General features: G+C 68.3%; 47 protein-coding genes and 1 tRNA gene (2 of these 48 running past the window's edge). 26 read left to right on the forward strand and 22 right to left on the reverse strand.

Annotation, left to right across the window (positions count from 1 at the left end):
- Nucleotides 1-1,824, reverse strand: partial view of a TonB-dependent receptor gene (locus AC58D2_RS07645; protein ID WP_497388920.1) — the 5' portion only. It extends 648 nt beyond the left edge of the window; only the first 1,824 of its 2,472 coding nucleotides appear in the window; the start codon lies at nt 1,822-1,824; its stop codon lies beyond the left edge, outside the window.
- A gap of 113 nt (nt 1,825-1,937) precedes the next feature.
- Here AC58D2_RS07645 and AC58D2_RS07650 point away from each other — a divergent pair, with 113 nt between their 5' ends.
- Nucleotides 1,938-2,585 (forward strand): TetR family transcriptional regulator, encoded by a 648-nt coding sequence (locus AC58D2_RS07650; protein ID WP_497388922.1) that lies wholly within the window; start codon nt 1,938-1,940, stop codon nt 2,583-2,585.
- 32 nt (nt 2,586-2,617) lie between these two features.
- Nucleotides 2,618-3,715, forward strand: coding sequence for an acyl-CoA dehydrogenase family protein (locus AC58D2_RS07655; protein ID WP_497388924.1), 1,098 nt, complete (start codon nt 2,618-2,620; stop codon nt 3,713-3,715).
- Between the two features lie 43 nt (nt 3,716-3,758).
- Here the strand turns inward: AC58D2_RS07655 and AC58D2_RS07660 are convergent, their stop codons facing one another.
- The gene (locus AC58D2_RS07660; protein ID WP_497388926.1) at nt 3,759-4,988 is read right to left on the reverse strand and encodes an acyl-CoA dehydrogenase family protein; all 1,230 of its coding nucleotides are present in this window, start codon (nt 4,986-4,988) and stop codon (nt 3,759-3,761) included.
- Nucleotides 4,989-5,065: 77 nt separating this feature from the next.
- On the opposite strand from AC58D2_RS07660, the gene AC58D2_RS07665 reads away from it, so the two are divergent.
- Genes AC58D2_RS07665 through AC58D2_RS07675 form a run of 3 tightly spaced genes read left to right on the forward strand, consistent with a single transcriptional unit; the run spans nt 5,066 to nt 7,346 of the window.
- Nucleotides 5,066-5,938, forward strand: a complete 873-nt coding sequence (locus AC58D2_RS07665) for an oxygenase MpaB family protein (RefSeq protein ID WP_497388928.1) — start codon at nt 5,066-5,068, stop codon at nt 5,936-5,938.
- Nucleotides 5,914-6,906: an alpha/beta fold hydrolase gene (locus AC58D2_RS07670; protein WP_497388930.1), complete on the forward strand. Its 993-nt coding sequence runs from the start codon at nt 5,914-5,916 to the stop codon at nt 6,904-6,906. The genes AC58D2_RS07665 and AC58D2_RS07670 overlap by 25 nt, the downstream gene beginning before the upstream one ends.
- 56 nt (nt 6,907-6,962) lie before the next feature.
- On the forward strand, nt 6,963-7,346 hold the full coding sequence (locus AC58D2_RS07675; RefSeq protein WP_497388932.1) for an OsmC family protein: 384 nt from the start codon (nt 6,963-6,965) through the stop codon (nt 7,344-7,346).
- 105 nt (nt 7,347-7,451) lie between these two features.
- Here AC58D2_RS07675 and AC58D2_RS07680 read toward each other — a convergent pair whose 3' ends face one another.
- A complete protein-coding gene (locus AC58D2_RS07680; protein ID WP_497388934.1) occupies nt 7,452-13,928 on the reverse strand; it encodes an autotransporter domain-containing protein in 6,477 nt (2,158 codons plus the stop codon).
- Nucleotides 13,929-14,357: 429 nt separating this feature from the next.
- On the opposite strand from AC58D2_RS07680, the gene AC58D2_RS07685 reads away from it, so the two are divergent.
- Nucleotides 14,358-16,613: a sensor histidine kinase gene (locus tag AC58D2_RS07685; protein ID WP_497388936.1), complete on the forward strand. Its 2,256-nt coding sequence runs from the start codon at nt 14,358-14,360 to the stop codon at nt 16,611-16,613.
- On the opposite strand, the gene AC58D2_RS07690 is transcribed toward AC58D2_RS07685, so the two are convergent.
- Nucleotides 16,599-17,210, reverse strand: coding sequence for a response regulator (locus tag AC58D2_RS07690; RefSeq protein WP_497388938.1), 612 nt, complete (start codon nt 17,208-17,210; stop codon nt 16,599-16,601). The genes AC58D2_RS07685 and AC58D2_RS07690 overlap by 15 nt on opposite strands.
- Before the next feature lie 233 nt (nt 17,211-17,443).
- On the opposite strand from AC58D2_RS07690, the gene AC58D2_RS07695 reads away from it, so the two are divergent.
- On the forward strand, nt 17,444-19,426 hold the full coding sequence (locus AC58D2_RS07695; protein WP_497388940.1) for a BCCT family transporter: 1,983 nt from the start codon (nt 17,444-17,446) through the stop codon (nt 19,424-19,426).
- Between the two features lie 277 nt (nt 19,427-19,703).
- Here AC58D2_RS07695 and AC58D2_RS07700 read toward each other — a convergent pair whose 3' ends face one another.
- Nucleotides 19,704-19,979: a hypothetical protein gene (locus tag AC58D2_RS07700; RefSeq protein ID WP_497388942.1), complete on the reverse strand. Its 276-nt coding sequence runs from the start codon at nt 19,977-19,979 to the stop codon at nt 19,704-19,706.
- A 106-nt stretch (nt 19,980-20,085) separates the two neighbouring features.
- A tRNA-Arg gene (locus tag AC58D2_RS07705) sits at nt 20,086-20,162 on the reverse strand.
- A gap of 100 nt (nt 20,163-20,262) precedes the next feature.
- On the opposite strand from AC58D2_RS07705, the gene AC58D2_RS07710 reads away from it, so the two are divergent.
- The gene (locus AC58D2_RS07710) at nt 20,263-21,324 is read left to right on the forward strand and encodes a YeiH family protein (protein ID WP_497388944.1); all 1,062 of its coding nucleotides are present in this window, start codon (nt 20,263-20,265) and stop codon (nt 21,322-21,324) included.
- 40 nt (nt 21,325-21,364) lie between these two features.
- Here the strand turns inward: AC58D2_RS07710 and AC58D2_RS07715 are convergent, their stop codons facing one another.
- Nucleotides 21,365-22,156 carry a zinc-ribbon domain-containing protein gene (locus AC58D2_RS07715; RefSeq protein ID WP_497388946.1) on the reverse strand — a complete coding sequence of 264 codons (792 nt, stop codon included), beginning with the start codon at nt 22,154-22,156 and terminating at the stop codon, nt 21,365-21,367.
- 158 nt (nt 22,157-22,314) lie between these two features.
- Here AC58D2_RS07715 and ftsE point away from each other — a divergent pair, with 158 nt between their 5' ends.
- The 4 genes from ftsE to AC58D2_RS07735 are packed head-to-tail and all read left to right on the forward strand — an operon-like array spanning nt 22,315 to nt 25,235.
- Nucleotides 22,315-23,043: a cell division ATP-binding protein FtsE gene (ftsE, locus tag AC58D2_RS07720; RefSeq protein ID WP_497388948.1), complete on the forward strand. Its 729-nt coding sequence runs from the start codon at nt 22,315-22,317 to the stop codon at nt 23,041-23,043.
- 10 nt (nt 23,044-23,053) lie between these two features.
- Nucleotides 23,054-23,968, forward strand: a complete 915-nt coding sequence (locus AC58D2_RS07725) for a cell division protein FtsX (RefSeq protein WP_497388950.1) — start codon at nt 23,054-23,056, stop codon at nt 23,966-23,968.
- Entirely contained in the window at nt 23,965-24,495 is a 531-nt protein-coding gene (locus AC58D2_RS07730) for a YdcF family protein (protein ID WP_497388952.1), read from the forward strand. The genes AC58D2_RS07725 and AC58D2_RS07730 overlap by 4 nt, the downstream gene beginning before the upstream one ends.
- Before the next feature lie 11 nt (nt 24,496-24,506).
- Nucleotides 24,507-25,235, forward strand: coding sequence for a lysophospholipid acyltransferase family protein (locus tag AC58D2_RS07735; protein WP_497388954.1), 729 nt, complete (start codon nt 24,507-24,509; stop codon nt 25,233-25,235).
- A gap of 86 nt (nt 25,236-25,321) precedes the next feature.
- Here the strand turns inward: AC58D2_RS07735 and AC58D2_RS07740 are convergent, their stop codons facing one another.
- Nucleotides 25,322-26,224 (reverse strand): prephenate/arogenate dehydrogenase family protein, encoded by a 903-nt coding sequence (locus AC58D2_RS07740; RefSeq protein ID WP_497388956.1) that lies wholly within the window; start codon nt 26,222-26,224, stop codon nt 25,322-25,324.
- A complete protein-coding gene (gene hisC / locus AC58D2_RS07745; protein ID WP_497388958.1) occupies nt 26,224-27,339 on the reverse strand; it encodes a histidinol-phosphate transaminase in 1,116 nt (371 codons plus the stop codon). Before hisC ends, AC58D2_RS07740 begins: the two co-directional genes overlap by 1 nt.
- 78 nt (nt 27,340-27,417) lie before the next feature.
- Between hisC and metX the strand changes: the two genes are divergently transcribed.
- Both metX and metW read left to right on the forward strand, forming a co-directional pair.
- Nucleotides 27,418-28,539 carry a homoserine O-acetyltransferase MetX gene (gene metX, locus AC58D2_RS07750; RefSeq protein WP_497388960.1) on the forward strand — a complete coding sequence of 374 codons (1,122 nt, stop codon included), beginning with the start codon at nt 27,418-27,420 and terminating at the stop codon, nt 28,537-28,539.
- A 2-nt stretch (nt 28,540-28,541) separates the two neighbouring features.
- Nucleotides 28,542-29,129, forward strand: coding sequence for a methionine biosynthesis protein MetW (metW, locus tag AC58D2_RS07755; protein WP_497388962.1), 588 nt, complete (start codon nt 28,542-28,544; stop codon nt 29,127-29,129).
- A gap of 463 nt (nt 29,130-29,592) precedes the next feature.
- On the opposite strand, the gene AC58D2_RS07760 is transcribed toward metW, so the two are convergent.
- Nucleotides 29,593-30,219, reverse strand: coding sequence for a TetR/AcrR family transcriptional regulator (locus tag AC58D2_RS07760; protein ID WP_497389315.1), 627 nt, complete (start codon nt 30,217-30,219; stop codon nt 29,593-29,595).
- A 223-nt stretch (nt 30,220-30,442) separates the two neighbouring features.
- On the opposite strand from AC58D2_RS07760, the gene AC58D2_RS07765 reads away from it, so the two are divergent.
- A complete protein-coding gene (locus AC58D2_RS07765) occupies nt 30,443-32,770 on the forward strand; it encodes a TonB-dependent receptor (protein WP_497388964.1) in 2,328 nt (775 codons plus the stop codon).
- A gap of 170 nt (nt 32,771-32,940) precedes the next feature.
- Here the strand turns inward: AC58D2_RS07765 and AC58D2_RS07770 are convergent, their stop codons facing one another.
- Together AC58D2_RS07770 and AC58D2_RS07775 are read right to left on the reverse strand one after the other, a co-directional pair.
- Complete coding sequence (locus AC58D2_RS07770) at nt 32,941-34,233, reverse strand: ABC transporter permease (RefSeq protein WP_497388966.1); 1,293 nt, start codon at nt 34,231-34,233, stop codon at nt 32,941-32,943.
- Nucleotides 34,230-35,180, reverse strand: coding sequence for an ABC transporter ATP-binding protein (locus AC58D2_RS07775; RefSeq protein WP_497388968.1), 951 nt, complete (start codon nt 35,178-35,180; stop codon nt 34,230-34,232). Before AC58D2_RS07775 ends, AC58D2_RS07770 begins: the two co-directional genes overlap by 4 nt.
- A gap of 79 nt (nt 35,181-35,259) precedes the next feature.
- Here AC58D2_RS07775 and queG point away from each other — a divergent pair, with 79 nt between their 5' ends.
- On the forward strand, nt 35,260-36,312 hold the full coding sequence (gene queG, locus AC58D2_RS07780) for a tRNA epoxyqueuosine(34) reductase QueG (protein ID WP_497388970.1): 1,053 nt from the start codon (nt 35,260-35,262) through the stop codon (nt 36,310-36,312).
- A gap of 22 nt (nt 36,313-36,334) precedes the next feature.
- Here queG and AC58D2_RS07785 read toward each other — a convergent pair whose 3' ends face one another.
- Together AC58D2_RS07785 and AC58D2_RS07790 are read right to left on the reverse strand one after the other, a co-directional pair.
- Nucleotides 36,335-36,739, reverse strand: coding sequence for a hypothetical protein (locus AC58D2_RS07785; protein WP_497388972.1), 405 nt, complete (start codon nt 36,737-36,739; stop codon nt 36,335-36,337).
- Entirely contained in the window at nt 36,736-37,413 is a 678-nt protein-coding gene (locus AC58D2_RS07790; protein WP_497388974.1) for an EI24 domain-containing protein, read from the reverse strand. Before AC58D2_RS07790 ends, AC58D2_RS07785 begins: the two co-directional genes overlap by 4 nt.
- 107 nt (nt 37,414-37,520) lie before the next feature.
- On the opposite strand from AC58D2_RS07790, the gene AC58D2_RS07795 reads away from it, so the two are divergent.
- Entirely contained in the window at nt 37,521-38,519 is a 999-nt protein-coding gene (locus AC58D2_RS07795) for an adenosine kinase (protein WP_497388976.1), read from the forward strand.
- 100 nt (nt 38,520-38,619) lie between these two features.
- Here AC58D2_RS07795 and AC58D2_RS07800 read toward each other — a convergent pair whose 3' ends face one another.
- The 3 genes from AC58D2_RS07800 to tsaD form a co-directional block, all read right to left on the reverse strand.
- Nucleotides 38,620-40,095: a lipopolysaccharide biosynthesis protein gene (locus AC58D2_RS07800; protein ID WP_497389317.1), complete on the reverse strand. Its 1,476-nt coding sequence runs from the start codon at nt 40,093-40,095 to the stop codon at nt 38,620-38,622.
- A 124-nt stretch (nt 40,096-40,219) separates the two neighbouring features.
- Nucleotides 40,220-41,212, reverse strand: coding sequence for an NAD(P)H-dependent glycerol-3-phosphate dehydrogenase (locus AC58D2_RS07805; RefSeq protein WP_497388978.1), 993 nt, complete (start codon nt 41,210-41,212; stop codon nt 40,220-40,222).
- Nucleotides 41,209-42,243: a tRNA (adenosine(37)-N6)-threonylcarbamoyltransferase complex transferase subunit TsaD gene (gene tsaD / locus AC58D2_RS07810; RefSeq protein ID WP_497388980.1), complete on the reverse strand. Its 1,035-nt coding sequence runs from the start codon at nt 42,241-42,243 to the stop codon at nt 41,209-41,211. The genes AC58D2_RS07805 and tsaD overlap by 4 nt, the downstream gene beginning before the upstream one ends.
- A 61-nt stretch (nt 42,244-42,304) precedes the next feature.
- Here tsaD and hemC point away from each other — a divergent pair, with 61 nt between their 5' ends.
- The 7 genes from hemC to msrB all read left to right on the forward strand — a co-directional run bounded on the left by hemC (nt 42,305) and on the right by msrB (nt 49,236).
- Nucleotides 42,305-43,258: a hydroxymethylbilane synthase gene (hemC, locus tag AC58D2_RS07815; RefSeq protein ID WP_497388982.1), complete on the forward strand. Its 954-nt coding sequence runs from the start codon at nt 42,305-42,307 to the stop codon at nt 43,256-43,258.
- Nucleotides 43,255-43,962: a uroporphyrinogen-III synthase gene (locus tag AC58D2_RS07820; RefSeq protein ID WP_497388984.1), complete on the forward strand. Its 708-nt coding sequence runs from the start codon at nt 43,255-43,257 to the stop codon at nt 43,960-43,962. Before hemC ends, AC58D2_RS07820 begins: the two co-directional genes overlap by 4 nt.
- Nucleotides 43,963-43,994: 32 nt before the next feature.
- A complete protein-coding gene (locus tag AC58D2_RS07825; protein ID WP_497388986.1) occupies nt 43,995-44,870 on the forward strand; it encodes a mitofilin family membrane protein in 876 nt (291 codons plus the stop codon).
- 46 nt (nt 44,871-44,916) lie between these two features.
- Nucleotides 44,917-46,119, forward strand: coding sequence for an acyl-CoA dehydrogenase (locus tag AC58D2_RS07830; protein ID WP_497388988.1), 1,203 nt, complete (start codon nt 44,917-44,919; stop codon nt 46,117-46,119).
- A gap of 2 nt (nt 46,120-46,121) precedes the next feature.
- A complete protein-coding gene (locus AC58D2_RS07835) occupies nt 46,122-47,255 on the forward strand; it encodes a CaiB/BaiF CoA transferase family protein (protein ID WP_497388990.1) in 1,134 nt (377 codons plus the stop codon).
- Between the two features lie 192 nt (nt 47,256-47,447).
- Nucleotides 47,448-48,704: a cytochrome P450 gene (locus tag AC58D2_RS07840; protein WP_497388992.1), complete on the forward strand. Its 1,257-nt coding sequence runs from the start codon at nt 47,448-47,450 to the stop codon at nt 48,702-48,704.
- A gap of 43 nt (nt 48,705-48,747) precedes the next feature.
- Entirely contained in the window at nt 48,748-49,236 is a 489-nt protein-coding gene (gene msrB, locus AC58D2_RS07845) for a peptide-methionine (R)-S-oxide reductase MsrB (protein WP_497388994.1), read from the forward strand.
- On the opposite strand, the gene AC58D2_RS07850 is transcribed toward msrB, so the two are convergent.
- The 3 genes from AC58D2_RS07850 to AC58D2_RS07860 are packed head-to-tail and all read right to left on the reverse strand — an operon-like array spanning nt 49,217 to nt 53,038.
- Nucleotides 49,217-51,052 (reverse strand): hypothetical protein, encoded by a 1,836-nt coding sequence (locus tag AC58D2_RS07850; protein ID WP_497388996.1) that lies wholly within the window; start codon nt 51,050-51,052, stop codon nt 49,217-49,219. The two genes, msrB and AC58D2_RS07850, sit on opposite strands and share 20 nt — an antisense overlap.
- On the reverse strand, nt 51,049-51,483 hold the full coding sequence (locus AC58D2_RS07855) for a GtrA family protein (RefSeq protein WP_497388998.1): 435 nt from the start codon (nt 51,481-51,483) through the stop codon (nt 51,049-51,051). The genes AC58D2_RS07850 and AC58D2_RS07855 overlap by 4 nt, the downstream gene beginning before the upstream one ends.
- A gap of 28 nt (nt 51,484-51,511) precedes the next feature.
- Complete coding sequence (locus tag AC58D2_RS07860; RefSeq protein ID WP_497389000.1) at nt 51,512-53,038, reverse strand: NAD(P)/FAD-dependent oxidoreductase; 1,527 nt, start codon at nt 53,036-53,038, stop codon at nt 51,512-51,514.
- Between the two features lie 252 nt (nt 53,039-53,290).
- Between AC58D2_RS07860 and AC58D2_RS07865 the strand changes: the two genes are divergently transcribed.
- The gene (locus tag AC58D2_RS07865; protein ID WP_497389002.1) at nt 53,291-53,668 is read left to right on the forward strand and encodes a glycine zipper 2TM domain-containing protein; all 378 of its coding nucleotides are present in this window, start codon (nt 53,291-53,293) and stop codon (nt 53,666-53,668) included.
- An 86-nt stretch (nt 53,669-53,754) separates the two neighbouring features.
- The gene (locus AC58D2_RS07870; protein WP_497389004.1) at nt 53,755-54,180 is read left to right on the forward strand and encodes a GFA family protein; all 426 of its coding nucleotides are present in this window, start codon (nt 53,755-53,757) and stop codon (nt 54,178-54,180) included.
- A gap of 13 nt (nt 54,181-54,193) precedes the next feature.
- Here AC58D2_RS07870 and AC58D2_RS07875 read toward each other — a convergent pair whose 3' ends face one another.
- Both AC58D2_RS07875 and AC58D2_RS07880 read right to left on the reverse strand, forming a co-directional pair.
- On the reverse strand, nt 54,194-56,944 hold the full coding sequence (locus AC58D2_RS07875) for an MSCRAMM family protein (protein ID WP_497389006.1): 2,751 nt from the start codon (nt 56,942-56,944) through the stop codon (nt 54,194-54,196).
- Between the two features lie 35 nt (nt 56,945-56,979).
- Nucleotides 56,980-57,073: the 3' portion of a fimbrial biogenesis chaperone gene (locus AC58D2_RS07880; RefSeq protein WP_497389008.1), read on the reverse strand. 734 nt of this gene lie beyond the right edge of the window; 94 of the gene's 828 nt are visible here — the last part of the coding sequence; the start codon falls outside the window, past its right edge — the gene reads right to left on this strand; its stop codon occupies nt 56,980-56,982.

Below are 57,073 nucleotides of genomic sequence, written 5' to 3' on the forward strand. Positions count from 1 at the left end.
CTCCTGCCGCGCCGGACGATTCTGGGTCGCGATATTGGCGGCGTTGACCGGCGTCGATCCCGACTTGTAGCCGCGCGACACCGACGCATAGAGCAGCGCGTCGTCGGCGGGCTCCCACGTCAGCGCGCCGCGCCACGCGACATTATCCTCGTTCAGCGTCGAGGTGACCGGGCCGAAGGTGCCGGTATCGACGTCGAACGTGTTGCACTGATCGGTCGTGATCGGCGCGGTGAACGCGCCATAGACCTGGAAAAAGAAGGCCCGGTTGAACAGGTTGACGTTGGGCAGCATCGAATCGCCGATCGAGCGCGAGCAACCCTCATAGTCCTGGCGATCCTTCGTATAACGGACGCCGGTCGTGAGCTTCAGCGTCTCGGCGAGTTGCCAGTCGGCACTCGCGAACAGGCTCCACGTTTCGGTATCGAACGCCGCCTGGTCGCGATAGGTGCGGAAGGATTGCGCGACGTCGGTCGCGGTATAGCCCGGCGAGTTGAACGGCGAGTTCAACAGGTCGAGCTGGAAAATCAGCGCGCGGATCGCCCCGACATTGGCATTCTGCCCCAGCAGCGTCTGGTTGGTGTCGGTCAGCGTGTCCTTGGCATAATAGCCGCCGACGACCCAGTCGGCGGGGCCGGTCGATCCCTGGAAGCGCAGTTCCTGCGAAAAACTCTCGATCTTGCCTTCGGCGTGCTGGACCAGAATCTCGTATGGCGCGCCGCTCCAGTCATATTTGGCGTTGCGCTTGACCCTGTTGTAGCCGGTGAGCGAGATGAAGCTGAGGTCGCTCGTCAGGTCGAACTGGATCAGGCCGCGCAAACCGATGAAATCGCTATCCTCTCGAAGCGGACCGTCGATGCCCGGACCGATGCCGATGTCGGCGCCGCGCACCGATTGCGGCGCCCAGTCGGCGCTGTTCGAATCCCATCTGGTGCCGTTCGCGGCGACATAATCGGCAAGCCCGGGGGCGTTGAACAGGCTGAACACCGTGCCGCTGTCGGGGTCGGTGTTCGGGGTGAACCCGACCGCCTGCCCGGCCAGCGTGTCGGACTTGTTGATCCAGAAATTGCCGCCCAGTTCGATCTTCATTCCGTCGACCGGCTCGGCGGTCAGGGTCAGGCGACCGCCATAACGATGGACTTCGCCCAGCTTTTCGTCGCGCGAAATGCTGTGCTGCCAGCCTTCCCAGCTGTCCTCGGTGCGAAAGGCGATGCGCGCCGCCATCGCGTCGCCGAGCGGGATGTTGAGGTGGCCTTCGCTGTTCAGCGTCTGCTGGCTGCCGCCTTCGACGGTCACCCCGCCCGACAATTCGCCGAACACCGGCTTGGCCGAAATGAAGTTGACGAGGCCGCCGGTCGTGTTGCGGCCGTAAAGCGTGCCCTGCGGACCCTTCAGCACCTCGACGCGCTCGAGGTCGTAGACCGGGCCGCTGTTCATGAACGGATAGGCGAGCGCGACCTCGTCCTGATAGGTGCCGACGGTCGAGGTCGCCGACAGGTTGATCGTGTTGAAGCCGATCCCGCGCAGCGTGTAGATGGGAATGCCCTGATACCCGCGCGACACGTTGAGGCTCGGCACCACGGCCTGGAGGTCCTCGGTCGACGTCACCCTCAGATTTTCCAGCGTGTCGCCCGAAAAGGCCTGGATCGACAGCCCGACGTCGTTGATCGCTTCGGCGCGGCGCTGCGCCGTCACCACGATCACGTCGTTGCCCGGCGACGCGGCAGGCGTGTCGTCCTCCGCCTCCTGCGCCCGCACCGGCGCCGCCGCCAGCGCCGCCAGACCGATACCCGCGAACAGCACAGACCGCGCGATCCTCGTCATCATACCCTCCCAATTTGCGATTCTTATCAGACGTGATAGTTATCACCACTGATAGATATTGCAACAGCAATTGCAATTTGCGCGGCGAGATGGTCTTTCGGGGGCAAGGAGCGACGATGGCGACGCAGCGTGACAAAGTGGAAAGCCGAACCCGCGGATCGATCCGCGACGCCTTGCTGGAGGCGGCGAGCGCGCTGATGCGCGAACAGGACAAGATCGACGTCGGCATCGTCGAGATCGCGGCGCGCGCCGGGGTGAATCACGGGATGATCCGCTATTATTTCGGCGACAAGGAAGGAATGCTCGCGGCGCTGCTCGATCGCGACGTGCTGCGCGCGATCCGCCAGCTCGACGCGCTGTTCCGCCTCAACGTCACCGCGACCGACCGGATGCGTATCCATCTGGAGGGCATTCTCGATACCTACTACCGCATCCCCTACCTCAATCGCCTGATCCAATATATGGTCCGCGATGCCGAGCCCGAGCGCGTGCGCCACATCGGCGACGAGCTGCTGAAGAAGATCGCCGGAGCGCAGGCGCGGATCATCGAGGAGGGGATCGCGGCGGGCGAGTTTCGCGACGTCGATCCCAAGCTCTTCTATTTCAACACGATCGGGGCGGCCGACGGCCTTTATTCGAACCGCCTGACCTTGCAGGTGGTGTTCGAGGGCAAGCCGCACGCCGACGATGCGCTCCACGCGCGGTATCGCCGTCATACGGTTGAAACGCTGCTCGCCGGACTGGTCAGAAATTATCAGGCTTGATAATTGCGCGGAGGGGGCGCATAGACGGCCGCATGGACCTGGAATTCAGCGAAGAAGAGCGGTTGCTGCGCGATTCGCTCGCGCGGTTCCTCGCGCAGCATCTGCCGTTCGAGACACGGCGCACGATGCGCGGCGCCGAGGCGCAGCTCGCGACGTGGCGCGAGATCGATGCTGCGATCGGCGTCGGCGCGGCGCCGCTGCCCGAAATCGTGGGGGGCTTCGGCGGCGGGCGCGTCGCGGCGATGATCGTCGCCGAGGAACTCGGCGCCGCGCTTGCGGTGACCCCGTTCATCGACTGCCATGTCCTGTCGGCAACGCTGCTGCTCGCGCTCGGCGACGCGACGCGGGCTGCGGCGATCGCCCGGGGCGACGCGCTGATCGTCACCGCGATAGAGGAACCGCACACGCGCGGCGACATCGCCGCGATCCGCACGCGGGCCGAGCCCGCACCCGACGGCTGGACGCTGACCGGACGCAAGATCGCGGTGCCCTTCGCCGCCGAGGCAAGCGAGGTCATCGTCCCCGCGCGCGACCGCGACGGGACGCTGCACCTGTTCGCGCTGCCCGGTGCGGCGCTCTGCGACAAGCTCCACGCCTATGCGACGATCGACGACATGCCCGCGGGCGACCTCGTCCTCGACGGATTGTGGGTTGCGGGCATGCGCGAGATCGGCAGCGGCGTGGACGCCGAACCCGCACTTGCGGCCGGAATCGAAGCGGCGATTGCGGCGACCTGTGCCGAGGCGGCAGGGCTCGCGCGCGTGCTTCTCGACGACACGCTGGTCTATACCAGACAGCGGCGGCAGTTCGGCCGGACGCTGTCGAGTTTCCAGGCGCTCCAGCATCGCATGGTCGACATGCTGCTGCTGCGCGAACAGATCGCCGCGGCGGCAATGCTCGCCGCGCTGAGGCCCGGCGACGTCCGCGCGAGCGCCGCCGCCAAGGCGACCATCGGCGACGCGTTGCGGCAGATCGGGCAGGAAGCGGTACAGATGCACGGCGCGATGGGCATGACCGAAGAGCTTCGCGTCGGGCATTATTTCAAGCGCGCGACGGCAATCGAGCAGCGGCTCGGCACCGGCGACGCGCATGTCGCACGCTATGCCGCGGCGATGGCGATCGCCGTCTAGGGTCGGAACTCCAGGGTCGGCGCTCGCTCTGCCCCCTTGGGGGCTAAAGCCCCAGCACCGCTTTCGCCAGGATGTTGCGCTGGATCTCGTTCGATCCGGCATAGATCGACCCCGCCCGCTCGTTGAAATAGCGCAGCGGCGCCACCGCCTGCCACGGCGCGCCGGTGATATGCCCGTCGGCGGGCGGGCTGTGTGCCGGCACCTCCGCGCCGGGCGCGGCGCCATGCGGTTGAAACGCCAGACCCGCCGGCCCCGCCGCTTCATAGCCGAGTTCGGTGATATGCTGCGCGAGTTCGGTCGCCATGATCTTGAGCAGCGACGCCATCACGCCGACGCTTTCGCCCTGCCCCGTGGCCGACAGCAGGCGCAGTTCGATCATCTCCAGCACGTCGACCCGGATGCGCGCCCGCGCGAGCTTGTGCGCGAACACCGGATCGTCGCCGAGCATCGCATCCCCCGCCGGGGTTTCGGCCGCCCGGCGCGCAAGCGCGTCGACCCGCATGGCGAGCGCCGGGGCATGGGCGGCACCGCCGCGTTCGAACTCAAGCAGATATTTGGCGACGCTCCAGCCGCGGTCGACCTTGCCGATCACGTTCGCCCGGGCCGAGCGGGCGTTGTCGAAAAACACCTCTGCCTGGATCGTCTCGCCCGAAATCATCGTCAGCGGCCGCACCGTGACACCGGGCTGGTCCATCGGGACGAGCAGGAAGGTGATGCCCTGTTGCGGCCGGTCGTGCTTCGAGGTGCGGACGAGGCAGAAAATCCAGTTCGCCTCGCCCGCGTGCGTGGTCCAGATCTTCGAGCCGTTGAGCAGGAAATCGTCGCCGTCGGGCTCGGCGCGCATTTGCAGCGCCGCAAGATCCGACCCCGCTCCCGGCTCCGAATAGCCCTGGCAAAAAAAGATTTCCCCGCTCAGGATGCGCGGCAGGAAATACGCCTTTTGCGCATCGGTGCCAAAGGCCGCGATGACATGCGCGACCATGTGGATACCCATTGGCGACAGCGGCGGCGCGCCGGCGCGCGCCCGTTCGCGCGCCCACAGATAGAATTGCGCCGCGCTCCAGTCGCGCCCGCCATGACCCGGCATCCAGTGCGGTGCCGCCAGCCCCTGCGCGTGCAGCCGCGCCTGCCAGTCCATCGATATGGCATGGTCGGCATAGACGCTCGTCATGCCTTCGGCGCCGGCGCACAGCTCCGGCGTCAGCTCGCGCTCCAGCAGCGCGCGCATCTCTTCGGCAAAGGCCCGTTCGGCATCGCTCCAGTCGAGGTTCATCGGTTCACCCGTTGCAAACAATTATCACGTCTGATAACGATTATTGTCCCAAGGTCAATCGAACGGACGATATTTCGATGAACCAGATGCGCAAGCCGTCCGCCGCGCGGACGATCGATTTTGCTAGTCCAAAGGGCGAAGCGGCCCTGCTCGCGCCCGATTCGGTGCAATGGCGCGTGTTCAAGAATCCGGTCGCGATGGCGGTCGGCGGGGTCGCGGCGGTGCTGCTGGAATTCGCCGACGCGCGCATCCGGTCGGGGGTGTGGGACCATTCGATCTACAAGGTCGATCCGATCGGCCGCTCGCAGCGCACGGGAATGGCGGCGATGGTCGGCGTCTACGGTCCCGCGAGCGCCGCGCGCCGGGTGATCGGGGGCGTCAACCGCATGCACGCCAGGGTGTCGGGCACCACGCCGAAGGGCGAGGCGTATCGCGCGCTCGACCCCGACCTGCTCAACTGGGTCTATGCGACCGCGCAATACGGGTTCCTGACCGCCTATCACCGCTTCGTCCGCCCCCTTTCGGCCGCCGACCAGGCGCGATACTGGCGCGAGGGGCAGCCGATCGCCGAGCTTTACGGTGTCACCCGGACGCCGCAGTCCGAAGCCGACTTCCTGGCGATGATGGACGCGCTGCTGCCGCGGTTCGAGCCGCATCCGATCAATATCGAGTTCCTGGACATCATCCGGTCGGGCAAGGCCGCGCCGACCCTGCCGCGCGTCCTGCACAAGGCGCTCGCGCGCGCCGCGGTGTCGCTGTTGCCCCCGGTCGTGCGCGCCCGACTCGAGCTGGGCGCCGACTATGATCTGACCCTGCGCGACCGGCTGATGGTGAAGGCGATGGCCCGCCTGGCAGACCGGGTGAAGGATCGCAACTCGCCCGCGTGGCAGGCGGCCGAGCGACTCGGCCTGCCCGGCGACACGGCGTGGCGCCGCCGCCCGGCGCCCTGACCGTGCGATCCATCGCCGGCCACGGCGGCGTTCGGATCGCCGCCGACGTCGCGGGCGACGGCCCGCTGATCCTCCTCGTCCACGGCTTTCCCGAGCTGCGCGGGTCGTGGCACCGGCTGACGGCGGCGACCGCCGCCGCGGGCTATTCGACGTGCGCGATCGACGTGCGCGGCTATGGCGAGAGCGACCGGCCTGCGGCGATCGCCGATTATCGGATGGAGGCGATCGTCGGCGATCTCGTCGCGGTCGCCGACGCGCTTTCGCCCGGTGCGCCCGCCACGCTGGTCGGTCACGACTGGGGCGCGTCGATCGTGTGGAACGCGGCGATGGCGCGCCCCGACCGTTTCGGCGCCGTCGCGGCGCTCTCGATCCCCTGGCTCGGGCGCGCCGCCGCCCCCTTCGACGCGATCTTCAAGCGTCGCTTCACCGATCGCGGCCGCTTTTTCTATCAGGCCTATTTCCAGGAGCCCGGGCGCGCCGAAGCCGAGCTGGAGGCCGATCCCGCGCGCTTCCTGCACGCCTTTTACCATTGCATCTCGGGCGATGCCGCGCCCGGCGACTGGCCGCACGACAAGCCGCACGACTCCGCACTGATGGACGGGCTGCGCTATCCCGACGCGCTGCCGGCTTGGATCGATCGCGAATATTTCGCCCACGCCGCGGCAACCTTTGCCCGCACCGGCTTCGCGGGCGCGCTCAATCGCTATCGCAATCATGGCCGCGATCACGACTGGGCGGGCGCGTTCGATCCCGTGATCGGCATCCCCGCGCTGTTCGTCGGCGGTACGCGCGATCCGGCGCTGCTGCTTGGCACCGCCGACCCTCTCCCGGTCATGCGGGCGCACGTCCCCGACCTCGACGCGCATATGCTCGAAGGTTGCGGCCACTGGACGCAGGCCGAATGCGCCGAAGAGGTCGAGGCGATCCTGCTGCCCTGGCTGCGGCGCCGCGTTCCGCCGAAGGGTTGATTGCACCGTCGCCGCATCCGCGCCATGACGGGGGCTCACCCGGCAGGAGACAGGCTATGGCCCACGGCACCGCGCGCATCGGCAGGGACCATTATCGCACCGAGATCGCGGTCGGCGGCCACGACCTCGTCGCCGACGAAGGCCCGGGGCTCGGCGGGCAGAACGCGGGACCCGCGCCCTATGACCTGCTGCTCGCCAGCCTCGGCGCGTGCACCGCGATCACGCTGCGCATGTACGCCGACCGCAAGGACTGGCCGCTCGAATCGGTCGCGGTCGGATTGCGGCTGAGCGGCGGACGCGATGCGATGCGGATCGATCGGACGCTGACGATCGCCGGGCTCGATGCCGACCAGCAGGCGCGCCTTGCCGACATCGCCGAACGCACGCCCGTGACGCTGACGTTGAAGGCCGGGTTGCCGATCGACACGCGCCTTTCCTGACGCCCTGGCGGCGGCGCTTCGCTGCCCGCCGATCAAGCGAAAGGGGCCGGAGCGATCGCTCGCTCCGGCCCCTGCCGCCGATTCTCCGTCCGATAGGGTCGCGGATCAGAAGGAGAAGCGAGCGGTAATCTTGACGCCCTGCGTGTCGCGTCCCGACGCGAGGGTGGCGGTATATCCGGCGCCGATGGTGAAGCCGCCGGCGTCATAGTCGAAGCCCGCCTCGATCTCCGCCGAGCTCTTCGGGATCAGCGTGCCGGTGATCGCAAAGGGGGCGCCGCCGCTGGCAAAGGCCGCGCCGACCGGAGCGCCGCGATCGTCGAACGCGCGGTTCCATGCCGCCGAGACATAGGGCTGGAAGCCGACCTGGCCGACCCCGCCCCGCGCCCGCAGGCCCAGGCTGAGGAAGGTGGTCTTCTGCTTCGCGCCGTCGACGTCGAGCGCGGCGCTGCCGCCGGTTTCGACGAAGGCGTCGCTCTTGGTGCTGACGTGGGCAAGGCGGGCGAAGGGTGTTACCGCCGCATCGCCGGTCACCACGTCATAGCCGAGTTCGCCGAACAGCTGCAGCGTCGTCGCGTCGCGCTTCGAGCTGAGCGACTGGGCCAGCGGTGCGAAGGTCACCGAGCGGCTGGTGTCGATATCGTGCCACGCATAGGCGATGCCAAAGGCGCCGCGCAGCCCTTCACCGGTGCCATAGACCGCATGGGCCGCCAGATATTTGCTGTCGACCTTTGCGCGGTCGGTGCGGCCGTTCAGATGGAAGTCCGAATCGCCGATCCCCGCCGACAGCGCCGCGGCAAAGCCATTGCCACCATAGCCGAAGCCCGCGACGAGGCCCTTGTGGTCGGTGTCCATGCCAAAACGACCGCCGCGGGCGTCGAAATCGCCCCAGCCGCCGAACGCCGAACCCCAGACGAAGGCGCCGCCGGCTTCGGGTGCCTTGAGCCCGAGCAGCGCGCCGCGCAGGTACCGGCTGTCATCGGTGAGCCCGCTGAGCGTGCTCGCGACGATTTCGCCCGACAGGTCGCCATAGGCGGTCCGCGCGCCGGCCGCATTCTGGTTCACCACCGCTTCGAACAGCGGATCGTCGATGCCGCGCGACTGGATCGCGCCGGCAACCGCCGCCTGATTGGCGCCGAATGCGACATCGGCGAAATCGACGTCGTTGCGATAGAGCGACAGCGTGACGGTGTCGGCGCTGTAGCGCAGCAGCGGGTCGAGGAAGGCAAGGTCGCTCGTCACCGATCCGAAGGTGCCGTCGACGCCCCCGGCGCCGGTCAGGATGACATAGTCGGTGCGGCCCGCGTAATTGCCGTCCGCCGCCATCACGGCGACGCTGGCACCGCTGTCGATCGTGACCGTGCCCGTCGCGTCGATGCGGTCGGCCTGCCCCGCGGCATTGACCTCGACCTGATAGGTCGAACCCGCCGCGAAATCGAGGTCGCCGGCCACGGTCAGGCGACCGATCGAATTGCCGGGGGCCACGATGCCGCCGTTGCCGACGTCGGTCGACCCGACGGTGCCGTTGCCGCCCAGCGCGCCGCCGTCGGTCACGGTGACCGGCGAGGTGATCGACCCGTTGACCGCCAGCTTGCCGCCGCTGACCGTTGTCGGGCCGGTGTAGCTGTTGTCGCCGGTCAGGTTGAGCGTGCCTTCGCCCGTCTTGGTCAGGCCGCCGGTGCCGGTGATCTCGCCGGCGAACTCGCTGTTCTCGTCCTGATTGACGGTCAGCTGGTTGGCGCCGATCTCGACCCCCGCTCCCGCGCCGCCCGAAAGGCCGCCGATCGTCTGGTCGTTGCCGCTGAGGTCGAGCGTGCCTTCGCCGACGTTGAAGTCGGTTTCGGGATCGATGAGGCCCCCGATGCGAACCGATCCGCCCAGGATGTTGGTGATCCCGTCGAAATCATAATCGCCGAGGAAGGAGAGCGTCCCCGTCCCCATCTTGTCGAGCGTGCCGGTGCCCGAAAAGGCGCCGCCGAAGTCGTAATCGTCCGACCGGTTGAAGACGAAGCGGCCGTTGTTGACGATATCGCCCGCGAAATTGCCTTCGGTCCCGCCGGCGCCGAGCGTGAAGGTGCCGTCGCCTTCGGTCGTCACATCGCCTTGCAGGGTGCCGGTCAGCACGAGCCCGCCATTCGCGATCGTGGTACCACCGGTATGCGCGATCGTATCGGTGTCGACCAGGAACACCGCCTCGCCGATCAGTTCGAGGCTGCCCGAACCGGTGATCGACAGCGCATCGAGCGTGGACACGACATCGTCCTGCCCGAAGTTCAGGACCAGCCGGCCGTCGACCGACACCGTGCCGGTGTCGATCGGCGTCGACGGACCGTCTTCGCCGCCAAGGTCGACTTCGTTGACCTGAAGCGCGGCGCCTTCGGCGATGCCGACGCTGTCGAACTCGCCGACATAGCCGTTCGTGGTCCAATAGCCCTTCGCGACCTCGAGCGTCTCGAAGCCCGCCGCCCCGCCGATCTGCTGGGCCTCGGTGAGTTCGAGCACGTCGCCGTCGAGCGTCAGGCTGTCGATGCCATCGCCCGCGTCGACCACTCCGGTGATCGCGCTGCCGGTCTTGAGCGTCACGCTGTCGTCGAACGCGCTCAGCGTCGCCGCGACGCCGTTCGCCCCGGCCAGCGTGCCGCTGTTCACCAGGTCGATCTGGCCGAGCGACGTGAACGCCGTACCGGTGTCGCTGACGATCGAACCGCTGTTCGTCGCGCTCGCGGTGTCGACGTCGATCAGCACACCGCCCTCGATCGTACCGCTGTTGTCGAGCACGCCCGCCTTGCCGGCGGCGCCCTGCTTGCCGATGACGACGCCGGTCAGCCCGCCCGAGATGGTGCCGGCATTCGTCACCGACGCCCCGCTGACCGCGAGCACGCCGTAGCGCGCGCCCGAAATCGTCCCGCCGTCTTCATTGACGACGCTGCCCAGCATCGTGCTGCCGCTGGTGTCCTGGCCGCCAAAGGCTTGGATCGTGACGCCGTCGGTCATCTCGCCCGCGACGCCTTCGATCGTCCCGCTGTTGGTCACGCTGCCGCCGCCGAACAGGCGCACGGCGTCGTTGGTCTCGCCGCGGATCGTGCCGCTGTTGACCACCGTCGTGTCGGCGGCGCGCTGTTCGAGCTGCCCCGCCTCCTCGTTGAAATAGAGCTGGGTGACGATGCCCTGCCCGGCGCTCGAGATCATGCCGCTGTTTTCGACGATGGCGCCGCCCGACTGGATCATCACCGCGGCGTCGGCGGGGGCATCGGGGCCTTCATAGCTGCCGTTGCCGCGGATCGTTCCTGCGTTGACCAGGTGCAGCGACCCGTCGCCGCCGGCATAGACGCCGTGGGTGCCGCCCTCGATCACCCCGCCTTCGGCGTTGGTGATCGTGACGTCGCCCAGCGTGCCGTGGAACACGCCCGCACCCGCTTCGCTGAGGATCGACCCGCTGTTGTCGAGCGTCGCGGTCGCAAGGTCGCTGCCGAAGCCGACGCCATAACCGTCGATGCCGTCGTCGCGCGTCCCGCTAATCGTTCCCGAGTTGGTCAGGCTGGCGGTCAGGCCGCTGCGATCGCCGCTGTCGAGCGCGGTCCCCTGGATGAAGACGCCGCCGTTGGCGCCCGCGATATCCCCCGCATTGTCGACGTCGCCGCCGCCCGACAGGATGATGCCGAAACGATCGCCTTCGATCGATCCGCCCTCGGCGTTGGTCACCGCCGCGGCATAGCCGTCGCTCGACTGGTCGGCATAGGCGTACATCGAGATGCCGTCGGCATAGGTGGCGCCCGCGCCGGTGATCGTGCCGCTGTTGGTCACGCTGCCGCCGCCGATCAGGCGCACGCCGTCATTGCCCTCGCCGCTGATCGTGCCGCTGTTGTCGACCGTGGTCCCGATCGCGAAGCCGGCGAAGTCGCCGATATCCTCGTCGTACAGATAGACGGTGGTGATGCCCGCCCCGGCGCCCGAGATCGTGCCGCTGTTGGTCACGCTCGATGCGGCGGTCCCGATCGTGACGCCCGCGTCGGGGGTCTGGGCAAAGCCGTCGTAGCTGCCATTGCCGCGGATCGTCCCGGCGTTGACGAGCGCGAGCGTTCCCGTCGCATTCGCATAGACGCCCGACGTCGCGCCGGTGATCGTGCCGCCTTCGGCATTGGTCAGCGTCAGGTCGGCGCGGGACCCCTGGAGCACGCCGACGCCGAAGTCGCTGACGATCGAACCGCTGTTGTCGAGCGTCGCGGTCGACATGTCGCTGCCGAAGCCGACGCCATAGCCGTCGCCGTCGCTGCCGCCGAAATTGCCGGTGCCGTGGATCGTCCCCGAATTGACGACGCTGGCGGTCAGGCCGCTGCGGTCTTCGCTCGCATCGGTGTTCAGCGCGGTGCCCTGGATGAAGACGCCGCCGTTGATGCCCGCGATATCCCCCGCATTGTCGACCTCGCCGCCGCCCGACAGGATGATGCCAAAGCGTTCGCCCTCGATCGAGCCGCCCTCGGCATTGGTGACGAGCGCGCTGTAATCTTCGTTCGACTGGTCGGTGTAGGCGTACATCGATATGCCGTCGGCATCGCCGCGGCCGCTGCCGCTGATCGACCCGCTGTTGGTCACGCTGCCGCCGCCGATCAGGCGGATGCCGTCGTTGCTTTCGCCCGCGATCGTGCCGCTGTTGTCGACCTGCGTATCGGTCGCGCGCCCCTCGAGCGCGCCGGTCTCGACGTTCAGATAATAGGCCGTCGTGATGCCGGCGCCGGCGCCCGAGATGGTGCCGCTGTTGGCGATCGTCGACGGCGCGCCGAGGATGGTGACACCGGCGTGCGGCGGCTCTTCGAACCCGTCATAGGTGCCGTTGCCGCGGATCGTTCCGGCGTTGACCAGGTCGATGCCGCCTTCGTCGTCATAGACGCCGATCGTCGAACCTTCGATGACGCCGCCTTCCTCGTTGGCGATCGACAGCCGGCCATAGGAGCCGTTCGAGACGCCGAAGGTCGAAGTGCCGGTGATCGTGCCCGTGTTGACGAGTTCGGACGATTCGAGGTTGCTGCCGAAAACGACGCCCATGCCGCCCGAAACGGTGCCGCCGTTGGTCAGCGACGCGGTCTTGCCCGTTTCCTCGGTCGTGTTGGTCTGGAGATAGAGACCGCCGGTGTTGCCGGTGATCAGCCCCTGGTTCTCGACCACCGCGCCGCCCGAAATGATCGCGCCGAAACGGTCGCCGCGGATCGTCCCGCCCTCGGCATTGACGACGGTGCCGATCGCGGTGGTTCCGGACAGATCCTGCCCCTCGAAACCGAACATCGAGATACCGTCGGTGAGCGCCGAAGGTGTGCTCGCAATGCCTTCGATCGTACCGCTGTTGGTGACCGTGCCGCCGCCGATCATGCGCACGCCGTCGTTGTTCTGCCCGGTGATCGTGCCGCTGTTGTCGACGCTCGTCCCGATCGCGAGCCCCAGCACCTGACCGGTCGCCGGATCGGCGGTCGTCGCGGTCGTGATGCCGAAATTCGTGCCGCGAATCGTGCCGCTGTTGGTGATCTGGGCCCCGGCGGTCGCGATGTTGACCCCGGTGCCGCCGTTGATCAGGCCGGCATTGTCGACAACCAGCGTGCCGACGTTCGACGCCACGGCATTGGTGCCGCCGAGGATCTGACCGTTCGCGCCGTTGTTGACGGTCAGCGTCCCGGTCGACTGACCGGTGACGCCGATGGCATAGCCGTTGATCGTGCCGTCGTTGTCGATCGTCGTGTCGACGAGCGTGCCGCCCGCCAATACGCCGAGCAGGCCTTCGACCGTGCCGTCATTGTCGAGCGTCGCGCTGCGGCCGGTCTGGTCGGGGGTTGCCCCCATGACGAGGCCGATCGGGATGACCCCGGGCGTCTGGGGATTGAACTGGCCACTGGCACGGATTGCGCCGTCGTTGTCGACCGTGCCGCCGCCCGACAGAATGACTCCGAACGTCTGGCCCTCGATCAGGCCGGTCCCGCTGTTGCTGATCGTTCCGATGCCGGTGACGTCGTCGGCGATCGCGTCGGGGAATTCGGTCATCGCGACGCCGATGCCGTTGGCACCGCTGCCGTTGGTGCTGTTGAACCCCTTGATGTTTCCGCTGTTGGTGACCGTGCCGCCCCCGGCAAGCGCGACGCCCGAGCCGCCTTCACCGATGATCTGGCCGCTGTTGGTGACGGTCGTGTCGGTGGCCAGCGCCTGCGGCGGCAGATTGTCGCCGTTCGCATCCTCGCTGAAGAAATAGCTCGTCGCGATCCCGTTGGCGGCGCCCGAGATCAGGTCGTCATTGTTCACGACGGATCCCGCCTGCGCAATAACCACCCCCCCGCTCGGCCGGCTGTCGATGCTGCCGGGGCTGGTGCCGTTGCCGCGAATCTCGCCCTGATTGTCGATCACAACGGGGCCGTTGTCGGCATAGACGCCGATGTCGTCGCCGACGATCTCCTCGTCCTCCGCGACCGTGACCTCGAGCGGTTCGGCCTGGTCGTTGTGGACACCGAAGGCTTGCTGCGCCTGGACCGGCGTGGAAAGCTGGAGCACCGCAAGACCGGCGATGGCGCTCGTGGCGAGCAGGCGGGATTTCGAAACAGCCGACATCAAATGACACTCCCCTCAAAATTCACACGGACAGGCAGGACCGGTCGGAAACGACGCCGCGCGCCGTCCGTCCCGTTCATCCGCCAATCGTTCTTGCGCCCCCGGCCGAATGGCGCGCCCCACATGCGCGGGAGCCCTTCGACTTTGTATTCATGTGACTAGTTGCCAGCCGGGCGCACCGTCTACCCAAAGTAATTTAGGGGTATCGCCGCGCGGCCGGACCGGCGTTCGGTCACGGGCAGGATGTGCCGCGCGCCGGCCCGGCATGTCTTTCCCTAAGCGATGAAAAATGATGAAACATGCGGCAACACAATTATGAAAATTATGAAAGGGCTTGATATCAATCGATTACTATTGACCGGATAGCGGCAATCGGCCCCAAGGCGACGCCGGGTCCGAACCGGCACGCGGGCAAGGGGCATAGGGGGCATGACGATCGCGCGGCTGATGATCCTGTGGGCCATGGTGCTGGGGGTGCTGGCCGTGCCCGCGAGTGCCGCAACGCCCGCCGGACCGGCGGTCGAGTTGACTCCGGGCGCGGATTCCGGCCCGATCGCGCCCTTTCTGCGCTTCGTTCGATCGCCTGACGGCGTCGTTCCGGGCCGCATCGACGAGATGCTCACCCGCCCCGGCGAACGCATTTCCGGGCCGACGATCCATTTCGGGCCGCCCGGCGCCCGCACGGTCGCATGGTTGCGTGTGCGCAACGCGGGCGACGACCAGGGGAGCTGGATCTTCACCACGGGGCGGGGATCGCTCAAATATTTCCGGCTCTACGAATGGACGAAGGGGCGGCTTTCGCTGAAAGTCGACGGGACCGACCCGCGCGCCGCGTCGGACAATCTGCGCACCTATCAGGCGTTCAGCAGCGAGCTTGTGCTCCAGCCGCGCGAGGAAAAGCTGATCCTGATCGACATGCTTTCCGAAAATTCGACCTATATGCCGATCCGGATCGAGACCTATGGCAGCTTTTTCAAGGACCGCCGCGCCAATATCGCGATGGTGTCGGGGGTGGTGCTGAGCATCGCGATCCTGATCCTGCTCAATTTCCTCTTCTTCTCGATCACCGGTCACCGCGAATTCGTCTGGCTCGCGATCGCGCAGGGCTTTTTTGCGCTGAACACCGTCCATTCCGAGGGCTATATCACCATCTTCTTCCTGGCCGACAAGCCGCTCGTCGGGGTCGCGCTCGAAGAGATGTTCAAATGCGGCTTCGCGGCGAGCATGGCGCAATTCTGCCGCAGCTTCGTGCGGACCCAGGTTCATTTCCCCCGCCGCGACCGCATCCTGAAGATCCTCATCGCCGCCGCGCTAGTCATCATGGCGGCGCAGCCGGCGCTGGCGCTCTATCCTCCCGCCGCGCGCGCGGCGCTCCACGTCGGCGGCTGGCTCGTCGCCGTTGCGGTCGCGCTGTTCCTGCCCTTCGTCGGCTTCGCCGCGATGCAGCAGCTTGGACGCCAGCTCTGGCCGCTGTTCGTCGGATGGGCGGCGCTCGCCCTGTTCATCGTTTACGCCGCGGTCGCCTCGATGGGGGTTTTTGCCTGGTTGCCGATCAACTGGCACCTCGCGGGCCCCGTCGGCCTGTTCGAATCGATGATGGTCACGCTCGCGCTCGGGCTCAATCTCAAGAAGATCCAGGCCGACAAACTGACCGCCGACGCCAATTACGCCGCCTCGATGGCCGACCGCGTCGCGATCAGCGAGCGCGCGGCGCGGCTTGCGGAGGAAAAGGCGTTCGCACTCGCCACGGTGAACAGCCAGAACGCGCTGCTTCACGCCTCGGGCCACGACAGCAAGCAAGTCATCCTCGCGCTCAACAGCGCGGTCACCGCGCTCGAGCGCACCGGCGACGGCGACACCCACCGCGACCTGACCCACATGCTGCAAAGCTCGGCGCGCTATCTGAGCGAAATCGTGTCGACCACCATGTCGGGGGCAAATATCGCGGGGAGCGCGTCGGATTTCGTCGCGCTCGGCTGCTTCCGCGCCGAAACGCTCACCGAACCGCTCGCGATGATGTTCAAGGCCGCTTTCGCCGCCAAGGGATTGACGCTCGCAACCGCCATCGAGGGCGACGTCGCGATCGTATCCGACAAGGCGCTGCTGATGCGCGCGATCGCCAACCTGCTCAGCAACAGTCACAAATATACCGATCAGGGCGGGGCGACGATCCGCGTCGAGCGCGACGGCGAGACCGCGACTATCGCGGTCGCCGACACCGGCCGCGGCATGACCGCCAACATCGTTGCACGGCTCAACGACGCGAGTGCGACGCGGTTGCGCGGCGACGAAAGCGTGGCCGGCACGGGGTCGGGATTCCTCGCGGCGAAGCGGCTCGTCGAGACCTTGGCGGGGTCGCTGCGCATCGTGCGATCGACCCCGCAGGGCACGCTGGTGGAAATCGCCCTGCCTTGCGCCTTTGCGGCCACGACCCCCGCCGCGCCGCAAGACCTGCGCGCCGCGCTGACGCACCGCCGGCTCGTCGACTTCGACGAGCGTACCGAATTCGAAGCGGCGGTCGATGCCGATGCGGTGCCGCGCGAGCATATTGTCGCGCTGACCTACGACGACACGACCGTCACGCGCGGCCGCCTGGCCGAGAGCGCGGGCATGATGCTGATCAAGCCGTTGTGCCGCGAACTTCTGGCCCATCCGCTGTTGCGGCCACGCTCAGAGCAACCCTAGCTCCTGCGCCCTGTCCACGATCTTGCGATTGTTGGCGACATCGAGCTTGCGGCGCAATTCCGCGATATGGAACGACACCGTCGGCTGCGCGATCGACAGGCGATAGGCGATCTCCTTGTTGCTCTCGCCCTGAGCAAGATAGTGGAGAATCGCCATCTGGCGCGACGACAGGCTGACCGGCGGCTGCCGATACTTGCCCAGCGCCTCGGCCATCGCAGGCGAAACATAAACGTCGCCCGCAACCGCCGCATTGCACGCGGCGATGATCTGATCGGGCGGGTCGCCCTTGCCGACCACCCCGCGCGCGCCGAGTTTCAACGCGTAATCGATTTCGCCATAGTGGCTTTCGCCGGTCAGGATAATCACCGTCATGTCGCGCGACCCGACGATTTCGGCGAGGACATTCACCCCGCGCACGTCGGGCAGGTTGAGGTCGAGGATGACGATATCGACCGGCTGGGACTGAACGAAGGCGCCGACCGTCGCGCCGCGGTCGAGCCCCCCCACCACCACGAACCGCTCGTGCCCCGCGAAGAGCAGCCGCAGCCCGCTTTGCGTGACCGGATGGTCGTCCACGATCAGGATCCTGTGATGCATGGCCCCCCTTCCCGCATCGATGCACCGGCAAGCGATGCCCCATTGCGGCGCCGCCCCGCAACCCGAATTTATCTGGGGTCGGCCAGGGGGCCATAAGGCGCGGTACGGCGCGAGGCTGCGATCGGAGGAAAACCATGCTATCGCCGCCCGATGACCCGTTTCGCGAGACCGAACCCGCCCCGCGCGCTGACGCCCGCCCTGCCGTCCCGCCTGCGGAACCGAAGCCGCCGGACATGACCGAAAAGACCGCAGACGCCGCTCCGCGATCGCGCTTCGGGCTTAAGGTCAACCCGCCGGTCTTCTTCATCTCGGCGGCCCTGACCCTGCTCTTCGCGCTCTACGGCGCGCTGTTCACCGACCAGGCGCGCACCGTATTCGATGCCGTACAGGCCGCGATCGTGCAGGATTTCGGCTGGTTCTACATTGCCGCCGTCGCGGGCTTTCTGGTTTTCGTGCTGTTTCTGATGTTCAGCCGTTATGGCGACGTAAAGCTTGGCCCCGACGACAGCGAGCCCGATTACAGCTATCTGTCATGGTTCGCGATGCTGTTCAGCGCCGGAATGGGGATAGGCCTGATCTTCTTCGGGGTCGCCGAGCCGATCCAGCATTATGCGCAGCCCCCCGTGGGTGCGGGCGGCACGGTCGAAGCGGCGCGGCAGGCGATGGTGCTGACCTTCTTCCATTGGGGGCTGCACGCCTGGGCGATCTATATCGTCGTCGGGCTCGCGCTCGCCTATTTCGCGTTCCGCCGCGGCCTGCCGCTGACCATCCGGTCGGCGCTCTATCCGCTGATCGGCAAGCGCATTCACGGGCCGATCGGCCATGCGATCGACATTTTCGCGGTCCTCGGTACGATGTTCGGCGTGGCGACCTCGCTCGGTCTCGGCGTGCTTCAGGTCAACGCCGGATTCGCCTATCTTTTCGGCTTGCCGACAAGCCTGCCGGTCCAGCTCGTCCTGATCGCCGCGATCACCGGCATGGCGACGCTGTCGGTGGTTGCCGGGCTCGACAAGGGCGTGAAGCGCCTGTCCGAACTCAACATCGTCCTCGCGATCGCGCTGCTCGCCTTCGTGCTGGTCACCGGGTCGACGATCTTTCTGCTCCAGGCCTTTGTCCAGAATATCGGTACTTATCTTGGCGCGGTCGTCTCGCGCACCTTTCGCATGTACGCATATGAACCCAATCCGTGGCTCGGCGACTGGACGCTCTTCTATTGGGGCTGGTGGATCGCCTGGTCGCCCTTCGTCGGCATGTTCATCGCGCGCATCTCGCGCGGGCGCACGATCCGCCAGTTCGTCGGCGGGGTGCTGCTCGTCCCCGTCCTCTTCACCTTCCTGTGGATGACGGTGTTCGGCAACAGCGCGATCGCGCTCGACATGAGCGGGAGCGCCGCGATCGCCGATACCGCCGCGAACAATCCGCCCGCCGCGCTGTTCGCGACGCTGGCGGAGCTGCCGCTGTCGTGGGTCGCCTCCGGTCTCGCGACGTTGCTCGTCATCACCTTCTTCGTCACCTCGGCCGATTCGGGCGCGCTGGTGATCGACATGATCACGTCGGGCGCCGCCGACAACCCGCCGGTGTGGCAGCGCGTCTTCTGGGCCTGCTGCGCGGGCGCGGTCGCCGCGGTGCTGTTGCTCGCGGGCGGTCTCGAGGCGCTCCAGACCGCGGCGATCGCCAGCGCGCTGCCCTTTGCGGCGATCATGATCTTCATCTGCTACGGCCTGCTGCGCGCGCTCCAGACCGAGGGCGACGCGGCGGGTATCGACCTGTCGGCCGAATCCGGCGATGCGCCGCCCGCCGCGGGACGCAGCTGGCAGCAACGCCTGGCGAGCATCACCCATTATCACCGGCGCGGGGAAATCCTGGCTTTCCTCGCCGACAGCGCGCGGCCGGCGCTCGAAGCGGTGGCGGCCCAGCTTCGCGAGGCGGGTTTGTCGCCGACGCTGACCCAGGCCGACGACCATATCGACCTGCACGTCGCGCACGGCGAGCACAGCTTTCGTTACACGATCCGCGCCCGCGGCTTCCGCGCGCCGAGCTTCGTCTGGGCGGAAACGCGGCGGCAACAGGACAGCGACCCAATGCATTTCCGCGCGATGGCCCACAGTTCGGAAGGCGATCAGCCGCACGATGTCACGGGCTATGGCGGCGACCAGATCATCAACGACCTGCTCAACCGCTACGCCCGCTTCCGCCACCTGCGCCGACTGGCGTGACGAGGGCGTACCCCGAAAGGACGCCGGAGGGCTCTTGGGGAAATAGCGCACCGCGACAATGCCGCTTCGCTATAGCGCTCTAGAGCGCGCTCTATGCTTCTGCGCGCGCCTCCGGATGTCCGCTTTTGGGTGGGGACGCCATTCGCTCAACCTCATTTGTCATCCCGGACTTGATCCGGGATTCATAGCAGCGCCGAAGTCATGGACCCCGGATCAAGTCCGGGGTGACGAGAAGAGGAAGGACCACAACCGGTCGATTCTCGCCGTCGCAACCATATCACCCTTTCACATCCGTATTTGAGAGCCATGCGGTTTCTTTGGCTGAAACCTCAAGAATTGCCTCATCGCTGAGAGTGCGCCATGGTTCGCCTGCGGTATCAAACTCGATCAAATGATAGCGCCGACCGCAAGTTCGCCAGCTCGTGCATGGGCACAGGTTTGGTTTTTGCTCCCAAGATAGTTCAGCCAAGCGCTTGAGTTCTCTAAGCGCTTCATCTCGGCTCGAGAACTCGCCGATCCACTCTGCGTGCCATTCATCTTCGATCACAAACATCGATATTACCTAAGGTGGCGGCAGGCCGCTTTCCACCCCGAAGCAGCCCCACACAGCGCAAGGCGCAGAGCGGCGGCGATATCGCGCTGGAGAAAGCAATGGAGGATGGCGCACCCGACAGGATTCGAACCTGTGGCCTCTGCCTTCGGAGGGCAGCGCTCTATCCAGCTGAGCTACGGGTGCTGGTAGAGCGGCGCGTCTAGCAGGGCTCTGCGGCGCCAGCAATGGCCTATCGACCGCGCCGCGTCGATGTGCGAAGGGCCCGCGCGGAAGGAGCGAACCGATGCGGGCATCCGAACAGCGCTGGCCGATGGCCGCCGACCTTTACGGCGAATTGCAGCTCGAGGCCGCGCCGCCCGCGCGGCGCCGCGCGCGCGACTATGCGCCGGGCGTGCTCGTCACCGCGATCGCGGCGCTCGCCGCGGCGTGGCTCGCCGACCATTATGCCGCGCCGATCGTGCTGATGGGCCTGTTGATCGGCCTGGCGCTATCCTTCCTGTCGCAGGATGCGCGCACCCACGCCGGGCTCGACCTGATGTCGCAGACCGCGCTGCGGATCGGTATCGTCCTCGTCGGGGCGCGGATCACCGCGGCGCAGCTTGCCGACCTCGGTCCGCTGCCCTTTGCGCTGCTGGTCGTCATCATGCTGACGGTGATCGTCGCCGCGGTCGCGAGCGCGCGCCTGTTCGGGCAGGATCGCCATGCGGCGCTGCTCGCCGGCGGGGCGACGGCCATCTGCGGCGCCTCGGCCGCGCTGGCGCTCTATTCCCTGATCGGCGACCGGCGCGTCGATCAGGCCCGGTTCACGCTGACCCTCGTCGGCATCACCGTCGCGAGCGCGCTCGCCATGACCCTTTATCCGGTGCTCGCCGCGCAACTCGGGCTGTCGGACACCCAGGCGGGCTTCCTGATCGGGGCGTCGATCCACGACGTCGCGCAGGCGATCGGCGGCGGCTTTTCCTTCTCGCAAAAGGCGGGCGAGGTCGCGACGATCGTCAAGCTGACCCGCGTCGCGCTGCTCGCGCCGATGCTGATGCTCGTCGCGCTGTGGCTCGGGCGCAGCGGCGAGGGCGCGCCCGAGCGCCGGATCCCGTTGCGCCTGCCGTGGTTCATCACCGGCTTCCTGGCGCTTGCGGCCGCAAATTCGCTGCTCGCCTTTCCGAAACCGGTCCAGGACGGAGCGGCCACCGCCGCGCAGGCGCTGTTGCTGCTGGCGATCGTCGCCACCGCGATGAAGGCCCGGCTCGCGCTGCTGCTCGATCAGGGATGGCGCAGCTTCGCGCCCATCATCGTCGCGACGCTGACCAGCTTTGCGCTGGCGCTCGCCGCCGCGCTCGCGCTGTGACGGCGGGGCGGCACGACGTCACGCCAACCGGTTGTAAAAATCAGCTTTTCGGCAGTGCCCAGCTGACCGTAAGCTGCGTCGCGCGGCGCGGGATGTCGAGCTTCGCCTCGCTGAAATTCGCCTTTTCCCCCGGCGGCAAGGTGCGGACCGGCGGCTTGATCGTCCAGCTGTAGACGATGGTTCCCTGGGCATCGCGCAGTTCGGCGAGGATCGGCGGCACGCGCTGTTCGCGGTCTGTCGGGTTGATGATCACCCCCGACGCGGCGAAATAGATCGTCCCGTCGGGCAATTCGCGGTGATCCTGGTTGGGCGGCAGCTCGATCACCAGGTCGGGCTCCGCGGCCCCGCCGCCAAGCCCCTGCGCCCAGTTCGGAAGGCCATAGACATAGAGCGCCGCGGTCGCCCCGATCATCGCGAGGGCGGCCAGGGCTGCGATCGTCGTCCAACGCTTCGCGGGGTTGCGCCGCGGACGGCGGAACGGCAGCGGGGCGTCGGGATCGACCGCCTGCGCGGCACGATGCGGCGGCGTGGGCGCCGTTGCGGCAAAGGCCTCGGGTGGCGGCGGCGCCGCAGCGGCCCCGGGATCGACCGACTCCGCCGGCGTTTCGGGAACCGGGGGCGCGGTGGGCGACGGTTCCGGCGACGGCGCCTCGACCGGGGCCGGGGCCGGGGCCGGCGGGGCGGCGGGCTGCGGCGGCATCACCGACGATGCGGCCGGCTCCTGGAACCAGCTGTGGCGGCAATTGGCGCAGCGCACGGTACGCCCATTCGGTCCGATCGCGGTATCGGGAACGACGTAGCGCGTGTGACAGGATGGGCAGGCAAGGATCATGGTCCCCCTCTAAACACGCTGATTCGCGGCGTTGCAAGCGCCGCGTGGCGCGGGGGCCTTTACGTGGGCGGCAGGCCGTGCAACAGCCGGAGCATGACGGCGGAGGACACACGCATTTCCGGGGCAAAACGCACCTGTACGGGCGCATCGGTGACGTCATGACGGGCGCCGCGGGTCCGCGCGCCGGCGGCGCAATGGTCGAATTCGACAGCGTCGGTCTGCGCTATGGTCCCGACGGCGAGGTGTTGTCCGACATCAGCTTCAACCTCCAGCCGGGCAGCTTCTATTTCCTCACCGGGGCGTCGGGCGCGGGCAAGACCTCGCTGCTGAAGATGCTCTACCTCGCCCAGCGGCCGAGCCGCGGCATCGTCCGCCTGTTCGGCGAGGATCTGGGCGCGATGGCGCGCCACCGCCTGCCCGGGTTTCGTCGGCGGATCGGCGTCGTTTTCCAGGATTTCCGCCTGATCCCGCACCTGTCCGCGCGCGACAACATCGCCCTGCCGCTGCGTATCGCGGGGGTGGGCGAAGAGGATCTGGCCGGCCCCGTCGGCGAAATGCTGAGCTGGATCGGGCTCGACGCGCGCGCTGAAGCGCGCCCCGCCACGCTGTCGGGCGGCGAGCAACAGCGCGTGGCGATCGCGCGTGCGGTAATCGCGCGGCCCCAGCTCCTCGTCGCCGACGAACCGACGGGCAACGTCGACCCCGAGATGGCGATGCGCCTGCTCGGCCTGTTCGAGGCGCTCAACCGGCTCGGCACCACCGTCGTCGTTGCGACCCACGACATCCACCTGATCAGCCGCATCGACAATGCCCAGATGATGCGGCTCGAAAAGGGGCGATTGTCGGATCCCACCGGCGCGCTGCGCTATCCGCCGAACCGGTCGTGACGGACGCGACATGATCATCCCGCGCGTCCCCGTCCAGCATCGCCGGCTGTTGCCCGAGCCCCGCCTGTCGGGCCCGACCCCGTGGGTGATCGCGATCCTGATGATGCTGACCTTGCTGTCCGCCGCGGCGGGCGTCGGCCTGGCGCGGTCGGCCGACGCGATCGGGCAGGCGATCGCGGGGCGGGTGACGGTGCAGATCGTCACCGCGAACCCGGTGACCCGATCCGAGCAAGCCGCCGAGTTGCGCCGCACCGCCGCAGCCGAACCCTATGTCCGCGCGGCGCGGCGGGTCGAGCGCGACGAGCTGCTCGCGACGCTCGGTCAGTGGCTGGGCGGCGCGGGAGGCGACGATCCCGTCCTGAAATCCCTGCCCCTGCCCGCGCTCGTCGACATCGACCTCGGCGGCGGCGGGAGCGGCGATCGCGCCCGCCAGCTCGATCGGCTCAAGACGCTCGTCGAGCGGATCGCGCCCGGCGCCCGCGTCATCCCCCACGCCGAATGGCTCGCCCCCGTCGCGCGCCTGATCCGGTCGCTCGCCTGGATCGCGGGCGGGCTCGTGCTGCTGATGGTCCTCGCGAGCGCGGCGGTGGTGATCATGACCGCGCGCGCCGCGCTCGGCACCCATTATGCGACGATCGAGATGCTCCACCTGATCGGCGCCACCGACCGCCAGATCACGCGCCTGTTTCAGCGCCGCATCGCGATCGACACCGCCTATGGCATCGCGCTCGGCACGGTGGTCGCGGCCGCGATCCTGCTGCTGATCGGCTGGCAATGGTCGGACGTGACCTCGGGGCTCGCCGCGACGGCGTCGCTCGGCACCGGCGGTTGGGCGCTCTTGCTGGCGCTGCCGCTATTGGCTATCGCGCTCGCTGCTCTGACGGCGCGCCAGACCTTGCTCGCCGCGCTCAAGAAGATTCTATGATCAAGCGCCTCATCTCCCTCCTCTTCCTTGCCTGGGTGCTGGGATTCGCATGGTTCGCGCTGTTGCCGCCGCTGCCCGCGCCGCCGCAAAAGACCGACGCGATCGTCGTTCTGACCGGGGGACCTGGGCGCATCGACCGCGCGCTCGAGCTGCTCGAGGACGGCCAGGCAAAGCGCGTCCTGATCAGCGGGGTCGCGCGCGAGGTAAAGCCGCGCGAACTCGCCGCCGAATACAAGCGCCCGGTTTCGCTGTTCGACTGCTGCATCGCGCTGGGGTTCGAGGCCGAGGACACGCGCTCCAACGCCACCGAAGTCGCGACCTGGGTTGCGCGGCGGGGCTACAAGACGGTGCGGCTGGTGACGACCGACTGGCACATGCGCCGGGCGCGGTACGAAATCGGCCGCGCGGTGGGCAAGGACGTGACGATCGTCCCCGACGCGGTCCGCAGCGAGCCGAGCTTCAACACGCTGTTTCGCGAATATCATAAATATCTGTTCGGGCTGGTGGGCGGCCTGCTCGGCCTGTAGGGGTCGCGACCGTGCGCTACGCCCTCGCCCTCGTCCGCTCGATCCTCTTCTGGATCCTGTTCGTGCTGATGAGCAGCATCAGTTCGATCGGTGCCGTCGTGGCGCTGCCCGTCTCGCACCGCGCGACGCACTGGTTCGTCCATATCTGGGCGCGCTTCCACCGCTTCATCTGCCGCTTCGTCCTCGGCCAGCGCATCGTCGTGGAGGGCGACATGCCCGACACCCCCCTACTCTATGTCTTCAAGCACGAGGGGGCGTTCGAGACGATCGAACAGCCGATGATCTTCAAATGGCCCGCGGTCTTTGCGAAGGAAGAGCTGTTCTCGATCCCGGTGTGGGGACAGGCGGCGCATTTCTATGGCCTGATCCCGGTCGACCGCGACGGCGGCGGCAAGGCGATGCGCGCGATGCTGAACGCCGCCAAGGCGGCGCTCGCGAACGGGCGGCCGCTGGTCCTGTTCGCCGAAGGAACGCGTGTTCCGCACGGGCTGGCGCCGCCGCTGCGGTCGGGCTTCGCGGGCGTCTATCGCTTGCTTGGCGTGCCGGTGATCCCCGTCGCGGTGAACAGCGGCCTCGTCTATCCGCCGCGCCGCTGGGTCAAATGGCCGGGCACGATCACGTACAAGGTCGGCGAAACGATCCCAGCGGGCCTGCCGCGCGAGGACGCCGAAGACCGTGTGTGGCGCGCGATCAACGCGCTCAACCCGCCCGAGGCGTTGGCGGAAAGCAGCACCGAATAAAGATCGTCGCCCCCGCGAAGGCGGGGGCCGTTGGCAAGCTTGCGCCGCACCTATAGCGGCTCCCGCCTTCGCGGGGGCGACGGGATTTAATGCTTGCGCCCGAAATCGGGCGCCGCATCGTCCTGCCCCTGCGCGATGATCGAGCGGCGGATCGCACGGGTACGGGTGAACCAGTCCTCCAGCTTGTCTCCGTCGCCGCGGCGAATCGCCTGCTGGAGCACCGTCAGATCCTCGTTGAAGCGCTGCAAGGTCGCCAGCACGGCATCGCGGTTCGCAAGGAAAACGTCGCGCCACATCACCGGGTCGCTCGCCGCGATGCGGGTGAAGTCGCGAAAACCGCCGGCCGAATATTTGATCACTTCGCTCTCGGTCACTTCCTCGAGTTCGCTCGCGGTGCCGACGATCGTATAGGCGATCAGGTGCGGCAGGTGGCTCGTCACCGCTAGCACCATGTCGTGATGCGCGGCGTCCATCGTCTCGACCTTTGCCCCGAGCCCGGTCCAGAATGCCGCCAGCGCCGCAACGGCGTCGGCCGGCGCATCGGCGGGCGGAGTGACGATGCACCAGCGGCCTTCGAACAGGCTTGCAAAGCCCGCCGCGGGGCCGCTGTTCTCGGTCCCCGCGACCGGATGCGCCGGGATCACCATATGTCCGGGCAGCGCGTCGCGCAGCGCCGCGCCGACCCCCGCCTTCGACGAGCCGACATCCGAAACGATCGTGCCGGGCCGCAACCCCGGCAGGACGGCCCGCGCGGCATCGGCCATGCCGCCCACCGGGACAGCAAAGACCACCAGATCGGCGTCGGCCACCGCGGCGGCGGGATCGTCGGCGACCCGATCGCACAAGCCCAGCGCGCGCGCTTCCTTGCATACCGCGGCATCCGCGTCATATCCGGTCACCGCGACGCCCGGCAGCTTTGCCCTCACCGCGCGGGCGATCGACGAGCCGATCAGCCCCAACCCGACGACGGCCAGGCGTTCGATCGGCATCAGGGCGCCAGCGCCGCGCGGATCGCCGCGGCAAGTCCGCGCGTTTCCTCTTCGGTGCCGATCGTCATGCGCAGCGCGTTCGGCAATCCCTGTCCCGGCAACCAGCGCACGATATACCCCGCATCCATCAGCCGCTGGTACACCGTTTCGGCGTCGACATCGCCCTCGAACACGACGAGCAGGAAATTGGTGGCCGACGGCACGACCCGCAGCCCGTGATTGCCCAGGCTCTCGATCTCGCCCGCCAGCCAGGCGCGCCATTTGGCATTATGGTCGCGGCTGCGGGTGACGAAATCATCGTCGCCGAGCGCCGCGACCGCCGCCGCCTGCCCCGCCCGCGTGACATTGAATGGGAGGCGAATGCGATGCAGGGCGGCGATCACCTCGGCCGCCGCATAGCCCCAGCCGATCCGCTCGGCGGCCAGTCCGTGGATTTTCGAAAAGGTCCGCGTGACAAAGACGTTGGGCTCGGTCCGGGCCAGGTCGAGCCCGCCATCGTCCTGGTCCGCACCCAGATATTCCGAATAGGCCTGGTCGATCACGAACAGCACGTCCTTCGGCAGCCCGGCGTGGAGCCGCGCCACCTCGTCGCGCGTCGCGAGCGTACCCGTCGGGTTGTTCGGGTTGGCGAGATAGACGACGCGCGTCTTGTCGGTCACCGCCGCGAGCAACGCGTCGACATCGGTCGCATAATCCTTGTCGTCGGCTTCGACCGGGGTCGCGCCGACGCGTCGCGCCGCGATCTCGTACACGGCAAAGCCATAGCGGACATAGAGAATCTCGTCGCCCGCGCCGGCATAGGTGCCCGCCGCAAGGTGGAGAAGTTCGTCCGACCCATTGCCGCAGATCACCCGGTCGGGATCGAGGCCGTATTTCGCCGCGATCGCCTCGCGCAGCAGCGTCGCGCCGGGATCGGGGTAGCGCGACAGCGCGTCGGGCGCCGCCTGTGCCGCGCCGAAGGCCTCGCGCGCCCGCGCTCCGGTGCCGAGCGGATTTTCGTTCGCGCTCAATTTTATGAGCGGACGGCCGTCGGCGCCCGCCGACTTGCCAGGAACATAGGGAGCGATGCCGCTGATCCACGGCTTCGGGGCGAGCTTGGCAATGCGATCGGTCATGCCGGGCCGTTTAGCGGTTCGCGCCGCCGAGTCCAGTACGTTGACAGCGCCCCCGCACCCGCTTAGCCCCGCCTTCCCATGGCAAGCCGGCTCCACGAGATTCAGCATCACCGCGTCACGATCGACGCGCCGCTGGCGCTCGACAGCGGGCAGGCGCTGCCCTCGGTGACGATCGCCTTTCAAAGCTATGGCACGCTGGCCGCCGACAAATCGAACGCGGTGCTGATCTGCCACGCGCTGACCGGCGACCAATATGTCGCGAGCGACCATCCCGGAACCGGAAAGCCCGGCTGGTGGGCACGCATGGTCGGGCCGGGCAAGCCGGTCGACACCGACCGCTATTTCGTGATCTGTGCCAATGTGCTCGGCAGTTGCATGGGGTCGAGCGGTCCCGCCACCCCCGATGCCGAAACCGGCGCGCCGCTCGGCATGCACTTCCCCGTCATCACGATCGGCGACATGGTGCGCGCGCAGGCGATGCTGCTGGGTCATCTCGGCATCGACCGGCTTCATGCCGTCATCGGCGGATCGATGGGCGGGATGCAGGCGCTCGGCTGGGCATCGGCCTATCCCGAACGGCTCGGCTCGGCGATCGTCATTGCCAGCGCGGCGCGCCATTCGGCCCAGAACATCGCGTTCCACGAGGTCGGGCGACAGGCGATCATGGCCGATCCCGACTGGCAGGACGGGCAATATTACGGCAGCGACCGCGCCCCGACGAAGGGGCTCGCGGTCGCCCGTATGGCGGCGCACATCACCTATCTCTCCGAAGCCGGGCTGACCGAGAAATTCGGCCGCCGCCTGCAGGGGCGCGAGGCAAAGACCTTCGGCTTCGACGCCGATTTCCAGGTCGAATCCTATCTGCGCTACCAAGGGCTCGCCTTCACCGATCGCTTCGACGCCAACGCCTATCTCTACATCACCCGCGCGATGGACTATTTCGACCTCGCCGAGGCGCACGACGGCCGCCTCGCGGGCGCCTTCGCCGGGGCGAAGGACGTGCGCTTCACCCTCGTCAGCTTCGACACCGACTGGCTCTATCCGACCGCCGAATCGCGCCGCGTCGTCCAGGCGCTGCAAAGCGTCGGCGCGGCGGCGAGCTTCGTCGAGCTGTCGGCGCCCTTCGGCCACGACAGCTTCCTCCTCGACGTGCCCGCGCTCGACCGGCTGATCGCCGGCGCGCTGGCGAACGGCGGCTGACGATGGCGCTGCGTCCCGACCTTGCGATCATCGCCGACGCGGTTCCGACCGGCACGCGCGTGCTCGACATCGGCTGCGGCGACGGCGAGCTGATCGCGGCGCTGAAAGACAAGGGGGTCGACGCACGCGGGCTCGAGATCGACCCGGCGAACGTCACCGCGGCGATCGCGCGCGGCCAGTCGGTGGTGCAGGGCGACGCGAACCGCGACCTTGTCGACTATCCCGCGGGCGGTTTCGACTATGCGATCCTGTCGCAGACGCTGCAAACGACCGAACGCCCCGACCGCGTCGTCGACGAATTGCTGCGCATCGCGCCGCGCGCCTTCGTCAGCTTTCCCAATTTCGCGCACTGGCGCGTCCGCCTCGCGCTGCTGTGGAACGGCCGCATGCCGGTGACGCGCCTGCTCCCCGTCGCCTGGTACGAGACGCCGAACATCCACCACGTCACCGTCAGCGATTTTCGTCAGCTGATGCGCGACAAGGGAATCCGCGTCGAGCGCGCCTGGCACCTGTCCGGCGACAAGCCGACGAGCGACGCCGCCGCGAGCTGGCGCGCCGAACATGCGATCTTCCTGATCTCCAGGGGCTGATCGGGGCGACCCGGCGGCCGCTGGCGATCGTAAGGGGATGTCCTTGCCTACCCTGAGCCGTTCGCATCGAGCGAAGTCGAGATGCCCCCTCGACGTCGCGCCATTTCGACTTGTGTCTCGACTTCGCTCGACATGAACGGAAATAGGAACTCGTCGGCTAGCGACCGAAAGCGCCCCTTCCTCTTCTCGTCACCCCGGACTTGATCCGGGGTCCATTAGGCGCAGCGTCGCGTGAATGGATCCCGGATCAAGTCCGGGATGACAAACGCCTGTGAACGGCCGGTTGCGGTCCCTTACCCCAACGTCATCCCGGCGCAGGCCGGGATCTCGACCTAACAGTTTTACGCACCGGCGAGATCCCGACCTGCTTCGGGATGACGGATAGGGGACAGTCCGCTCCCCACCCCAGAACCGCCGCTCTGCCTCGCAAGGATGCGGCGGCCCGACTAGGATGGACCCAGCCTCACCCCCGCGTCTTCAGCCCGTTCGCGAGCATATCATTCGCGATCGCCGCGACCGTCTCGATATCGGCGTCGGCGTCCCACAGGCCATAGCGCATCCCCAGGAACACGTTCATCCCGGCGATCGCCCAGGCGTGGACCTCGCCCGCGTCGGCGCGGATCTCGCCGCGCGCGGCGCCCGCCTCGAGGCGCTGGCGCATGCGCTCGACCGTCGTTTCATAGTGGCGGCGATAGCTGGCGTAATCGACGAATTCGGCCTCGTCGATGATGCGATAGATTTCCTTATGGTCGCGTACGAAGGTCAGGAACGAGGCGAGGCCCGCACGCTCGGCGGCGATTTCGTCGGGCGCCTCCTGGACGATCGGGGTCACATAATCGCGTAGCTGTTCGCTCATATAGCGGACGAGCGCCCGGAAGATTTCCTCCTTCGAATCGAAATAGGTGTAGAAGCTGCCGAGCGCGGTGCCGGCGCGCCGCGTGATGCCGCTGATCGACGCCTCGTGGAATCCGCGCTCGCCGAATTCGACCGCTGCGGCGTCGAGCAGCTTGCGCAGCGTCCGCCGCCCGCGTTCGGTGCGCGGCGCCTTGTCGGGATTGCCCGACCCGCCCGCCGCGGCACGCTCGCCCATCTGCTTTGGCTGGTCCATCGCTGCCTTCGTCTCCCCCGATCCTGCGACCTTACGCTGCATCGTGGCTTTTCCGCACCACTGGCAAGCAAAAAGCATGTCGCGCAACTTCCAAGTTGAAACTTGGTTCACCTTTCATTATTGAGTGGCTCGCGGCTTGGCAAGTCCAGGCCCAAGAAAAGACGAAAGGGCGGCGAGGGGCCGCCTGCCACATGGGAGAGTCCACATGCGTCCGTTCGCCCGCCGCCTTTGCACGACCATCTGCGCCACCAGCGCGCTGTCGCTGCTCGCCTTTGCGCCCGCCGCCTTTGCGCAGGAGGACGCCGGCATGGCCAGCGACGACGGCGACGCGATCATCGTCACCGCGCGTCGCCGCGACGAACGGCTGATCGACGTGCCGATAGCGGTCACCGCGATTTCGGGGGAGGCGCTCGACAAGGCGGGCGCGCTCGACATCACCGACGTTGCCAACATGACCCCCAACACGACGCTCGAAAATTCGCGCGGCACCAACTCGACGCTGACCGCCTTCATCCGCGGCGTCGGCCAGCAGGATCCGGTCCCGGGGTTCGAGGCGGGTATCGGGATCTATCTGGACGACGTCTATCTCAACCGTCCGCAGGCGGCGGTGCTCGACATTTACGACGTCGAACGGATCGAGGTTCTGCGCGGGCCGCAGGGCACGCTCTATGGCCGCAACACGATCGGCGGCGCGGTCAAATATGTGACGCGGCGGCTCGACCCCGACAAGCCCGAACTGCGGGTGCGCGCCACCTATGGCACTTATGACCAGGCCGACCTCGTCGTCACCGCAAGCGCGCCGGTCAGCGACCTGATCCGCATCGGCGGCTCGGTTGCGCGCCTGTCGCGCGGCGGCTTCGGTGACAATCTGAACATCGCGGGACTCGAAAACTACAACAAGGACGTGTGGGCGGGCCGCGCATCGATCGAGATGGGCGGCAATGGCGCCCCGGTGTTCATCCGCATTTCGGGCGATTACACCCGCGACAAGTCGGACCCTCGCAACGGCCACCGCCTGATCCCGGGCCTCGCGTCGGGCGCGCCGGTGCTCGACAACGTCTATGACACCCGCGCCGGGCTCAACCAGCCCAAGCAGGATGTCGAGGCCTATGGCCTCGCGATGAACGTGTCGGCCGAGCTGACCGATACGCTGACGCTGCGCTCGATCAGCGCGTGGCGCAAGGATACCAGCTTCACGCCAATCGACTTCGACTCGCTGCCATCGGTCGACGTCGACGTGCCCGCGGTCTATCGCAACGAACAGCTCAGCCAGGAATTCCAGCTTCTCTATGAAAGCGACCGGCTGCACGGGCTTGTCGGCTTCTATTATCTCGACGCGCGCGCCGCGACGTCGTTCGACGTTCTGCTGGGGCTGTCCGGCCAGCGCCTCTATGGGCTGCCCGGCCTCAATGCCTATACCGCGGGCGACGTGCGGACCAAGACCTGGTCGGTGTTCGGCGACTTCACCTTCGATTTCACCGACCGGCTCAGCCTGTCGGTCGGCGGCCGCTACACCAACGACCACCGCAACGCCTATATCTACAAGGCGAACCGCATCACCGGCCTGTCTCCCGAATTCGGCGGAACGCTCGATCCGGTCGCCATCGCGGTGGCGACCGACTTCCGCGGCGGCCGCACCTTCGAAGAGTTCACCCCGCGCGCCTCGCTCAGCTTCAAGCCCGACGCGAACACCCTGGTCTACGCCTCCTATTCAAAGGGGTTCAAGGGCGGCGGCTTCGACCCGCGTGGCTCGGGCACGTCGGCGCCGATCAGCGATCCCGCCGAGGGCCGCACCTATGAGGATATCTACACCTTCCTGGCGTTCGACCCCGAAAAGGTCGACAGCTATGAAATCGGGTATAAGGGCTCGCTGCTCGATCGTCGCCTGACGCTGAGCCTCGCGGGCTTCTACATGGACTATAAGGACGTCCAGATCCCGGGATCGGTCGGCTGCACCGTCGGCGGAGTCCAGACCTTCTGCGGCATCACGACCAACGCCGCCAAGGCGCGCCTCCAGGGGTTCGAGGCCGAAGCCAACGCCGTGCTTGCGCGCGATTTCGCCGGTGCCGGATCGACCGTTCGCTTCAACGGGTCGGTCGGCTTCATCGACGCGAAATACAAGCGCTTCATCGGCCCCGACGGCACCGACGTCTCCGCCATCCGTACCTTCCAGAACACGCCGAAATGGACCACCGCGGCAACGATCGCGGCGGGCATTCCGGCGATGGGCGGCATGGTCGATGCCTCGACCGGCATCAGCTATCGCAGCCTGACCCACCAGTTCGAGGTGCCGATCCCGGCGCTCGACCAGCCGGGTTATGTGCTGTGGGATGCCAACCTGGTATGGACCGCCGACAGCGGCAAATATTCGATCGGCGTCCACGGCAAGAACCTGACGAACAAACGCTACATCACGTCGGGCTATAATTATCAGGACGCCTCGGGCGCCTCGACGCTCGGGCTCGAGGGCATCCAGACCGCCTTCTACGGCAACCCGCGCCAGGTCTTCGTCACCGGCACGGTCAAATTCTGACCCCGCCGTTATCGGCAGAACGAGAGGGGCGCCCGCTGCGGCGCCCCTTTTTCATCGGCGACACTCCGGCCGCGACGGCGGAACCGGGTTCGAAACGGGACGTTTGCGTTTCTCGTCATTCCAGTGACGATAACGGACAGGCTTTCCCTGTCCGCCCGGTCGTCCGTCCGTCAGCGATGCGCCGCAATGTCGGCGGCGGCCGCCGCGCTTTTTGTCCCGCGTTTCCAGAATTTCCAGTTGCTGCGTCCGCTGAGCACGCCCGATCGGAACAGGCGAACCGAGAGATAGATGACGAGCGCGACCCAGATCGCCTGCCAGCCGAGCGCGAGCAGGTGGACGCCGCGCGCATCGTCGGTCGCGCCGCGCGCGGCCATCGCCATCGGCGACGAAAAGGGAATGATCTGCGCAACCTTGGCCAGGCCGCTGCCCGGCGCGCTCGCGGCGCCCGAGCAGAGGCTGAACATCGCGACCTGGAAAATGGTGATCGGCAGGCTGAGCATCTGGATTTCGCGCACCGTCCCCGCCTGCGCCCCGACGCCGAGGAAAATCGCGCCGAGCAGCAGGAAGGACATGACGAAATAGCAAAAGCCGATTGCGATGAAAAAGGGCCAGCCGGTTGCGGGCGCGACGGCGATCGCCGCCGAGGCCGCCTGCGCCTTCGCCGCGGCCGATCCCGCTTCGGCGAGTGCCGCGGGGTCGACCTGCGTCAGGGCGATCAGCCCGCCGCCGACCGCCATCGCCGTCCAGAAGGCGATGAACAGGATCGCGACGCCGAGCAGGCCGAGCAGCTTGCCGAGGAAGACGCTTTCGAGCGGCACCGCGGCGGCGAGAATCTCGATCACCTTGTTGCCCTTTTCCTCGGCGAGCATGCCGACCGACTGTCCGGCCAGAAGCAGCGTCAGCAGGAAGATCACGAACACCGCGCCGAATCCCATCGACTGCTGCGCCGCAATGCTGGTGCCCCCATGCTTCAGGCTTTCGAACCGGGGCTTGGGCGCCGCTACCGCGCCCGCCGCACGATCGCGCAGGACCTCGCCGGCCAACAAGGCGAGATAGGCGCCCGAGCGGCTTCCCTCCTCGCGCTCGACGATGCGCGGGCTGGCCAACTCGCCGCTCATCACCGCATAGGTATCGCTGCCCTTTTCCTGCGCGACCGCGACGGGGTCGGGTCCGTCCGCGGCCATGCGCAGCTCGAGCGGCGCGGGTTTCGGCCCGGGCAGCGCGCCCCGCAACCGGGCATCGGCGGCGCGCAGCGCCTCCACATCGTCGGGGTCGGCGATCGCGACCAGACGCCCGGCGCCGCGCGCGCTGTCGGCGAGCTGCGACGCGCCAAAGCCGCCGAGAGCCCCCATGCCGATCATGAACAGCGGCGCGAGCAGGAAGAGAAGGAAGGTCGGGGTCGCGACGATCGCCAGAAAGTCGCGCCGCGCAACCACGAAGATAGTGCGAAGGACGGGGCTCATGCTGCGGACTCCTCGATCGCGTCGGCGGCCGCGTCGGCCTCGAAACTCGCGTCGACCTGGCGGACGATATGGACGAAGGCGTCGTGCAGCCCCGGCCGGGTGATCGACAGCCCGGCAACGCCGTGCCCGCTTGCGGTGATCCGCGCGAGCAGTGGCTCGACCGCATCCCCCTCGATCGAAAAAAGCCAGTCGGGGCCGCGCTGCACGGCATCGGCGGGCAGCGCGGAGGCGACGTCGCCCGACGCGTCGCGCGGCGTGTAGCGCACCTGCATCGGGAGCAGCGCGCGCGCCTCGTCGACCGTGCCTTCGAACCGCCGCGCCGAACGCGCAATGATCGCGATCCGGTCGCACAATCGTTCGGCGTGCGCCATCACATGCGTCGAAAAGAGGATCGTCGCGCCGCGGTCGCGCTCGCGGCGGACCAGCGTTTCGAGCCGCTCCTGGTTGACCGGGTCGAGCCCCGAAAAGGGCTCGTCGAGGACGATCAGGTCGGGGGCGTGGACGATCGAGCCGATCAGCTGGACCATCTGCGCCATGCCCTTCGACATCTTGCGGATCTTTTCGTCGACGACGCGCTCGAGCCCGAGTTCGGCCATGAAGTCGCCCGCACGGCGGCGGCCTTCGGTCCAGTCGAGCCCGCGCAACGCCCCCATGAAGGCGATCGCCTCGCGCGCCTTCATCCCGGGATAGAGGCCGCGCTCTTCGGGCAGGTAGCCGATGCGATGGCGCACGCTCTGCGGCTTGAACCCGCCGAACAGCCGGCTCGTCCCTTCGTCGGGGTCGATGATCCCCAGCATCATGCGCAGGCTGGTGGTCTTGCCGGCGCCATTGGGACCGAGCACACCATAGATGCTGCCCGTCGGCACGCGAAGGCTGACATGGTCGACCGCCTTGAAGGATTCGAAATATTTGGTGAGGCCGGTCGCCTCGACGCACGCATCGGTCAAACGCTGGTCCCCGCTTCCTGTATCCGCCGGTGTATCATGGCCCTATGGCACGACCGGGTGCCTGTCGTATAGGGGCGCAATGGTTTCCAAGGCCTTGCCCCCTCTCGAAGAACGGCTCGAAGCGGTCGCGCGCGCCCACGGTTTCGTTGCCTTCGGTATTGCCGACGCCGACGCCGCGCCCGAAACCGCGGCCCGGCTCGACGCCTGGCTGGCCGAGGGATGTCATGGCGAGATGATCTGGATGGAAAGCCGCGCCGGACAGCGCGGGTCGCCCCGCGGCCTGTGGCCCGAGGTCCGCTCGGTGATCGCGCTGGGCATGAGCTATGCCCCGGCGCACGACCCGCTCGCGCTCGCCGGGCACCCGGACCGCGGCCGCATTTCGGTCTATGCGCAGGGCGCCGACTATCATGACGTCGTCAAGAAGGCGCTGAAGGCGGTCGCGCGCTGGCTGGTGGCAGAGGCGCCGGGATCGGAAGTGAAGGTGTTCGTCGACACCGCGCCGGTGATGGAAAAGCCGCTCGCCGCCGCCGCGGGGCTCGGCTGGCAGGGCAAGCATACGAACATGGTCAGCCGCGCGCACGGCAGCTGGCTGTTCCTCGGCGCGATCTATACGACGCTTGAGCTCGCGGCGAGCGCGCCCGCGCCCGATCGTTGCGGCCGTTGCCGCGCCTGCCAGGATGCGTGCCCGACGCAGGCCTTTCCCGCCCCCTACCGGCTCGATGCGCGGCGCTGCATATCCTATCTCACGATCGAACACGCCGGGCCGATCCCCGAAGCGCTGCGCCGCGGCATCGGCAATCGCGTCTATGGGTGCGACGATTGCCTCGCGGTGTGCCCGTGGAACAAATTCGCGAGCGCGGCGGCGCGGCACCGCGCCTTCCTGCCGCGCGGCGAGCTGGCGGCTCCGGCGCTCGCCGACCTGCTCGACCTCGACGATGCCGGCTTTCGGCAGGTGTTCGCGGGATCGCCGATCAAGCGCATCGGGCGCGACCGCATGGTGCGCAACGCCGCGATCGCCGCGGGCAACAGCGGCGATGCGCGCTTTCGGCCGCGGCTCGCCGAACTGACGCGCGACGCCTCTCCGGTGGTCGCCGACGCCGCCGCCTGGGCGCTGGCCGAACTGACGCCGTGACGTCGCCGCGCGGCGGCGCAGCCTATCGCCTGAGCGCCGCGATGCAGCTGTCGATATTGGCGTCGCGCCCGTCGGGCGTGCGCGCATCGACGTGGGTAGCGAGCGGCTTGGCGCCCTGTTTCGGCGCGTAATAATAGACGTCGAGCACGCAGGCCGACCCCGCAAACTGCAGCTTGCGTCCCGCGCCTTCGGTGACGTCGAGCCGCGGCTTGCCGAAGGTGCCGATCGCGGCATTGGCGTCGTGCCCGATCAAGGCGTTGTTCTGGGTGATCCGCGGCGCCGACGGGGGCGGGACGCTCGCAGCGGGCGCTGGCGGCGTCGCGCGCGGGATCGCGGCGCCCGCGCAGCCCGCGAGCAACAGCACAAGGCCGGCGGCGCCGGCGAGGCGAAAGCCGGGGGCGCCGGCTGGGCGGTGGTGTCGGATCATTTCGTCTCGTTCCCCAGGTGCAGCATGTGGACCGCCATAGCCGCGCCGACGATGGGCGCCAAGAAATTGGCGACGGGGACCAGGAAGGCTGCGGCGGACAGCAGGCCGAGCGACCAGCGCGCCGAACGCGAAAGGCGCGCCGTACCCGGGTGGCGCGCCATCACCATCGCCTCCAGGTCGCGCCCGAGCAGCAGCGCATTGACGGCGAGCGCGAGCAGCAGCGTGCCGATCCCGGTGACCAGCAATCCGATATAGAGGGGCAGCGCGACGAGATTGCCGACCAGCAGCCGCCCGAGCGAGGCGAGCGCAAGCCCCGCATTGGCGCGCCAGCCGACGTCGATCGCCCGCGCCGCCGCCGCGGGATAGCGGCGCCCCTCGACGTCGGCGACGATCGCATCGGCGAACAGTCCGATGACCGCGACCGCGACCGCGCGAAACAGGAGCCAGCTCGCGAGGATCGACATCAGCACGAGCGCCGCACCCGCGATGTCGAGACCCGCGCCCTCCAGCCACCCGCCGTCCGCCAGCGCCCGGCGCGTGCCGAAGACGAGCGCGGCGCCCGCGGCGGCAAAGATCGCCAGGGTCAGCGCCAGGCTCTGCGCGAGGATGCGCAGCACGCGCGGGCTCGACAGGTCGCCAAGGGCAAGCAACAGGGCATGGACGGCACGGAGCATCGGAGGAAATGGCGCGCCGCGACGACGGACGTCAAGCGCCGCGCTTGCCTTGACACGCTTCGCCCCGTAAGGCGCGGCGCAGTTTTCCACGCAGTACAGGATATTCCATGGCTTCCACCGCCCGTTTCGACGTCGTTGCGATCGGCAATGCAATCGTCGACGTGATCGCCCGCACCGACGACGCGCTGATCGAGGCCGAGGGTCTCGTCAAGGGATCGATGCGCCTGATCGATGCGGCCGAGGCGACTCGCCTTTACGATTCGATGGGTCCGGCCGTCGAAATGTCGGGCGGATCGGCGGCGAACACCCTGGCCGGGCTCGCCGCGCTCGGTCAGCGCTGCGCCTTCATCGGCCAGGTCGCCGACGACCAGCTCGGCAACGTCTTTACCCATGATTTGCGGGCGCTCGGCGTCAGCTACGACACCCCGGCGCTGCGCGAAGGCGCACCGACCGCGCGCTGCCTGATCCTGGTCACTCCCGACGGCCAGCGCACGATGAACACATTCCTCGGCGCGAGCCACCTGCTCGAACAGGCGATGATCGACGAGGATCTGATCGCCGCGTCGGATATCCTCTATCTCGAAGGCTATCTGTGGGATCCCGAACTCTCGCGCGCGGCGATGCGGCGCGCGATCGACGTGGCGCGGGCGGCCGGGCGCAAGGTCGCCTTCACCCTTTCGGACGCGTTCATCATCGACCGGCACGGCGCCGATTTCCGGGCGCTGATCGCCGACGGCCTGTTCGACATATTGTTCGCCAACGAGGTCGAAATTTGCGCGCTCGCCGAAGCCGATGATTTCGAGACGGCGGTCGCCAGGGTCGCGCCTCAGGTGCCGCTGCTCGTCGTGACGCGCAGCGAAAAGGGAGCGATCGCGGTCGCGGACGGCGTTCGGACAGAGGTCGGCGCCGAACCGATCGACCAGGTGGTCGACACCACCGGCGCCGGAGACCTGTTCGCCGCCGGATTCCTGTCCGGTCACGCCCGGGGCCGGCCGGTGGCTGACTGCCTGACGATGGGCGCCGTCTGCGCGCGCGAGATCATCGCACAGGTCGGCCCGCGCGCCCAGACCGACCTGAAGGCCAAGGTCGCCGCACGGCTGGGGTAGGCTTTTCGGTTTCGGGCGAAAGCCGACATACCAAGCCCCTCCTCTGAAGCAGAGGGGTTGAGCCGCTTACCGCTCCCTACCCCAACCCGCCGGTCGCGCCCTAAGCGGCGACCGCGCCTTCGGGATGCTTCTTGAACAGGGCCCGGTCGGCGGGGCCGAAGCCGCGCGTCCAGATCAGCCAGGCGTAGATACCGAGGATGAAGGGGACGCCGATCAGCAGTTCGGCCCATTCGGGCATCTGCGTCGCCCCCCAGCCGAGCACGGTCGCGCCCGCGGTCGCCCAGACGAGCGCCCAGCGCAGGCTGTTCACCGGGGCGTTCAGGATGCGCGCGAGCAGCAGGGCCTTTGCGACCGACGCGAAGCCGAGCGCCAGCATCAGCGCCAGCGCCACCGCGACGGCATAATAGATCGGCGATAGTCCCATCGCCTGCGCCGTGAGGATCAGCGCGACGCTCAGCACTGCTTGCAGCGCGAGCGTCGCGATGCTGAGCAGCAGGTTGCGATGGCGCGCGACATAGACGAGCGCGGCTTCGCTGACGACCGCAGTCGCCGCGACGACCTCGGCCGCGAGGAGGAAGGCGAGCGCGCCCGTGCCGCTGACGAATTGCGGCCCGACCAGCCCCATGACCGCCTCGCCCGGAATGCCGAGCGCGAGCGCGATGCCGGCTTGCGCCGCGATGATCCAGAAGCCGACCTGGCTCACCTGTGCGGCCACCGCCGACAAACGCTTTTCGGCCAGGTTGCGGGTGATGACGGGGCCCAGGATCGGCTCGAAGCTGGTCTTCAGCTTCTGCGGTAGCGAAGCGACCTGCTGCGCCATGTAATAAATGCCATAGATGGTCGGGGAGGTGAACTGGCCCAGGATGAAGAGGTCCAGCCGGCGGGTGCCCCATTCGATCGCGTCGGCAGCGGCGAGCGGCGCATTGCGGCGCGCCAGGCCGATCAGGTGCGCCATGTGCGGACGCCATACGCCCGGGCCGCCATAATGGCGGATCATCGGCCACAGCGCGGTCAGGAAGGCCGCGACCATCGCGGTGGCATAGGACAGCATCAGCCCCTCGGGCTTCGACACGTAGCAGAAACCCGCCGCCGCGATGCTGATCGCCCAAGGTTCGACAATCGCGCGCGCGCGCACCGTCGCTCCGATGTCGAAGCGATAGGCGCAGGCGGCGAGCGCGATCTCGGTCCCGGCGATCGCAAAGACGAGCAGCGCCATCCAGCGGTCGACGGCCGAAATATCGCCAGCGGGGTACATGAGCTGGGGCAGCAGCAGCAGGATCGCCGATCCGATGGCCGAGGCGAGGAAAGCGACGAACATGCCGTCCCACACGGTCGTGCGCGGGTCGGCGCCGGGCGCGCTCAACTGTTCGGCAAGCCCGCGCTTGAGCCCCAGCGTCGCGATCTGCGCGACGAGCTCGATGACGAGCACGGCGAGGGCAAAGCGCCCGACCGCATCCGGTCCGTACCAGCGGCCGGCGAAATAGAGGAAGGGCAGCCGCGCGACCAGGCGCAACACGAAACCGAAGAAATTGGTCCGCCCGCCTTTCGCGAGCGCGGCCGTGTCGGCTTCGGGCATCGGGGTCGGCGAAGGGGGGGGCGCTGCCGCGCTGTCCGTCTGGCTCAAGCCTGCCGCCCCTTCTGCTGATCCCCTGTCCGCAACTTAGCGTGGCGGGGGAAGGCAGGCAATCGCATGTCGCGTTTCATCGTCCCTCGCGTCGCAGCGGGCGGCTGAGCAAGGCCTGAACGGCGTCGTCGACCCGGGTTTCACCCGCGACCAGCCGCGCGACCGCATCGGTGATCGGCATGTCGATCCCCTCCGCGCGCGCCGCTGCGGCGACGACCGGGGCGCTGAACGCGCCCTCGGCGACGGTGCGCCGATCGGCCATCAGCCCGGCGGCGGATTCGCCGCGCCCCAGTCCCTCGCCAAGTGCGAAGTTGCGCGAGTTGGCCGACGTACAGGTCAGCACGAGATCGCCAAGCCCGGCGAGCCCCGCGAGCGTCTCCGCCTGCGCCCCGCGCGCCAGGCCAAAGCGCGTCATCTCGGCGAAGCCGCGGCTGATCAGCGCGGCGCGCGCGTTGAGCCCCAGCCCCGCGCCGTCGACGATGCCGCACGCGATCGCGAGGATATTCTTGACCGCGCCGCCGATCTCGGCCCCGATCATGTCGGTGGAGACATAGGGGCGGAAATGCGGCTGCGCGAGCGCCTGCGCAAGCGCGTCGGCGAGGGCCGCGTCCTCGGCCGCGAGCGTGATGGCGGTGGGCAGGCCCGCCGCGACCTCGCTCGCGAAGGTCGGACCCGACAGCACCGCGAGCGGCCGGCCGGGACACAGCGCGCGCGCGATGTCGATCGGGAAGGCGAAGCTGTCCGCCTCCATGCCCTTGCTGCAAAAGACGAGCGGCGAAAAATCGGCGGGCAGCGCTGCGAGCACCGCGCGCAGATAGGGGACGGGCACGACGACGAGCAACGCGTCGAGCCCGCCAAGCGCGGCCAGGTCGTCGGTCGCGGTGAGCGACGGCGACAGCTCGGCGCCCGGCAGGAAGAGCGGATTGCGATGCTCGGCGTTGATCGCGGCTACGACCTCGGCCTCGCGGGCCCAGAGCGTCACCGGTGCGCCCTGTGCGGCAAGCAGCTGCGCGAGCGCCGTGCCCCATGCACCGCCGCCGACGACACCGAAATTGCGATAGGACGTCATGCCTTCACTCCGGCGCCGCGCACCGCTTCGGCGGCGGGATCGAGCGGCCAGCGCGGGCGCGCGGCCGTGTCGAGCGGATCGGTGAGCCCTGCGGCGAACCGCTCGGCGCCCGCCCAGGCGATCATCGCGCCATTGTCGGTACACAGCCACAGCGGCGGCGCGACGAAGCGCCGGTCGTGCCGGTGCGCCAGGTCGGTCAGCGCGGCGCGAATCGCCCCGTTCGCGGCGACGCCCCCGGCGACGACGAAGGCCGTCGCCTGCGGGCAGGCGACGAGCGCGATGCGGCTGCGGTCGATCAGGCAGTCGACCACCGCCTGCTGGAACGAGGCGGCAAGGTCGGGGACGCCATGCCCGCCCGATGCCGCGGCACGCGCCACCGCGCTCTTGAGGCCGGCGAACGAGAAATGTGGTTCGGCGCTGCCGACGAGCGGGCGCGGCAGCGGCACCGCGTGCGGGTCGCCATCCTTCGCGGCGCGCTCGACCGCCGGACCGCCCGGATAGCCGAGGCCGAGCAGCTTCGCGGTCTTGTCGAACGCCTCGCCCGCCGCATCGTCGATCGTCGTCGCGAGGCGGCGATAGGCCCCCACCCCTTCGACCAGCAGCAGCTGGCAATGCCCACCCGATACCAGCAACAGCAGATAGGGGAAGGCAAGGTCGGGATCGGTCAGGCGCGGGCTCAGCGCGTGTCCTTCCAGATGGTTGACCGCGACCAGCGGCTTGCCCGACGCATGCGCCAGCGCCTTGCCGGTAACCAGCCCGACCATCACCCCGCCGATCAGGCCAGGTCCGGCGGTCGCGGCGATCGCATCGACCGCGTCGAGCCCGACCCCGGCATCGGAGAGAACGCCCGCGACAAGCGGCGCGAGGCGGTCGACGTGCGCGCGCGCCGCGATCTCGGGAACGACGCCGCCATAGGGGCGATGTTCGGCCTCCTGCCCCGCGACGCGATGCGCCAGGATGCGCCGGTCGCTGTCGACAAGCGCCGCCGCGGTTTCGTCGCAGCTCGATTCGAGGCCGAGGATCAGGGTCATAATGTTGCGCGTCCTTTACCCGCCCCTTTATCGACAGGGCAAGCCGCGCTAGCAGCGCGCGATGGATTCCGAAAATCTTCCCACTCCCGCGCGGCCGCTACGGCTGGGCACCCGCGCCTCCCCGCTGGCGAGGGCGCAAGCGAACCAGGCGGTCGCGGCGCTGATCGCGGCGCACGGCCTCGATCCCGCGGCGCTCGAAATCGTGCCGATTACCGCGACCGGCGACAAGATTCAGGACCGCGCGCTGGCCGAGGTCGGCGGCAAGGCGCTGTGGACGCGCGAGCTCGACGCGATGCTCGACGCCGGCGTCATCGACGTCGCGGTACACAGCCTGAAAGATGTCGAGACGCTGCGCGACGCCCGTTTCGCGCTCGCGGCGATGCTGCCCCGCGCCGATGCGCGCGACCGGCTGGTGGTGCGGGGCGGCATCGCGGCGACGACGATCGCCGACCTGCCGCGCGGGGCGCGGCTCGGCACCGCCAGCCCGCGCCGCGCGGCGCAGGTCCGGGCATTGCGCCCCGACCTCGAAACCCCGCTTCTGCGCGGCAATGTCGCGACGCGGCTCGCGAAACTCGCGGCGGGCGATTATGAAGCGACCTTGCTCGCGGCGGCGGGGCTCGAGCGCCTCGGCATGCCCGACATCGGCATCGTCCAGCCGGTCGACACGCTGCTGCCCGCCGCCTCGCAGGGCGCAATCGGCCTCGAATGCCGGGCCGACGACGCACGCGTTTTCGGCTGGGTGGCCGCGGTCGATCATGGCGCGACGCGCGCCGCGGTGGCGGCCGAGCGCGCCTTTCTCGCCGCGCTCGGCGGCGACTGCCAGTCGCCCGTGGCGGCACATGCCCGCCTTCTTGACGACGGGACGCTGCGCCTCGACGGTGCGATCTATTCCGAAGACGGCAGCGACCATGTCGCGGGGCATGTCCTGCTCGGCGGCACCGACGAGGCCGCGGCGCTCGCGCAGCGCCTGCTCGCCGACGCCCCCGCCTCGATACGGCGCCTGTTCGCGGCATGAGCGCGCTGCCGCCGCTTGTCGTGACGCGCGCCGATCCCGGCGGCGCGGCGACCGCGGCGCACGCCGCCGCGATGGGTCTCGACGTCCGGCACCTGCCGCTTTTCGAGGCGCGCGCACTCGACTGGAGCATCCCCGACCCGGCCGATTTCGACGCGCTGCTGATAACCAGCGCGCAGGCCGCACGGCTCGCCGGGCCCGGCCTGTCACGGCTCGCGTCGCTGCCGGTGTACGCGGTCGGTCGCGCGAGTGCCGACGCCGCCGCCGCGGCGGGTCTGGCCATCGCGAGGGTTGGAGGAACGGACGCACAAAGCCTTGTCGACGCCATGACGTCGAGCAATATCGGGCGAATCCTGTGGCTTTGCGGGCGCGACCGCAGCGCGCTGGATCCGCGCGGCGCCGATCTTGTCGCGCGCGCCTGCTATACCGTCGATCCCGTTCCGCCGCCCGCCGGCTGGGCGGAGGCGGTGGCCGGCCCCGCGGTCCTGCTCGTGCATTCGGGGCGCGGCGCGCGGCGGCTTGCCGACTTGGTCCCGACGGGCCGCGAGCGGCTGTCGCTCGTCGCGATCAGCGCGGCGGTCGCGCGGGCCGCGGGCGCCGGCTGGGACCGCATCGTCCTCGCCGAGCGGCCCGACGATGCGGCAATGTTGGCACAGGCGCATGCTTTGTGCCACAAAGGCCGCAAAATGGGGTCGGTCGAAAGATAGAAATGGCAAGCGAAAGCGACAAGAATGTCCGAGTGGACGAAGCTTCGGGCGGAAAGGGCTTTTCTCTCCGTGGGTTAATAATCGGCGCCCTGGTCATTCTGGTGATCGGGCTGGTCGGCGGCGGTTGGGCGATGACCCGCTTGCTGTCGGGCAACGGGTCCGAGCCGGCGGCAAAAATGGTCGAGGCCCCGGCACCGGCGCCCGCAGTGCAAGGCGGGACCGCGCCCGTCGCGGCGGCCGGAACGCCGAAGCCCGCTTCGGCGGCGGTGCCGGTCGACGGGGCCGATGCGCTCGCGGCGCGGGTCGCCGATCTTGAAACGCGACTGTCGCGCATCACCCTCGAAGCCGCCTCGGCTTCGGGCAATGCGACCCGCGCGGAGGGGCTGCTGATCGCCTTCGCCGCGCGCCGCGCGCTCGATCGCGGCCTCTCGCTCGGCTATCTCGAGGCGCAGCTTCGACTGCGCTTCGGTGACGACCAGCCCAATGCGGTCAAGACGATCATCGATACCTCGCGCGATCCGGTCACGCTCGAACAATTGCGCAGCGAACTCGACACGCTCGCGCCCGATCTCGTCGGGCGCAGCGCGAACGGCGACGGCAGCCTGTGGACGGCGTTCCGCCGCGAAATGGGGGAATTGTTCGTCGTGCGCCCGGCCGGCACCCTGTCGCCCCGCGCCTCCGAGCGGCTCGAGCGCGCGCGACGCTATCTTGCGGGCGGCCAGGTCGACAAGGCGATCGACGAAGTTCAGGCGATGCCCGGCGCCGAGGCGGCGAACGACTGGCTGATCGATGCCCGGCGCTATCACGAAGCGCGGCGCGCGCTTGACCTCATCGAGACCGCGGCGATATTGGAACCGCGCGACAGCCAGCCTGCCGCGATCGCCCGCAATCCGGGCACCGCTCAATAGCCGTCCGGCCCGGCGGGTCGGCGCGCCCTTTAGGAAAGCCGACCTCATGGCCCTCGCCGATCCGCAGCGCATAGAGGCGCTCGACCCCTTCGATCCGCTCGCGCTCGATGCCGAACTCTCCGAAGAGGAGCGGATGGTGCGCGACACCGCGCGCGCCTATGCCGAGGGCGAACTGCTGCCGCGCGTCACCTCGGCCTTTCTCGAAGAGCGGTTCGACCGCAAGATCATGTCCGAAATGGGCGCGCTCGGCCTGCTCGGCGCGACGATCGACCCCGAATATGGCGGCGCGGGGCTGAACTATGTCAGCTACGGCCTGATCGCCCGCGAGGTCGAGCGCGTCGATTCGGGCTATCGCTCGGCCTGTTCGGTGCAGTCGAGCCTCGTGATGCACCCGATCAATGCCTATGGCAGCGACGAGCAGAAGCGGCGCTTCCTGCCGGGCCTTGCCTCGGGCGAGCTGGTCGGCTGCTTCGGGCTGACCGAACCCGATGCCGGCAGCGACCCCGCCGGGATGCGGACGCGCGCCGAAAAGATCGCGGGCGGCTATCGCCTGAAGGGCGCGAAGATGTGGATCACCAATTCGCCGATCGCCGACGTCTTCGTCGTCTGGGCGAAGTCGGACGCGCACGACGGCGCGATCCGCGGATTCGTGCTCGAAAGGGGCATGAAGGGGCTATCGGCACCGAAGATCGAGGGCAAAGTTTCCCTGCGCGCGTCCATCACCGGCGAAATCGTGATGGATGGGGTCGAGGTTGGCGAAGATGCGCTGCTGCCGCATGTTTCGGGGCTCAAAGGTCCGTTCGGCTGCCTCAACCGCGCGCGCTACGGCATCGGCTGGGGCGCGATGGGCGCGGCCGAATTCTGTTACGAGGCGGCGCGCACCTATACGCTCGAAAGGAAACAGTTCGGGCGGCCGCTCGCGGCGAACCAGATCGTCCAGCTCAAACTTGCGAACATGCTCACCGAAATCGCGCTCGGGACCGAGGCGGCGCTGCGCGTCGGGCGGCTGATCGACGAAGGCCGCCTCGCGCCCGACCGTATCAGCCTTCTGAAGCGCAACAATTGCGGCAAGGCGCTCGACATCGCCCGCGTCGCGCGCGACATGCACGGCGGCAACGGCATTTCGGCCGAATATCATGTCATCCGCCACGCCGTGAACCTCGAGACCGTGAACACCTATGAAGGCACGCACGACGTCCACGCGCTGATCCTCGGCCGCGCGATCACCGGCATCAGCGCCTTTTCCTGACGGTGAGCACCGCGCTTCCAAAGCCGCTCGCAGGCCTGCGCGTCGTCGAACTGGCGCGCGTGCTCGCGGGGCCGTGGTGCGGACAATTGCTGGCCGATCTCGGCGCCGAGGTGGTCAAGGTCGAGCGGCCGGGTGTCGGCGACGACACGCGCCAATGGGGCCCGCCCTTCGTGACCGGGCCCGCCGGCGAGGATCTCGGCGCGGCCTATTATCACAGCTGCAACCGCGGCAAGCGCAGCGTCGCGATCGACATCGCGAGCGCCGACGGGCGGGCCGCGCTCCGCGACCTCCTCGCCGAAGCCGATGTCGTGATCGAGAATTACAAGGTCGGCGGCCTCGCCAAATATGGCCTGTCGCCCGAAACCATGCGCAAGGATTTCCCGCGGCTGGTCGTCTGTTCGGTCACCGGATTCGGCCAGACCGGCCCCTATGCCCACCGCGCCGGCTACGACTTCATCATCCAGGCGATGAGCGGCTTCATGTCGCTGACCGGCGAGCCCGACGGCCCGCCGCAAAAGGCGGGCATCGCCTATGCCGACATCTTCACCGGCATGTATTCGGCGGTCGCCATCCTCGCGGCGTTAAGGCGCCGTGACGTCACCGGCGCGGGCGCGCATATCGACATGGCGCTGCTCGACAGCCAGGTCGCGGTGCTCGCGAACCAGGCGGCGAACTATCTCGCCGGCGGCGCGGTTCCGAAACGGATGGGCAATGGCCACGCCAATGTCGTCCCCTATCAGGCCTTCGCCACCGCCGACGGCGAACTGGTGATCGCGGTCGGCAACGACGGCCAGTTCCGCAAATTGTGCAGGATTCTGGGCGAGCCCGACTGGGCCGACGACGCGCGCTTCGCGACCAATGCCGCGCGACTCGCGAACCGCAAGGCACTGATTCCGCTGCTCGCGGCCCGGATCGCCGGCTGGGACGCCCAGCCGCTCTCGCTCGCGCTCGAGGCCGAGGGAGTCCCCGCCGGACCGATCAACGACATGGCCGGGGTGTTCGCCGACCCGCAGGTGGCCGCGCGCGGCCTGCGCTTCCGCCCCGACGGCGCCTCGATCGACGGCGTCGCCAGCCCGATCGTCATCGACGGCGACCGCATGGTCGCACCCACCGGCGCCCCGCCGATCGGCGCCTGAACGCACCTCCCTCTTGCCGAGACAAGCACCGGCTTGATTCGGGGTGATCCTTGGCGCCGCTCCGCCGGGGCTCGCACGGCAAAAATAGGCACCCCGGACGCCGCCCCACCCCGCCGTTGACAAAGCTGTAAACAGTGGCATTCTGCAACCGAACAAGGCCGCGCCAGACGGCCCGCTGAGAGGAGCTGCCCGATGGCCACCCAATATCGCGTTTCCCCTGAAAATCCCGACCCCCTCGACGTTACCCGCGCCGAACTGTGGAGCGAAGACCGCTGGCAGGCGCCGATGGCGCAGCTGCGCGCCGAGTCGCCGATCCACTATTGCGAGGAGTCGAAATTCGGACCCTATTGGTCGCTGACGACCTACAAGCCGATCCAGCATGTCGAGGCGCTGCCCAAGATCTTCTCCTCCTCGTGGGAAGTCGGCGGGATCACGGTCGCGGGCGACGGCGTCGAACATCTGCAGGAGGGCGAGATCCCGATGCCGATGTTCATCGCGATGGACCCGCCGCAGCACACCGCGCAGCGCCGCACCGTCGCGCCCGCCTTCGGCCCTTCGGAAATCGAGCGGATGCGCGCCGACACGATCGCCCGCACAGCGGCGGTCCTCGACACGCTGCCGGTCGGCGAGACGTTCGACTGGGTCGAGAAGGTGTCGATCGAATTGACGACGCAGATGCTCGCGATCCTCTTCGATTTTCCCTGGGAGGACCGCCACAAGCTGACCGCCTGGTCCGACGCGCTCGGTGATATAGAGAGTTTCAACACGATCGAGGAACGGCAGGCGCGGCTCGCCATCGCCTATGAAATGGGCGGCGCCTTCCAGGAGCTCTGGGCGCGCAAGGCGAAAAATCCTGGGCAGCACGACCTGATCTCGATCATGCTCCAGTCCGACGCGATGAGCCACATGAGCGAGAATGAGTTCATGGGGAATCTGATACTACTGATCGTCGGCGGCAACGACACGACGCGCAATTCGATGTCGGCCTATGCCTATGGCCTGTCGCAATTTCCGGGGGAGCGCGCGAAGCTCGAGGCCAATCACGATCCCGAACTCGCGGTCAACGCGATGCACGAGATCATCCGCTGGCAGACCCCGCTCGCGCACATGCGGCGCACCGCGCTCGAAGACACCGAGCTCTTCGGCCACCAGATCAAGAAGCGCGACAAGCTGGCCCTGTGGTATGTTTCGGCCAATCGCGACGAGAGCATCTTCCCCGACGGCGACCGGATCATCGTCGACCGCGACAATGCGCGGCGGCACCTGTCCTTCGGCTATGGCATCCACCGCTGCGTCGGTGCGCGCGTCGCCGAAATGCAGCTCACCGCGCTGATCGCCGAAATGCAGCGGCGCCGGTTGCGCGTCAACGTTGTGGGTGAACCCGAACGCGTCCACGCCTGCTTCGTCCACGGCTATCGCCACATGAACGTCCAGTTGGAGAAATATTGACGCGCGCTGAAACCTCCGCCGCGCGCGCCACGTATCTAGCTATATGATCGAACGGCGGTATCTTCTTGGCGGCCTGGCCCTTGGCGGCGCGCTGATCGGCGCGCCGATGCTGCTCGCCAAGCCGGGCCAGCGACCGCAGGCCCAACCCGGCTGGCGGCTTTCGGAAGCCGAGTGGAAAAAGCGGCTGACCCCGATGCAGTTTCGCGTGCTGCGCGAGGCCGCGACCGAGCGGCCCTTCACCAGCCCGCTGAACGACGAGCATCGCACAGGCACTTTTCTGTGCGCGGGCTGCGCGCTGCCGCATTATTCTAGCAAGACCAAATATGATAGCGGCACCGGCTGGCCGAGCTTCTGGGCACCGCTGAAGAATGCGGTCGCGACGTCGACCGATCGCGAACTCGGCTATCCGCGGACCGAGATCCATTGCCGGCGGTGCGGCGGGCATCTGGGGCATGTCTTCAACGACGGGCCCAGGCCGACCGGCAAGCGCTATTGCATGAACGGCGCCGCGCTCAGCTTCCGGCCGGCCTGACGCGCCACGCCATCAGGCCGGTCGAAACGCCCAGCGGCACCGGTTCGAGCCAGTCGGGCGCGCGCCCCGAATAGAGGCGCGCGGCCAGTCCGTCGCGGCGCGCCTTGCGATAGGTGTCGAAATCATTGGCGCTGCGGCACACGACGATCAGTGTCGCACCGCGTTGGCGCGTCAGCGCTTCGGCTTTCGACGGGTCGCCCAGGAAAACGCGAATCGTATCGGCCATTGCCGCATTGTTGCGGTGATGCGGCGTCGCGACCAGGCTGTGCCGGGTCCAGAAGATCAGCGGCGCGCCGAGGTCGATCGGCGCCAGAATCGTCGTCGGTGCCAATCGGTCGAGCGCGGCGATGCCCGCCGGGTCTAGGCAGTCGCCTCCCCCGGCCCGGTTCGACTCGCCGGACTTCGACGTCGACTCGAACATCGGAAAGGCCGCGGCAAGCGGTACCGCAACGATCACGCTCGCCAGCAGCGGCAGGGTCGCCGCGGCAAGCACCGATCCCGCGATGCGCGGCAGCGGCGACGCCAGCGCGCGCGCGCGCGCCCAGATCGCCAGGCCGATCCACGCGCAGCCGGGCACCGCGAACAACTGCGCGGTCGCGACGCTGCGCACGACGAACAGCGACAGCAGCGTCGCGCCGGCGAGCGCGACGATCAGCGTTGCCCACGCACGCCGCGTCCCGGCATCGGCGCTGGCGCGCCACCCGAACCCCGCGCCCGCGAGACCGAGCAGCGATGGAACGAGGATATAGATCGCGGTGTGCGGCTTCGACGCCCACAGCGGCTGCCCCTCGAGGACGTGGCGATACCAGTAGCGATCGACGAGCGGGTCGAGCGACGCGAACGGCCCCGCGGCGCATTCGGGCGCCGTGGCGACCAGCGCCGCGGCGGCGAGCAGCGCCGCTGCGCCGAGCAGGGCGAAGCGCACCCAGCGTCGCTCGGGGCGCACCGCGACGATGCCGGCGGTCGCTGCGGTCGCGGCAACAAAGGCGGCGATGTAGGGCGCCGACAGCGAATCGCACCAGTGCCCGATGAGCCCCGCGGGGCCGCGCGTCGCGAACTGGAACAGCATCGCCCCAAGCGCGAGCGCACCCATATAGGCGACGAACCCGTCGCGATCGGTCGTTCGTCCGTACAGCGCCCAGCGCAGCGCCGCGAGCCCGGCGAACAGCGCCGCGAGCGGCAGGCCCTCGATCGATATCGCGAGCAGCATGGCGGCAAACAGCCCGGCAAGCCCGCTGGCGCGCGCGCCTGCCGGCCGCATCGCCTGCCACAGCATCAGCATCGCAAGAAAGACCTGCCAGCCGTGATGATCGATGCGCAGCGGCCGGAACTGCACCAATATGAATCCACAGAGCAGGACATAGACCGGTGCGAGCAGCGCGATCCGCCGGTCGCCGAGCCGGTCGAAGCCGATCGCCGCGACGATCGTCAGCGCGAGCAGGTGCAGCGGCGGCCACAGCGCCATGACGATCTGTTCGGCGAGCGGCTGGCCTGCGAAGGGCCGCAGCAGCAGGATCGCCGCCGCCAGCGGCGCATCGACGATGCGCGACCAGTGCATCAGGACCCCGCCGTCGACGGGATTGACCCGATATTGCATCAGGTCCCACCAGCCCTGCCCGGCGATCAGATCGCGTACCTGCGCCATCCGCATCGCGTCGTCGGTATCGGGCAGGTCGAGCAGGCGGATCGCCTGCGCCTGCGAGGCGAAGATGAAGATTTCGGCGACCAGCCAGGCGAGCAGCGCGGCGCGGACCGGCGTCAGCCAGCCCGCCGCATATGCGCCGCCCTGCCGGCGCGGCGGGGGAGCGGCGGTCATGCCGCGCCCGGCCGGAAAACGATATGACGGCGCAGCAGATAGGTCGCCTGAAAGCTGACGATGATCGCGACCAGCTTCGATACGCGCGGGTCGAAACCCATCAGGCCGCCACCGCCGACGATCGCAGAGGTCAGCGCGAGGCCGACAAGCGCCGATCCGACGAACATCGCCTTTTGCCGTTGCCGCTCGCCCGATCCGCGCACCGCCGCGCCGTCGGCGAAGACGAGCCGGCTCGATACCAGCCAGTGTACCAATATGCCCATGCAATAGCCGAGCGCGGAGGCCCAGACCGGGGCGAGCCCAGCGCCGAGGAGCAACAGGAACAGTCCCGCGTCGGTGCACAGCGCAAGGCCGCTCGCCGCCAGATAGGCCGCCCAGCGCAGTTCGCCGCGGCGCATCATGTCGATCAGTCGCAGGGCCCGTCCGACCATCGCCGCATCCTTCGCCAGCGCCGCGGCGTCACGCCGCCTTGCCGATGCGTCCGGGCACGTCGCGCACCGACGCCAGCGCCGCGCGTTCGCCTTCGGTCCCGCTTTCGTGATATTCGGCGTCCTCGTTGACGCCCCAGATGTCATAGACGCGCGCGCCGGCGACGATGTTGCGCACCGTCAGCATCGCGGTCATCATCGCATGGTCCTGGTTGTTGTAGCGGTGCATGCCGTTGCGCCCGACCATGTGCAGCGTCGGATAGCGCGCCTCGAGTTCCTCGCGCATCGCCGCGACATGCGCGGCATATTCGTCGTCATAGACCGGATAGGCCTTTTCCTGGCGCACCACCGCGCCGCCCACGACGTCGTCGGGGTGACACAGGCCGAGGATGAACATTTCGCGCTTCGCCATCCTGATCAGATCCTCGTCGCTCGACGACCAGAGCCCGTCGCCTTCGAAACAGAAATATTCGAGACCGACGCAGGCAAGGTCGGGATCGGGCACCATTTCTGGCGACCAGCTGCGGAAATTCTGGACCCGGCCGACCTTCACCTTGCTGTCGTGGATATAGATCCAGTTGTCGGGGAACAGATCCTGCGAGCGGATCTTGAGTGCGACGGTCAGGAAGTCGCGATATTTGAGCTTCGGCGCATCGGTGAGCGCCGAGGCGGGGAGCGGATGGACGCGCGCGGCAAGCTCGCGCATCGGCGCCGAGCTGATCACATGCGCCGCGTCGATCACGATCTCGCCGTCGGGGCCGGTCGCGGTCAGCCGCCAGCGGCCGCTCGCCTGGTCCTGCGTCAATTGCTTGAAGCTGTGCCCCATCAGCACATGGTTGCCGCCCGCCACGACCTTGTCGCGCGCCGCCTCCCACATCATGCCCGGGCCGAGCCGCGGGTAGCGAAAGGTCTCGAGCAGCGTCTTGGTCGCCATCCCGTCGTTCGGGCGCTTGTTGAGCCCCAGGCTGCGCTTCAGCCCGTCGAGCACCGCGGCGCCAAGGCTCAGTCCCTTGATGCGCTGCGCCGCCCAGTCGGCCGACATTTCGTCGCACGGCATCCCCCACACCTTCTCGGTATAGGTCTTGAAGAAAATCGAATAGAGCTTGTGCCCGAACTGGTTGACCGTCCAGTCCTCGAAACTGCGAACCGCCTTGTTGGGCAGGAGTTTCGCCTTGGCATAGCTCGCCATGCACAGCGCCGAGCGCACGATGCCGAGGTTCCACAGCGCCTCGAACGCGCGCAGCGGATAGGAATAATATCGACCCTCGTAATAGATGCGGCTCATCCGCGGGCGCTGGATGAAATCGTCGGGCAAAATCTCGTTCCACAGGTCGACGACTTCCTGGCTTTTCGAGAAAAAGCGGTGCCCGCCGATGTCGAATCGAAAGCCCTCATGCTCGACAGTGCGGCTGATCCCCCCGACATAGACGGGGTCTTTCTCGATCACCGTCACCCGATATCCCTGCTTGGTGAGCAGATAGGCCGCGGTCAGTCCCGCCGGCCCCGCGCCAATGATCGCAACATCGGCGCTCGTCGGCCGGTTCTGGTTGTCAGGCATCGATATTCCCCACGCAGCAAGTGCTTCACGCTCCGCTCTGCCGGATCGGACCTAAAAACTGGTTAACGAGCCGGTAGGAAATGTGGCGGCTGGACCTTTCGCCCCAAGCGGGAACCGGACCGCCCGCGACGAGCGGGGCCATTATGCCGCCGAACCGTGCGGCGTTTGCCGATTCTGCACATCGGGTTCAGCCGCGCGCCAGCTTGGCGTCCTACTATCCTGCGCGGGACCAGGAAATGAAAAGGATGGACCATGTTCTGGATCAAGAAACTGACGCTCACCGCGCTGATCGGCGCGAGCGCGGTCGCCGCACTCCCCGCGGAGGCCGATGCGCGCGACCGGCATCATCGTTCCTACTACAGCCACCGCGATCATGATCGCTATCGCGACTATCGCCGCGATTACCGGCGCGACTATCGCCGCAGCCATTATCGCGACCGCCGCGACTACCGGCCGCGTTACCGCTGCCGCCGCGGCAGCGGGACGACGGGGCTGATCGTCGGTGGCGCCGCGGGCGCCCTCCTCGGCCGCGAGGTCGACCGTTACGGCGACCGCCTGCCCGGCACGATCATCGGCGGCGCCGCGGGCGCGCTGATCGGCCGCGAAATCGATCGCGGCGGTCGCTGCTGATATCGCCCTTTCCCTTCCCGCCGCGCGGGGAGGGACCCGCCCGGGCGGCGCTTTGCGGCGTGCCCGTGCGGTGCTATCCAAAGGCAATGGACCGGGTTGCCACTTGCCATTGCGGCCAGCTTCGCTTCGCCTGCGCGGGTCCCCCCGCGAAGATATCTCTCTGTCACTGCACCGATTGCCAGCGGCGCACCGGGTCGCTGTTCAGCATCGCGGCCTTTTTCGACCGGTCGCAGACGCGGGTCGCGGGCGGCACCGCCGCGCACTATGCGCGTCCTTCCGCCAGCGGCTTTGCCGTGACCTTCCACTTCTGCCGCGATTGCGGCACCTCGCTCTGGTGGGAGCCCGAACGGCTTCCGCACCTTGTCGGGGTCGCGGCCGGCGCGTTTGCCGACCCGGCCTTTCCGATGCCGGACCAGGCGGTGTGGTGCCAGGACGCGCATCCGTGGATCGCCCTGCCCGCGGCGATCGCCGCGCACGAACGAAACCCCGTCAAGACCCCGCCGCGCGAGTGATGCGCTGGCCGGCTCAGCGATCGTCGCCGGACCGGGGCGGCGCACGGGCGCCATTGCCAGCGTCTGCGGCATCGCCGCGTATCGCAACCACCCGCCCGGCGGGGCGTAGCGTCACCGTGCCGAGCCGCACACGGGGGGTCGCCTTGCCCGGCACCGCGCTCAGCGCGAACGCCGGATCGAGCTTCAACGCGGCCGCCGATGCCTGCGCCGGCCGGACGGTGTAGCGGCCATAAGGCACGCTTTCGAACAGGAAATAGCCGTCGAACTCGCTCAGCGTCGTCGCGCGCACGCGGCCCTCGGCATCGACGAGCTCGAGGCCGAGCCCTTCGATCATATTGCCGCCGTCGCGCCGCACGACCCCCTCGATCTCGCCCGCCGCACTCATCGGCAGCGCGATGTGCGTCGCGACGCCGGGACGCGGAGTAACCACGACACCGGGCAGCGCGGGCTGGACATAGGGGTCGGGCAAGCTGCCCGCATCGATGCCGATCAGCACGGGACGAAAGGGTTCGAGGCCGTCGATCACCGCCCGCCCGTCGCGGTCGGTCGTCGCATCGACATAGGCGTTGCCCGCGGTCAGCGGTACGCCGGCAACCGCCGCCTCGCCCGGCTGGCGCACCCCGTCGCCATTGTCGTCCATGAAGATGTCGGCCAGCACCTGCCCGCGCCCGCCCAGTTTTTCGCTCGATACGCGCCAGCCGCCGCCGCGCGGATCGGGGCCGAAGCTGAAGGCCAGCGACAGCGACGCGGCGAGCGAGCCGTCACTCGCGACCTCGCCAAAACCCGATAGCTGCAAGCGTTTGAAACGACGCGTATAACCCAGGCCCGCCCGCGCGCGCTCCAGTCCCTTGTCATACCCGAGCTCGGCGCGCCATTCGGCGTCGCCCTTCCCGGCCCATTCGGCGATCAGGCCGACACGCGAGTCGCTGCCGTCGCCCGACAGCGCCAGCCGCGCCTCTCCGCGCAGGCGGATGCGGCCGATGCGCGCGTTGGCGAGCAGGGTCGCGGTCAGGGTGTCGGGCGGGTCGGGTCCGAACGGCGTCCGCGTGTCGGTCCAGTCGAGCTGGCCGGTAAAGGTCATCGCGCGAAAGCTCGCCGAGGCCCGCCCGGTCGCGGTCAGGCTCGATACCCCCGACGCGCGCGTCGCGTGCGACAGGTCGAAATGGAGCGGCAGGACGCTGCGCCCGATCGCCACCGACTGGTCGACCGACAGCGACGCCAGCCCGGTCATCCCGCCGACGAAGCGGTCCGATACGAAACCGCCCCAGCCGCGCATCGCGTCGGCGCGGATATAGGTGTCGCCGAACGCCGCCAGCCAGCTCAGCCGCGCCGCGCGGCCGCCGTCGCCGGCATAGGTGCCCGCGACTTCGACCAGCGACGGGCCGATCGACCGACGCACCGCGAGTTCGCCATAGGTGCGCCGGACATTTTCGATCATCAGGCTGTGGGCATAGGCCGCGAGCGACGTCCGCGTGTCGAGCCCGCGCTCGATACCCGCGGTGCCGCGCCAGCCGCGCCGCCAGGTCGAGGGTCGGTCGCCAAAGCCGATCAGGTCGGCGTTTTCCTGCGCGATGCCCGCCCAATACCAGGTTTCGCGCGGCGGGATCGAGTCCATCCCTACTTGCAATTGCTTGATTTCACGCCGGATCTGGCCTTGCGGACCATAAAGGACGATCTCGAACCGGTTCGACCCATATTGCAGCGGGACATCGAGAAATTCATAGCGGCCATCGCCGTTCGGCGTCGTGAAGGCGAGCAGCTGTCCGTTGCGATAGAGTTCGGCATCCCAGCCGGCGGGCAGGTCGCCGCGAAAGCTCGTCCGGTCGAAGGCGTCGGGCCGCTCGACCGGGCGGTTGGTGACGATAGCGCCGCGCCCCGGCGCCGATTGCGCGACGAGTCCCGTCGACAGCAGGCTGACGTCGCCAAGCGCATAATGGGTCGCGTGCAGCGGGCCGAGCAATTGTCCCGACGGATCGGTCCGGTACAACCGCAGGCGCAAGCTGTCGGGGACGCCCTTTTCGTCCGACGCCAGCCGCGCATCGAAGCTCTGGCCCAGCGCCTCGCCCGCCGCAAAAATTTCGTAGCGCGCCTGGACATAGGATCCCCCGCGCCGATCCTCGACCGCGCTGGCCGAGGCGACGACGTCGACCGACGGGGTCGCCCACATGCGATAGGGACGCTCGGCCTGCGGCAGGCTGGCGAGGTCGAATTGCGCCGCCGGGCGAAGCCCCGCTGCGCGCGCCCGGCGTTCGGCGGCGAGCTGGAAAGGCAGCTTCTCCTTCGTCTCGATCCGCAGCACCGCGTTCGACAGGTCGGGGACGATCGGGACGCCGAGCCACTGGTTCAGCCGGTCCAGATCGACGCACCAGCCGGCGGCGGTGTCGCGGATGTCGGTCGCGCCGATGCGATAGCTGTCGCTTCCGACGCGGACCGTGCCGGCCTCGCGATCGAGCGTCAGGTCGCGCCGCTCGTCGAACACCCAGCCACTTGCGCGGCGCAACTTCTTGTCGATCCGCACCGCAAGGTCGAGCGCGAGCACCATGTCGCCCAGGTCGACGCACAGCCCTTGCGGCGTCTGATAACCGCGCACGCCATCGCCGAGCCGATATTGGCCCGTTCGCAGATCGAACAGCCAGCTGTCGTCCTCGCTCGGCACCCATCGCTCGCGTGACGGTGAAATGGGCGCGGTATCAACGGCTTGGGCGCTGGCGGGAGCGAGTCCCGCCAGCGCCAGCGCAGCCGCGATCAAGCGCCCCCACCGCATCACGGCCGCGCCGTCCAGTCCCTGACCTTATGCCGTCACCGCACCACCCGGTCGGCCTCGTCGATCGTGCTGCCGCCCAGTTCGCGGTCTTCGCTATAGCGGATATGCACCGGACCCTTTAGCGTCGCG

Source organism: Sphingopyxis sp. CR5, from assembly GCF_059693785.1.

What these genes read in the sequence shown, in the direction of transcription:
- AC58D2_RS07650 (WP_497388922.1), top strand. Translation starts at nt 1,938, where the DNA reads ATGGCGACGCAGCGTGACAAAGTGGAAAGCCGAACCCGCGGATCGATC.
- AC58D2_RS07655 (WP_497388924.1), top strand. Translation starts at nt 2,618, where the DNA reads ATGGACCTGGAATTCAGCGAAGAAGAGCGGTTGCTGCGCGATTCGCTC.
- AC58D2_RS07660 (WP_497388926.1), bottom strand. Translation starts at nt 4,988, where the DNA reads ATGAACCTCGACTGGAGCGATGCCGAACGGGCCTTTGCCGAAGAGATG.
- AC58D2_RS07665 (WP_497388928.1), top strand. Translation starts at nt 5,066, where the DNA reads ATGAACCAGATGCGCAAGCCGTCCGCCGCGCGGACGATCGATTTTGCT.
- AC58D2_RS07675 (WP_497388932.1), top strand. Translation starts at nt 6,963, where the DNA reads ATGGCCCACGGCACCGCGCGCATCGGCAGGGACCATTATCGCACCGAG.
- AC58D2_RS07680 (WP_497388934.1), bottom strand. Translation starts at nt 13,928, where the DNA reads ATGTCGGCTGTTTCGAAATCCCGCCTGCTCGCCACGAGCGCCATCGCC.
- AC58D2_RS07685 (WP_497388936.1), top strand. Translation starts at nt 14,358, where the DNA reads ATGACGATCGCGCGGCTGATGATCCTGTGGGCCATGGTGCTGGGGGTG.
- AC58D2_RS07690 (WP_497388938.1), bottom strand. Translation starts at nt 17,210, where the DNA reads ATGCATCACAGGATCCTGATCGTGGACGACCATCCGGTCACGCAAAGC.
- AC58D2_RS07695 (WP_497388940.1), top strand. Translation starts at nt 17,444, where the DNA reads ATGACCGAAAAGACCGCAGACGCCGCTCCGCGATCGCGCTTCGGGCTT.
- AC58D2_RS07700 (WP_497388942.1), bottom strand. Translation starts at nt 19,979, where the DNA reads ATGTTTGTGATCGAAGATGAATGGCACGCAGAGTGGATCGGCGAGTTC.
- AC58D2_RS07710 (WP_497388944.1), top strand. Translation starts at nt 20,263, where the DNA reads ATGCGGGCATCCGAACAGCGCTGGCCGATGGCCGCCGACCTTTACGGC.
- AC58D2_RS07715 (WP_497388946.1), bottom strand. Translation starts at nt 22,156, where the DNA reads ATGATCCTTGCCTGCCCATCCTGTCACACGCGCTACGTCGTTCCCGAT.
- ftsE (WP_497388948.1), top strand. Translation starts at nt 22,315, where the DNA reads ATGACGGGCGCCGCGGGTCCGCGCGCCGGCGGCGCAATGGTCGAATTC.
- AC58D2_RS07725 (WP_497388950.1), top strand. Translation starts at nt 23,054, where the DNA reads ATGATCATCCCGCGCGTCCCCGTCCAGCATCGCCGGCTGTTGCCCGAG.
- AC58D2_RS07730 (WP_497388952.1), top strand. Translation starts at nt 23,965, where the DNA reads ATGATCAAGCGCCTCATCTCCCTCCTCTTCCTTGCCTGGGTGCTGGGA.
- AC58D2_RS07740 (WP_497388956.1), bottom strand. Translation starts at nt 26,224, where the DNA reads ATGCCGATCGAACGCCTGGCCGTCGTCGGGTTGGGGCTGATCGGCTCG.
- hisC (WP_497388958.1), bottom strand. Translation starts at nt 27,339, where the DNA reads ATGACCGATCGCATTGCCAAGCTCGCCCCGAAGCCGTGGATCAGCGGC.
- metX (WP_497388960.1), top strand. Translation starts at nt 27,418, where the DNA reads ATGGCAAGCCGGCTCCACGAGATTCAGCATCACCGCGTCACGATCGAC.
- metW (WP_497388962.1), top strand. Translation starts at nt 28,542, where the DNA reads ATGGCGCTGCGTCCCGACCTTGCGATCATCGCCGACGCGGTTCCGACC.
- AC58D2_RS07760 (WP_497389315.1), bottom strand. Translation starts at nt 30,219, where the DNA reads ATGGGCGAGCGTGCCGCGGCGGGCGGGTCGGGCAATCCCGACAAGGCG.
- AC58D2_RS07765 (WP_497388964.1), top strand. Translation starts at nt 30,443, where the DNA reads ATGCGTCCGTTCGCCCGCCGCCTTTGCACGACCATCTGCGCCACCAGC.
- AC58D2_RS07770 (WP_497388966.1), bottom strand. Translation starts at nt 34,233, where the DNA reads ATGAGCCCCGTCCTTCGCACTATCTTCGTGGTTGCGCGGCGCGACTTT.
- queG (WP_497388970.1), top strand. Translation starts at nt 35,260, where the DNA reads ATGGTTTCCAAGGCCTTGCCCCCTCTCGAAGAACGGCTCGAAGCGGTC.
- AC58D2_RS07785 (WP_497388972.1), bottom strand. Translation starts at nt 36,739, where the DNA reads ATGATCCGACACCACCGCCCAGCCGGCGCCCCCGGCTTTCGCCTCGCC.
- AC58D2_RS07790 (WP_497388974.1), bottom strand. Translation starts at nt 37,413, where the DNA reads ATGCTCCGTGCCGTCCATGCCCTGTTGCTTGCCCTTGGCGACCTGTCG.
- AC58D2_RS07795 (WP_497388976.1), top strand. Translation starts at nt 37,521, where the DNA reads ATGGCTTCCACCGCCCGTTTCGACGTCGTTGCGATCGGCAATGCAATC.
- AC58D2_RS07800 (WP_497389317.1), bottom strand. Translation starts at nt 40,095, where the DNA reads ATGCCCGAAGCCGACACGGCCGCGCTCGCGAAAGGCGGGCGGACCAAT.
- AC58D2_RS07805 (WP_497388978.1), bottom strand. Translation starts at nt 41,212, where the DNA reads ATGACGTCCTATCGCAATTTCGGTGTCGTCGGCGGCGGTGCATGGGGC.
- tsaD (WP_497388980.1), bottom strand. Translation starts at nt 42,243, where the DNA reads ATGACCCTGATCCTCGGCCTCGAATCGAGCTGCGACGAAACCGCGGCG.
- hemC (WP_497388982.1), top strand. Translation starts at nt 42,305, where the DNA reads ATGGATTCCGAAAATCTTCCCACTCCCGCGCGGCCGCTACGGCTGGGC.
- AC58D2_RS07820 (WP_497388984.1), top strand. Translation starts at nt 43,255, where the DNA reads ATGAGCGCGCTGCCGCCGCTTGTCGTGACGCGCGCCGATCCCGGCGGC.
- AC58D2_RS07830 (WP_497388988.1), top strand. Translation starts at nt 44,917, where the DNA reads ATGGCCCTCGCCGATCCGCAGCGCATAGAGGCGCTCGACCCCTTCGAT.
- AC58D2_RS07840 (WP_497388992.1), top strand. Translation starts at nt 47,448, where the DNA reads ATGGCCACCCAATATCGCGTTTCCCCTGAAAATCCCGACCCCCTCGAC.
- msrB (WP_497388994.1), top strand. Translation starts at nt 48,748, where the DNA reads ATGATCGAACGGCGGTATCTTCTTGGCGGCCTGGCCCTTGGCGGCGCG.
- AC58D2_RS07850 (WP_497388996.1), bottom strand. Translation starts at nt 51,052, where the DNA reads ATGACCGCCGCTCCCCCGCCGCGCCGGCAGGGCGGCGCATATGCGGCG.
- AC58D2_RS07855 (WP_497388998.1), bottom strand. Translation starts at nt 51,483, where the DNA reads ATGGTCGGACGGGCCCTGCGACTGATCGACATGATGCGCCGCGGCGAA.
- AC58D2_RS07860 (WP_497389000.1), bottom strand. Translation starts at nt 53,038, where the DNA reads ATGCCTGACAACCAGAACCGGCCGACGAGCGCCGATGTTGCGATCATT.
- AC58D2_RS07865 (WP_497389002.1), top strand. Translation starts at nt 53,291, where the DNA reads ATGTTCTGGATCAAGAAACTGACGCTCACCGCGCTGATCGGCGCGAGC.
- AC58D2_RS07870 (WP_497389004.1), top strand. Translation starts at nt 53,755, where the DNA reads ATGGACCGGGTTGCCACTTGCCATTGCGGCCAGCTTCGCTTCGCCTGC.
- AC58D2_RS07875 (WP_497389006.1), bottom strand. Translation starts at nt 56,944, where the DNA reads ATGCGGTGGGGGCGCTTGATCGCGGCTGCGCTGGCGCTGGCGGGACTC.